General features: G+C 47.8%; 52 protein-coding genes and 3 pseudogenes (1 of these 55 running past the window's edge). 18 read left to right on the top strand and 37 right to left on the bottom strand.

The features are described 5' to 3' along the window. From AC1S5B_RS19470 to AC1S5B_RS19450, 5 genes are all read left to right on the top strand, one after another. Window positions 1-922 carry the 3' portion of a M23 family metallopeptidase gene (locus AC1S5B_RS19470; RefSeq protein ID WP_482037354.1) on the top strand. It extends 230 nt beyond the left edge of the window, so 922 of the gene's 1,152 nt are visible here — the last part of the coding sequence; the start codon falls outside the window, past its left edge; it ends in the stop codon at window positions 920-922. 62 nt (window positions 923-984) lie between these two features. Further along, window positions 985-1,158 (top strand): hypothetical protein, encoded by a 174-nt coding sequence (locus AC1S5B_RS19465; RefSeq protein ID WP_482037353.1) that lies wholly within the window; start codon window positions 985-987, stop codon window positions 1,156-1,158. Window positions 1,159-1,882: 724 nt separating this feature from the next. Next, window positions 1,883-2,179: a hypothetical protein gene (locus tag AC1S5B_RS19460; RefSeq protein WP_482037352.1), complete on the top strand. Its 297-nt coding sequence runs from the start codon at window positions 1,883-1,885 to the stop codon at window positions 2,177-2,179. Window positions 2,180-2,220: 41 nt separating this feature from the next. Next, entirely contained in the window at window positions 2,221-2,892 is a 672-nt protein-coding gene (locus AC1S5B_RS19455) for a Fe2+-dependent dioxygenase (RefSeq protein WP_482037351.1), read from the top strand. A 57-nt stretch (window positions 2,893-2,949) separates the two neighbouring features. Continuing rightward, window positions 2,950-4,578 (top strand): iron uptake porin, encoded by a 1,629-nt coding sequence (locus AC1S5B_RS19450; protein WP_482037350.1) that lies wholly within the window; start codon window positions 2,950-2,952, stop codon window positions 4,576-4,578. Window positions 4,579-4,621: 43 nt separating this feature from the next. Here AC1S5B_RS19450 and AC1S5B_RS19445 read toward each other — a convergent pair whose 3' ends face one another. Then, complete coding sequence (locus AC1S5B_RS19445) at window positions 4,622-4,783, bottom strand: hypothetical protein (protein WP_482037349.1); 162 nt, start codon at window positions 4,781-4,783, stop codon at window positions 4,622-4,624. Between the two features lies 1 nt (window position 4,784). Here AC1S5B_RS19445 and AC1S5B_RS19440 point away from each other — a divergent pair, with 1 nt between their 5' ends. The 4 genes from AC1S5B_RS19440 (at window position 4,785) to AC1S5B_RS19425 (ending at window position 9,342) form a co-directional block, all read left to right on the top strand. Continuing rightward, complete coding sequence (locus tag AC1S5B_RS19440) at window positions 4,785-6,296, top strand: TIGR03118 family protein (RefSeq protein WP_482037348.1); 1,512 nt, start codon at window positions 4,785-4,787, stop codon at window positions 6,294-6,296. Window positions 6,297-6,433: 137 nt separating this feature from the next. Further along, complete coding sequence (gene rppA / locus AC1S5B_RS19435) at window positions 6,434-7,144, top strand: two-component system response regulator RppA (RefSeq protein ID WP_482037347.1); 711 nt, start codon at window positions 6,434-6,436, stop codon at window positions 7,142-7,144. Next, window positions 7,125-8,510, top strand: a complete 1,386-nt coding sequence (gene rppB, locus AC1S5B_RS19430; RefSeq protein ID WP_482037346.1) for a two-component system sensor histidine kinase RppB — start codon at window positions 7,125-7,127, stop codon at window positions 8,508-8,510. The genes rppA (AC1S5B_RS19435) and rppB overlap by 20 nt, the downstream gene beginning before the upstream one ends. A gap of 43 nt (window positions 8,511-8,553) precedes the next feature. Further along, complete coding sequence (locus AC1S5B_RS19425; RefSeq protein ID WP_482037345.1) at window positions 8,554-9,342, top strand: tetratricopeptide repeat protein; 789 nt, start codon at window positions 8,554-8,556, stop codon at window positions 9,340-9,342. A gap of 100 nt (window positions 9,343-9,442) precedes the next feature. Here the strand turns inward: AC1S5B_RS19425 and AC1S5B_RS19420 are convergent, their stop codons facing one another. The 3 genes from AC1S5B_RS19420 to AC1S5B_RS19410 form a co-directional block, all read right to left on the bottom strand. After that, window positions 9,443-9,793 (bottom strand): hypothetical protein, encoded by a 351-nt coding sequence (locus AC1S5B_RS19420; RefSeq protein WP_482037344.1) that lies wholly within the window; start codon window positions 9,791-9,793, stop codon window positions 9,443-9,445. Between the two features lie 194 nt (window positions 9,794-9,987). Further along, window positions 9,988-10,716: a two-component system response regulator RppA gene (gene rppA, locus AC1S5B_RS19415; protein ID WP_482037343.1), complete on the bottom strand. Its 729-nt coding sequence runs from the start codon at window positions 10,714-10,716 to the stop codon at window positions 9,988-9,990. A 469-nt stretch (window positions 10,717-11,185) separates the two neighbouring features. Beyond that, window positions 11,186-12,949 (bottom strand): iron uptake porin, encoded by a 1,764-nt coding sequence (locus AC1S5B_RS19410; RefSeq protein ID WP_482037342.1) that lies wholly within the window; start codon window positions 12,947-12,949, stop codon window positions 11,186-11,188. A gap of 269 nt (window positions 12,950-13,218) precedes the next feature. On the opposite strand from AC1S5B_RS19410, the gene AC1S5B_RS19405 reads away from it, so the two are divergent. Continuing rightward, window positions 13,219-13,539, top strand: coding sequence for a YnfA family protein (locus AC1S5B_RS19405; RefSeq protein WP_482037341.1), 321 nt, complete (start codon window positions 13,219-13,221; stop codon window positions 13,537-13,539). On the opposite strand, the gene AC1S5B_RS19400 is transcribed toward AC1S5B_RS19405, so the two are convergent. Both AC1S5B_RS19400 and AC1S5B_RS19395 read right to left on the bottom strand, forming a co-directional pair. After that, complete coding sequence (locus AC1S5B_RS19400) at window positions 13,520-13,690, bottom strand: hypothetical protein (protein ID WP_482037340.1); 171 nt, start codon at window positions 13,688-13,690, stop codon at window positions 13,520-13,522. The genes AC1S5B_RS19405 and AC1S5B_RS19400 overlap by 20 nt on opposite strands. Before the next feature lie 213 nt (window positions 13,691-13,903). Then, entirely contained in the window at window positions 13,904-15,052 is a 1,149-nt protein-coding gene (locus tag AC1S5B_RS19395; RefSeq protein WP_482037339.1) for a PepSY-associated TM helix domain-containing protein, read from the bottom strand. 52 nt (window positions 15,053-15,104) lie between these two features. Here AC1S5B_RS19395 and AC1S5B_RS19390 point away from each other — a divergent pair, with 52 nt between their 5' ends. Beyond that, window positions 15,105-15,356, top strand: a complete 252-nt coding sequence (locus AC1S5B_RS19390) for a hypothetical protein (RefSeq protein ID WP_482037338.1) — start codon at window positions 15,105-15,107, stop codon at window positions 15,354-15,356. 110 nt (window positions 15,357-15,466) lie between these two features. Beyond that, on the top strand, window positions 15,467-15,853 hold the full coding sequence (locus AC1S5B_RS19385) for a Uma2 family endonuclease (protein WP_482037337.1): 387 nt from the start codon (window positions 15,467-15,469) through the stop codon (window positions 15,851-15,853). Between the two features lie 104 nt (window positions 15,854-15,957). Here the strand turns inward: AC1S5B_RS19385 and AC1S5B_RS19380 are convergent, their stop codons facing one another. The 4 genes from AC1S5B_RS19380 to AC1S5B_RS19365 all read right to left on the bottom strand — a co-directional run bounded on the left by AC1S5B_RS19380 (window position 15,958) and on the right by AC1S5B_RS19365 (window position 21,464). Further along, window positions 15,958-18,507 carry a TonB-dependent siderophore receptor gene (locus AC1S5B_RS19380; protein WP_482037336.1) on the bottom strand — a complete coding sequence of 850 codons (2,550 nt, stop codon included), beginning with the start codon at window positions 18,505-18,507 and terminating at the stop codon, window positions 15,958-15,960. A gap of 67 nt (window positions 18,508-18,574) precedes the next feature. After that, the gene (locus AC1S5B_RS19375; RefSeq protein ID WP_482037335.1) at window positions 18,575-19,567 is read right to left on the bottom strand and encodes a helix-turn-helix transcriptional regulator; all 993 of its coding nucleotides are present in this window, start codon (window positions 19,565-19,567) and stop codon (window positions 18,575-18,577) included. Window positions 19,568-19,625: 58 nt separating this feature from the next. Beyond that, entirely contained in the window at window positions 19,626-19,811 is a 186-nt protein-coding gene (locus AC1S5B_RS19370) for a hypothetical protein (protein ID WP_482037334.1), read from the bottom strand. Between the two features lie 684 nt (window positions 19,812-20,495). Continuing rightward, window positions 20,496-21,464, bottom strand: a complete 969-nt coding sequence (locus AC1S5B_RS19365) for an arsenic resistance protein (RefSeq protein ID WP_482037333.1) — start codon at window positions 21,462-21,464, stop codon at window positions 20,496-20,498. A 71-nt stretch (window positions 21,465-21,535) separates the two neighbouring features. On the opposite strand from AC1S5B_RS19365, the gene AC1S5B_RS19360 reads away from it, so the two are divergent. Further along, a complete protein-coding gene (locus AC1S5B_RS19360; RefSeq protein WP_482037332.1) occupies window positions 21,536-21,817 on the top strand; it encodes a YnfA family protein in 282 nt (93 codons plus the stop codon). On the opposite strand, the gene AC1S5B_RS19355 is transcribed toward AC1S5B_RS19360, so the two are convergent. Continuing rightward, the gene (locus AC1S5B_RS19355; RefSeq protein WP_482037331.1) at window positions 21,797-22,195 is read right to left on the bottom strand and encodes an ArsR/SmtB family transcription factor; all 399 of its coding nucleotides are present in this window, start codon (window positions 22,193-22,195) and stop codon (window positions 21,797-21,799) included. The two genes, AC1S5B_RS19360 and AC1S5B_RS19355, sit on opposite strands and share 21 nt — an antisense overlap. A gap of 159 nt (window positions 22,196-22,354) precedes the next feature. Between AC1S5B_RS19355 and AC1S5B_RS19350 the strand changes: the two genes are divergently transcribed. Together AC1S5B_RS19350 and AC1S5B_RS19345 are read left to right on the top strand one after the other, a co-directional pair. Further along, complete coding sequence (locus AC1S5B_RS19350; RefSeq protein ID WP_482037330.1) at window positions 22,355-24,538, top strand: heavy metal translocating P-type ATPase; 2,184 nt, start codon at window positions 22,355-22,357, stop codon at window positions 24,536-24,538. 1 nt (window position 24,539) lies between these two features. After that, window positions 24,540-25,217 (top strand): cation diffusion facilitator family transporter, encoded by a 678-nt coding sequence (locus AC1S5B_RS19345; protein ID WP_482037329.1) that lies wholly within the window; start codon window positions 24,540-24,542, stop codon window positions 25,215-25,217. 7 nt (window positions 25,218-25,224) lie between these two features. Here the strand turns inward: AC1S5B_RS19345 and AC1S5B_RS19340 are convergent, their stop codons facing one another. The 3 genes from AC1S5B_RS19340 to AC1S5B_RS19330 form a co-directional block, all read right to left on the bottom strand. Then, window positions 25,225-26,010, bottom strand: a complete 786-nt coding sequence (locus AC1S5B_RS19340) for a tetratricopeptide repeat protein (protein ID WP_482037328.1) — start codon at window positions 26,008-26,010, stop codon at window positions 25,225-25,227. Window positions 26,011-26,182: 172 nt separating this feature from the next. Then, window positions 26,183-27,565 carry an MFS transporter gene (locus AC1S5B_RS19335; RefSeq protein ID WP_482037327.1) on the bottom strand — a complete coding sequence of 461 codons (1,383 nt, stop codon included), beginning with the start codon at window positions 27,563-27,565 and terminating at the stop codon, window positions 26,183-26,185. A 184-nt stretch (window positions 27,566-27,749) separates the two neighbouring features. Next, window positions 27,750-29,669 (bottom strand): heavy metal translocating P-type ATPase, encoded by a 1,920-nt coding sequence (locus tag AC1S5B_RS19330; RefSeq protein WP_482037326.1) that lies wholly within the window; start codon window positions 29,667-29,669, stop codon window positions 27,750-27,752. A gap of 73 nt (window positions 29,670-29,742) precedes the next feature. Here AC1S5B_RS19330 and AC1S5B_RS19325 point away from each other — a divergent pair, with 73 nt between their 5' ends. After that, entirely contained in the window at window positions 29,743-30,309 is a 567-nt protein-coding gene (locus tag AC1S5B_RS19325; protein WP_482037325.1) for a hypothetical protein, read from the top strand. A 17-nt stretch (window positions 30,310-30,326) separates the two neighbouring features. Next, on the top strand, window positions 30,327-31,472 hold the full coding sequence (locus AC1S5B_RS19320; RefSeq protein ID WP_482037324.1) for a precorrin-8X methylmutase: 1,146 nt from the start codon (window positions 30,327-30,329) through the stop codon (window positions 31,470-31,472). Between the two features lie 17 nt (window positions 31,473-31,489). Here the strand turns inward: AC1S5B_RS19320 and AC1S5B_RS19315 are convergent, their stop codons facing one another. The 7 genes and pseudogenes from AC1S5B_RS19315 to AC1S5B_RS19285 all read right to left on the bottom strand — a co-directional run bounded on the left by AC1S5B_RS19315 (window position 31,490) and on the right by AC1S5B_RS19285 (window position 36,581). Continuing rightward, the gene (locus tag AC1S5B_RS19315; protein ID WP_482037323.1) at window positions 31,490-31,903 is read right to left on the bottom strand and encodes a heavy metal-responsive transcriptional regulator; all 414 of its coding nucleotides are present in this window, start codon (window positions 31,901-31,903) and stop codon (window positions 31,490-31,492) included. Between the two features lie 83 nt (window positions 31,904-31,986). Next, window positions 31,987-32,940 (bottom strand): cupredoxin domain-containing protein, encoded by a 954-nt coding sequence (locus AC1S5B_RS19310; protein WP_482037322.1) that lies wholly within the window; start codon window positions 32,938-32,940, stop codon window positions 31,987-31,989. 14 nt (window positions 32,941-32,954) lie between these two features. Beyond that, window positions 32,955-35,225 carry a heavy metal translocating P-type ATPase gene (locus AC1S5B_RS19305; protein ID WP_482037321.1) on the bottom strand — a complete coding sequence of 757 codons (2,271 nt, stop codon included), beginning with the start codon at window positions 35,223-35,225 and terminating at the stop codon, window positions 32,955-32,957. 125 nt (window positions 35,226-35,350) lie between these two features. Next, entirely contained in the window at window positions 35,351-35,845 is a 495-nt protein-coding gene (locus AC1S5B_RS19300) for a hypothetical protein (RefSeq protein WP_482037320.1), read from the bottom strand. Window positions 35,846-35,852: 7 nt separating this feature from the next. After that, on the bottom strand, window positions 35,853-36,047 hold the full coding sequence (locus tag AC1S5B_RS19295; RefSeq protein WP_482037319.1) for a heavy-metal-associated domain-containing protein: 195 nt from the start codon (window positions 36,045-36,047) through the stop codon (window positions 35,853-35,855). Window positions 36,048-36,205: 158 nt separating this feature from the next. After that, window positions 36,206-36,313 (bottom strand): annotated as a pseudogene (locus AC1S5B_RS19290) (four-helix bundle copper-binding protein); the annotation flags it as partial. Further along, a pseudogene (locus AC1S5B_RS19285) lies at window positions 36,303-36,581 on the bottom strand (four-helix bundle copper-binding protein). The pseudogenes AC1S5B_RS19290 and AC1S5B_RS19285, both read right to left, overlap by 11 nt. A gap of 287 nt (window positions 36,582-36,868) precedes the next feature. On the opposite strand from AC1S5B_RS19285, the gene gorA reads away from it, so the two are divergent. Beyond that, the gene (gene gorA / locus AC1S5B_RS19280; protein WP_482037318.1) at window positions 36,869-38,212 is read left to right on the top strand and encodes a glutathione-disulfide reductase; all 1,344 of its coding nucleotides are present in this window, start codon (window positions 36,869-36,871) and stop codon (window positions 38,210-38,212) included. 94 nt (window positions 38,213-38,306) lie between these two features. Here gorA and fldA read toward each other — a convergent pair whose 3' ends face one another. The 16 genes and pseudogenes from fldA to AC1S5B_RS19200 all read right to left on the bottom strand — a co-directional run. Further along, a complete protein-coding gene (gene fldA / locus AC1S5B_RS19275) occupies window positions 38,307-38,828 on the bottom strand; it encodes a flavodoxin FldA (RefSeq protein WP_482037317.1) in 522 nt (173 codons plus the stop codon). A gap of 241 nt (window positions 38,829-39,069) precedes the next feature. Then, on the bottom strand, window positions 39,070-41,451 hold the full coding sequence (locus AC1S5B_RS19270) for a phosphoketolase family protein (protein WP_482037316.1): 2,382 nt from the start codon (window positions 41,449-41,451) through the stop codon (window positions 39,070-39,072). Window positions 41,452-41,537: 86 nt separating this feature from the next. Further along, window positions 41,538-43,964 (bottom strand): phosphoketolase family protein, encoded by a 2,427-nt coding sequence (locus AC1S5B_RS19265; protein ID WP_482037315.1) that lies wholly within the window; start codon window positions 43,962-43,964, stop codon window positions 41,538-41,540. Between the two features lie 64 nt (window positions 43,965-44,028). After that, the gene (locus AC1S5B_RS19260; protein WP_482037314.1) at window positions 44,029-45,249 is read right to left on the bottom strand and encodes an MFS transporter; all 1,221 of its coding nucleotides are present in this window, start codon (window positions 45,247-45,249) and stop codon (window positions 44,029-44,031) included. Then, a complete protein-coding gene (locus AC1S5B_RS19255) occupies window positions 45,246-46,817 on the bottom strand; it encodes an oleate hydratase (protein WP_482037313.1) in 1,572 nt (523 codons plus the stop codon). Before AC1S5B_RS19255 ends, AC1S5B_RS19260 begins: the two co-directional genes overlap by 4 nt. Window positions 46,818-46,944: 127 nt before the next feature. Further along, on the bottom strand, window positions 46,945-48,201 hold the full coding sequence (locus AC1S5B_RS19250; protein ID WP_482037312.1) for an FAD-dependent oxidoreductase: 1,257 nt from the start codon (window positions 48,199-48,201) through the stop codon (window positions 46,945-46,947). A gap of 45 nt (window positions 48,202-48,246) precedes the next feature. After that, window positions 48,247-49,785, bottom strand: a complete 1,539-nt coding sequence (locus AC1S5B_RS19245; protein WP_482037311.1) for a phytoene desaturase family protein — start codon at window positions 49,783-49,785, stop codon at window positions 48,247-48,249. Between the two features lie 116 nt (window positions 49,786-49,901). Further along, window positions 49,902-50,096, bottom strand: a complete 195-nt coding sequence (locus tag AC1S5B_RS19240; RefSeq protein WP_482037310.1) for a heavy-metal-associated domain-containing protein — start codon at window positions 50,094-50,096, stop codon at window positions 49,902-49,904. 332 nt (window positions 50,097-50,428) lie between these two features. Continuing rightward, window positions 50,429-50,956, bottom strand: coding sequence for a universal stress protein (locus tag AC1S5B_RS19235; RefSeq protein WP_482037309.1), 528 nt, complete (start codon window positions 50,954-50,956; stop codon window positions 50,429-50,431). Between the two features lie 48 nt (window positions 50,957-51,004). After that, on the bottom strand, window positions 51,005-51,502 hold the full coding sequence (locus tag AC1S5B_RS19230; RefSeq protein ID WP_482037308.1) for a DUF1269 domain-containing protein: 498 nt from the start codon (window positions 51,500-51,502) through the stop codon (window positions 51,005-51,007). A gap of 103 nt (window positions 51,503-51,605) precedes the next feature. Then, a complete protein-coding gene (locus AC1S5B_RS19225; protein ID WP_482037307.1) occupies window positions 51,606-51,920 on the bottom strand; it encodes a DUF5676 family membrane protein in 315 nt (104 codons plus the stop codon). Further along, a complete protein-coding gene (locus AC1S5B_RS19220; RefSeq protein WP_482037306.1) occupies window positions 51,910-52,599 on the bottom strand; it encodes a methyltransferase family protein in 690 nt (229 codons plus the stop codon). Before AC1S5B_RS19220 ends, AC1S5B_RS19225 begins: the two co-directional genes overlap by 11 nt. 50 nt (window positions 52,600-52,649) lie before the next feature. Continuing rightward, on the bottom strand, window positions 52,650-52,901 hold the full coding sequence (locus tag AC1S5B_RS19215; RefSeq protein ID WP_482037305.1) for a DUF2933 domain-containing protein: 252 nt from the start codon (window positions 52,899-52,901) through the stop codon (window positions 52,650-52,652). 51 nt (window positions 52,902-52,952) lie between these two features. Beyond that, complete coding sequence (locus AC1S5B_RS19210; protein WP_482037304.1) at window positions 52,953-55,157, bottom strand: heavy metal translocating P-type ATPase; 2,205 nt, start codon at window positions 55,155-55,157, stop codon at window positions 52,953-52,955. Between the two features lie 409 nt (window positions 55,158-55,566). Then, window positions 55,567-56,220 (bottom strand): DUF305 domain-containing protein, encoded by a 654-nt coding sequence (locus AC1S5B_RS19205; RefSeq protein ID WP_482037303.1) that lies wholly within the window; start codon window positions 56,218-56,220, stop codon window positions 55,567-55,569. Window positions 56,221-56,411: 191 nt separating this feature from the next. Next, window positions 56,412-57,626: pseudogene (locus tag AC1S5B_RS19200) on the bottom strand (ISNCY family transposase); the annotation flags it as partial. Window positions 57,627-57,671 lie beyond the last annotated feature (45 nt).

The following is a 57,671-nucleotide window of genomic DNA, read 5'->3' as shown; positions in this document are numbered from 1 at the left end:
CTCTGAACCCATCCAGCCAAGCACTCCATCGGCTGATAATTCGATTCAAGTTAATAGCACAAGCAAGGCTAGTGATCCTTATATTGACTCAACGCCTTACAACATCGGCGCAACAAATCGTTTTGACTCATCTGCCCCGACTGTGAAACGCGATCGCGGATTAAGTGTTGCATCTCCTGCTCAACTCTCACAACGAGCGCTCAACACCCCCACTACTTCCTATCCTGCTGTTGCCTATTCCAGTGGAACTACAGCATCTGGACAACAATACCTTCGTAGTTTCCGACTGCCAATTAACCGCAACATCGGCAACATCCGGTTGGTTTTTCCACTCTCAATCCCAGCAACTATTACATCGCTGTTTGGTTGGCGAGTTCATCCCATCAGCGGTGTTTTGCGGTTTCACTCTGGCACTGACATTGGCGCACCCCTGGGAACTCCCATTTTAGCTGCCTATGCCGGAAGAGTTGCGATCGCTGACTTCCTGAGCGGCTATGGTTTATCTGTTGCGTTGCAGCATCAAAAAAATACGCAGGAAACCCTCTATGCCCACCTGTCAGAAGTTCTTGTCCAACCTGGACAATGGGTGAAGCAGGGAGATGTGATTGGTCGAGTTGGGAGTACAGGCACAGCAACTGGACCCAATCTCCATTTTGAACTGCGACAATTAACTGCTGAGGGTTGGGTTGCAACGGATGCCAATGCAGCGCTGGAATACGCTTTAGTTGAATTCACTAAAGCATTGCAGTCTGCCCAGGTTGCGAACAAAAACATTTCACCCCAATCTAAACCTCGTTCCGATCAACAACCCAGAGCTATAGACTGGTCAGCGATGGATGCTGGAACCCGACTGGAATATCTCCTGTCTCAACTGATGAATACCTTACAGGTGGATCAACCTGTATCTCCAACGCAGAGTTAATTCCATACTTCTGATTCTCCAAGTCGAAGGAGCCAGCAATGTCCTTATTCTTCCTGATTCCAATGAGTTTAAGTTTTGCAATTGCCGTCATTTCTCAACAGGTAAGCGATGATTTAGCGGAAATTACAGGACTGGCAGCGATCGTCGCCCTGGTTCTGAGTTTAGTTCTAGCACCCTGGCAGATTCAATTATTTATCTTGCTGTTTATGAGTACAAGAGCAATCTCTAACTCCTGATCGTCCTTTGACAACAAGTCAAAACATAACTCTTCTAAAAATTTTGGATCATCCATCCACTGTGCAAAACTCAAAAAATATTTCGCAACTTTGTTATCCAAAACTTTCACTGTACTTTCATTCTGCCTTGTCAAACTAGAGATGGTCCTATCCCCCTTGTGGGGATTTCAGTTGAGAAGAGATTAGATGAAATACCTTACTGCTGCTGCTTTTGCTCTAATAATTGTTGTCTCAGCCTCTTCAGCTAACGCTGCTGAGACAAAATGCAAAGGTGATGCACTGCGTGAAAAGCCTCCTATTCCAAATCATCCAACCCACATTCGGAATGTGGTCTGGCGGAACACGCGAGCGATGTGTCTTCAGGAACTCTCCCAAGCCGCAAGGACGACTACCAGTACTACTGACACACCAACTCAACCAACAACTCAGCCACCTTCTAAATGAATCAATGTAGAAGCGATACTTAAGCCGCAAAGTAGCTCAATAAAACTTCATACTCCATAGCTCCCGGTGTCTTTTAGTGCCGGGATTTTTTTGTAAAAAAATTTATCTTGACTTGTGACCCTATTGCCATATACTTTCAATAATGTTGATAGTAAATAGCAATAAGGAACGGAGTTGAGAGCGAAAAACGTATTGTAATAATTCTCAGTTTTTCTTAGCTCTAACTATCATGAGTGATGTCCGGGTTATTGTCATTGATGTTACGTAAGGAACGATTAAGATGTCTCATAAAATCAAACTTTGGATTGGTATCGGTGCCTATCTGCTAACCAATGCCGGTGCCGCAGCCGCGATGTCAGAGGTAAGCAATGAAACACCTACCGATGAAGCCACTTCGCTAACGCAAATATTTAGCCATCAAACCGTCAATCTCCTCGCTGCAAACGATGAACCTGGTAAAGACGGTAAAGACGATAAAGAGTGTAAAAAAGACGATAAAGACGATAAGGATCGGAAGGACTGCAAAGACGATAAAGACGATGAGGGGGGTGAAGGCGGTGAAGGCGGTGAAGGATAGCATGACATTAATCCACAAAACATTGAGAGGATTTTGGAGCGGTGATAGTCTGCATTGCTGAAGTTCTCACAACCGATGAACTTCAAGCCGTGACCTCATTGCTTAATAAAGCCAAGTTCATTGATGGGAAGGAAACTGCGGGTTGGCACTCCCGTTTAGTCAAGTCCAATCAGCAGCTTCCCCGCCATGACCCGGAAACGGAGCCGCTCCAGGAAATAATTCATAGTGTACTTGAACGTAATGCGATGTTTCAGACGGTGGCTTTGCCAAAGCAGGTCAGCCCGATTCGCTTCAGTCGCTATGAGCAGGGAATGTCCTATGGCACTCATGTGGACAATGCCTTCATGGGTGAGGATAGACGGTTGCGCTCCGATTTATCTCTGACGCTATTTCTGAGTGACCCAGATACCTATCAAGGTGGCGAACTTGTTATTGAGAGCGCTCAAGGCGAACAGAGTTTCAAGTTACCTGCCGGAGCTATGATTCTTTACCCGTCAACAACTCTCCATCGAGTTGAAACGGTAACGGAAGGAGTTCGACTGGCAGCGGTTGGTTGGGTTCAAAGTTTGGTTCGAGACAGCAATGCGCGAGAAGTTCTGTTTGATTTAGAAACCGCTCGACGAGCCATTTTCGCCAAGCATGGCAAGGTGCCTGAGTTTGACCTCATCTCTAAAAGCTACGCCAACCTTCTACGGCGATGGGGCGAATGTTAAGCGATTGAGGGCAACAGCCCTTGAACAAACCTTTTTCATATTGTGAGGAGTTTAATTGTGTCAAACCTATTTTTGAAATCTCTAGTAATCACGCCAGTTATTTTCTGGGGATTCGCGTCGCTGCCTCCAGAAGTTCTGGCGGATGAGGGCTTGGATCAGGTCACTCCCCTTGCTCAACTAGCAGGCGGGCAGGCATCAGAAACAATGACGCAGGTCACTTCAGTCTCGCAGCTTACCGATGTGAAGCCGACCGATTGGGCGTTTCAGGCATTGCAATCGCTAGTGGAGCGCTATGGTTGTATTGTGGGTTATCCTGACAAAACCTATCGGGGTAATCGCGCTCTAAGTCGGTATGAATTCGCGGCGGGCTTGAATGCTTGTTTGGATAAGATTCAAGAATTGATTGCAGCAGCGACCGCTGACTTTGTTAGGAAAGAAGACCTGGAGGTGGTCAAGCGCCTGCAAGAAGAGTTTGGGGCTGAGTTAGCGGTTCTGCGGGGTCGTGTAGATGCCTTGGAGGCTCGCACTGCCACTTTGGAGAAACAGCAGTTTTCGACCACAACCAAACTCAATGGAGAAGTGATTTTTGCAGCGGCAGGTTTGTTTGGGGATGATAGGGCAGATGGCGATAACGACCACGATGACTTGAATGCCGACAACATCGTTCTCAATAATCGTGTTCGACTAAACTTTGATAGTAGTTTCACTGGAAGAGATCGCCTGAGAGTCCGTTTAGAAGCTGGAAACGCAATTCGTTATAACGCAGCTTTGACCGGGACTGATATGACTCGGTTGGGATTTGATTTTACAGGTGGAAATGCTGTTAGAGCATCAATGATTCAGTATCGCTTCCCCGTCGGGAACAAGGCAACTTTCTATATTGCGCCCTTTGATGAAACTTACCGGGGTCCGTTTGAAGGGATCGTGATTAGTAGCTTATGGCCCTCCTTGGAGGCTGGTGGCTTTGGTTCTATCTCACGGTTTGGGCGGATGAATCCCATCTACCGTCAGGGAGGTGATGGAGCCTATGCCGCCTTCGACTACCGCTTGAGCAGGACGCTCACGTTTTCTGCTGGTTACTTTGTTAACGAAAACTTTGCGAATAATCCTGGAGATGGCGGATTATTTGCAGGAACTTACACCGCCCGTGCTCACCTCTTGTTTAGACCCACTTCAAGACTGGCGTTAGGCCTAGGCTATTCGAGATCCTACTTCAAAACTGGTTCGGGGGTGAGCGGCGGAACGGGTAGTAATTTTGCGAACAATCCATTTAATGGAGCAGGCACGTTAGTCAATTCCTATACGGCAGAAGCCCGATATCGATTCAGTCCGCGTTTTATTTTGGCAGGCTGGGTGACATTGTTTGATGCAGAAGCACAGACTGGCGTGAACACTGGTAGACAATCTGACATCCTTGGTTACTCTGGAGCAATGATATTTCCAGATTTAGGCAAAAAAGGAAATCTAGGCGCAATCATCATCGGTCAGCCACCGAAAGTTTTGAATAATGACCTTGCTAATCGCGAAGATCCTGATACGTCTCTGCACTTGGAAGCGTTTTATCGCATTCGGCTAACTGACAACATCTCTATTACTCCAGGCGCGTTTATGGTCACCAAGCCCAATCACAATGACAATAACGATCCAATTTTTGTCGGAACGATTCGGACAACGTTCCAATTCTAGTTTCTGAACAGTTACAGATTTTTCTCACATCTAGCGAAACTCATTACCCCATAGGCTTTTGAGTTTCGCTTTTTTTCCAATCAGGATCAAAGTTTTCAGGCGTTGCATCGGCGATCGCGTTTCGCATCAGTTTAACGGCATTCTTCAAATATCTGATGTGACTTTTCAGTTTAACGACTAAATGATTTTCGAGATGAGATAGCAAAATGAAAAATTACTCTGCTTCAACAATTCGGGATTGGTCGGATGTCCTATCAGATTTCCTATCTGATATTGTGTTTGACGCAACTTCAAGTCCCAATGGAACAAATCCATCATTCACTGAAATTGTGAATGCCGTGTCTGAAACCTTTCCCAGCAGGCTGATAGAAGCCCTGTCTCATGCTGAATCAAAGGGTCTGATAGATGGCTTGACGGGAGACATCGACACCACTGCATTGACGGGTAATGCCTATATCCAAACCAATTTAGTGGCAAACAAGGCGGAATACTCACCGCTTATCCTGGACGAGACCTTTGTGAATGCCTGGGGAATTGCCATCCGACCTGCTGGCTTTGGGGGGCACTTTTGGGTCACGGGCAATGGCTCTGGCATCTCCTATGAATATGTTGGAGATGTGAATGGCATTCCACTTTATCAAGATGACTTGGCGATCGTCACCGTACCGGGACCAAACGGTGAACAGGGTACGCCTACGGGAGTTGTGTTTAATGCCTCCAGTAATTTCGTGATTACGCAAGATTATCCTAACGGAGCGATTACGAATTCCAGCAAGTTTCTGTTTGCCACCGATAATGGGGTGATCTCCGCTTGGACAGAACGTAAGAATGCAGACGGAACCTTCGATCGCCCTGGTGAAGCACTCGCCGTCATCGATCGCTCAGCCGCAGGGAGTCAGTACTTTGGCTTGGGGGTTGATTATGCTGGCGAACACCTCTATGCTGCCGATTTTGGCACCAATCCCAAAATTCAAGTTTTTGATGGCAGTTTCAACGATGTCACCAATTCTCACGGGTTTACCAATCCCTTCGCAAGTTCTTGTGAAGTTCAACCCGGCGATTATGTACCCTTTAATGTTCAAGTTTTGGGCAATCCTGGTACTGAGAGTGTATTTGTCACCTATGCCAAAAGCCAGGAAGATCCCAATGCTCCCGGTCAATTCCTGGCAGGAGAAGAAGAGGCAGGTCCCGGTCTTGGACGCTTGGCAGAATTTGATTTGGAGGGCAAGCTGATTCGAGTTTGGGATGATGAAGGGCTGCTGAATGCGCCGTGGGGGGTAGTTTATACGCCAGAAAATTTTGGCGCATTCTCCAACACATTGTTGGTGTCTAATTTTGGGGACGGCACGATCACAGCCTTTGACAAAACCACCAATCACGCGATCGACTACTTGCGTGATACATCAAGTGCCAAGATCGAAATTCCGGGCATCTGGGGATTGCTATTTGGCAATGGTGCCAGTCTTGGTGATTCCGACTCTCTTTACTTTGCAGCAGGACCAGAAGATGAAGGCGATGGCGTTTTTGGACGGTTGCGGGTTGCCGAGCTTGAAACGTCTCCTAATGCGAGCGGCTTCAAGTTTGGACTGAACTTGGAAGAAATGAACGCAGTCGGACTGGGAAAAAATATCAGTCTCCCGACTAACAGTGACTTACTAAAACAAACCTGGGAAACCAGTGGAGCCAGCAGGTTAATGTCAAGCGGGTTACAACACTAATTAATGTGTGCAATCCTCTATCTACGTGTTTTTTCATTGCCCTTCCGCTCAAATTTTCACCTTGTTTTCATCGCAGCCTGTCAAGCTAAGAGTAGGAGTTCTCCAATCCTGGGTAGGGCAATGTTGTATAGGCTGCGATGAAAGTCCTGTTAGTTGAAGATGAAATTGATTTAGGAACAGCACTCCAGCGCACTTTGCAGCAGGAGAAGTACATTGTGGATTGGGTTCAAGATGGAGCGGATGCCTGGGATTATTTAGACAATCATCAGGCTCAATATACGTTGGCAATCTTTGACTGGATGTTGCCGGGATTGACAGGTCCAGAACTGTGCAAACGATTACGAGAACGGCAAAATTCCCTACCCGTATTGATGTTGACAGCACGAGACCGTTGGGAAGATAAGGTGGTGGGGTTGGATGCGGGAGCCGATGACTACCTGATCAAGCCGTTTCGGATGGAAGAGTTGCTAGCACGACTGCGGGCACTCTGGCGGCGATCGCCCCAATTTCAACCCACCCAAATTCAGGTGGGCAGTTTCACCCTCGACTGCCATAACCGCACTATTTGCTGGCAATCTCCTCAAAAAAATGGTCGAACCGTTCGGCTCAGCAAGAAAGAGTTCCAACTGATGGAATACTTCATGAAACATCCTCGCCACGCTGCCACCCGTGATCAGATCCTGAGCTACCTTTATGAGTTAGACACGGAGCGGATCAGTAATGTTGTGGCAGCGCAGGTGCGGTTGTTACGGCGTAGACTCACGGAATTAGGCTGTGAGGATGCGATTCAAACGGTGCCGGGGGGAGGATATCGGCTTAATCCCGCCTATGCAGATGCGATTGTTTAGACGAACTCGCTCGCAACTGGCGGGATGGTATGCGGTTGTCATGGGGTTGATCCTGGGTCTGGGTGGGTTGACGATTTATCAGGTCATTATTCGGGCTTATTCAGATTCAATCGACCGGGAGCTAGAGGCAGTGACGGAAACCTTGCACAACGGGATCGAACTGAATTTGAAGCAACCCGGTCAATTAGAACCCATTATTCAAAAGCTGGTTCCCGATGTTTGCGTGGTCGACAAACCTTGCCTCAACAAAACATTTTCCACCCATAACCACAACTCGTCTAATCAACATCACTCGATCAATACAATCCGTCATAGTGACTACTACATTCAGTTTCTAGACAATTCGGGAACCCTGGTTGCTACGGCTGGGCTGCGTCCAGATGTACCCTTAACGAAAGGTTCCGAAACCTGGCAAACCGTTATTGATTCGGAGGGGAATCGTTTCCATCAGATGTCGTTGCCATTGCACACACTGGACAATCGGCTGTGGGGATATCTTCAGGTCGGGCGATCGCTGAAAGATTTGGATAGTCGTCTCGCTTCGTTGAAGTTAGCCTTCTTCATCGGGTTGCCGGTGATCACGACCTTAGTCGCCGTTTCCAGTTGGTTTCTGGCAGGCATTGCCATGCGCCCCATCTACCGCTCCTACCAGCAGATGCAACGGTTTACAACGGATGCCGCGCATGAGCTACGCACACCATTAGCAGCGATTCTGGCAACAGTTGATTCAGTCTCAAGGCTACCCAGCTTAACAGAACTAGAAACACGGGATACACTGAAAACGATTGAACGCCAACTTAACCGTTTTTTTGAACTCATCAAAGATTTGTTCTTATTAGCCCGGTTGGAGCAACACACGCTGGCAATTCAGAGGGAATCCGTTTACCTAAATGACTTAATCCATGATTTAGTTGAAGAGTTTGCAGCCCTTGCCGACGCGAATGGATTAACCCTAACAGCCGAGATTCAAGTTGCTAAGGAATTGCATATTCTGGCAGATGAGGATCAGGTTTATCGATTGATTTCAAACCTGGTTGTGAATTCAATTCAGTATACGTCTACAGGTGGCGCTGTGACGCTGGTTCTCAATCGGGACGAAGGTCATGCTGTGATCCAAGTTCGAGATACCGGCATGGGAATTGCCCCGGTCGAGCAGGCACACATTTTTGATCGGTTTTATCGGGTGAACCGCGATCGCTCCCGTCAAACGGGTGGATCTGGATTGGGTTTGGCAATTGCCAAGGCGATCGCTGAAGCTCACGAGGGGAGTTTACAGGTACAGAGCGAGGTTGGTCGAGGAAGTACATTTACGGTGCGTTTACCCTTGAAATCACGCCCGATCAACAATCATGCAACCGATATCTAAATCTATTTTTCATCCAATTTAGTTTCTGAATAAGTATCAAATCATGAAATTTATTCATCGCATTAGCACTCAATTTCAACTCATACTAGGACTCAGTGGAGCAATTTTTGTTGCCTTATCGAATCCCTCATTTGCTCTCACTGTTCAACCGAAGGCAGATGATTTCGCAAAACAGGCTTTGGAGAAATTCAAGCGTGGAGATGTGCAGGGCGCGATCGCTAGCTACACCCAAGCAATTCAAACCGATCCTGACTTCACGAACGCCTACATTGAACGCGGGATAGCCTATCACGACGTAGGAGATCTGAGTCGAGCCATTGCAGACCTTGACCGAGCCATTCAGCTCGAACCGAACAACGCATTAGCCATCTATAATCGGGGAGAAATCTACTCCGACTTGAACAAATTGCCCCAGGCACTCGCCGATTTGAACCAAGCCCTGGAGTTGAAACCGGGCTATCCAGAAGCCTTCAACAATCGAGGTGTGGTCTATGCCAAGATGGGCAAGTTCCAAACTGCCTTGAAAGACATTGGGCGTGCCATTGCGCTGAAGCCAAAGTATGTTTTTGCTTACAATAATCGGGCATTGGTGCGAACAGCACTGAAGGATGTTGAGGGCGCGATCGCCGATTACACAGAAGCCATTCGCCTAAGTCCAACATTGGCAGAAGCTTACTTGAATCGAGGCAGATTACATCTAGCAACAGGAAATCGACAGGCAGCATTAACCGATTGGCAACAGGCAGCAAAATTATTTCAAGAACGGGGCGATCGCGATCGTTATCAACAAGTACAAAATGCGTTGAAGCAACTGCAACAACCTGCCGAATAACACATGAGGTTGGGCGATCAAACGTTGCGATCGCCCAATCATTTTATAGGAAACCTATCAACATCTTACCGACACTAGCTGTTAGTAGTAGCAACAGAATCTAGAGTCCGTACTTGCAGTTATACAACTCTTCCCGATACTGAAAGCTACCTTCAACTACATTAGGGGGGAAGGCACAATAAGCTGGAACTCCAGTATTTTCCTTACGCTCAGAAGTGAGACTATCCTGCACTTTTGGAGTAGAAGTATTTCGGGGCTGTTGAGCGGCTTCAGATTCTGAAGTGGGTTGAGTTTGTTTTTCAGAGGGTTGAGCTGAGGATGGACGTGAAGCCTGTGGATGAACTCTCGATATCAGCGATTCAGCGATGGGTTTAGCAGAGACTTGAGGCACAGCTAGCCCAGAGACCAAAACCAAAGAAAACGCTGTTGTAGAAAGTAGACGTTGCATCATTTTAACCTCTTCTAAAGAATCGAATCTGATTGAAACAATCAGTTCGCTATTACTAATCTCTCAAATACAAATGAAATTAAAGTGAAAAATGAAATAAAACCAAAAAATAAATTACTAGCAATCACAATTGAAAGCGATTGTATTCTATTAAGAGATTAATTTAGTAGTAATAAATTGATTTGGTAGAAACAGAACTAACCTGTAGATTCAGAATTCTCAATGGAATAGTTTACACAAACTGTATTCAATCGATAATTTCCACCTTGAACAGTTTGAATCATATCTTCACACCCTAATTCTGCCAGTTTGCATCGCAGTCGTCGGATCTGGGCTGCTACAACATTGCTAACTCGTTCAGACTCCATCTCATACAAATAATTCAGAAGTTGCTCTTGGCTAGCTTCCTGCTTGGGCTGTCGCATCAAATATTCCAACACCTGAAACTCTTTCTTACTCAAGCGAACGTGCTCATACTCAGTTGGGCTAAAGCACCAGGAAACAATTCGATTATTGCAATCTAAGGACAAACGACCAAATTGAAGTTGTAGGGGCTGATATTGGGGCGATCGCCGTCGTAATGCGCGTAATCGTGCCAGCAATTCCTGCATCCGAAATGGCTTCATCAAGTAGTCATCGGCTCCGGCATCTAGCGCCAAAACGCCATCCTGCCAGCGTCGCTCTGGAGTTAACACCAACACAGGTAAAGGATGCTGTGTTCTCAAGCGTTGACAAAGTTCTATCATTGGTAATCCTGGCATCATCCAATCAAAAATCGCCACCGTATACTGAATGGGTTGAAGTTCTAAGTAGTTCCAAGTCACACGACCATCCTGAAACCAATCCACAATATAGTGTTCTTGACTCAGGCTTTGTTGAATTTGTTCACCTAACTCTAGATCGGGTTCAACTAATAAAATTTTCATCGCAAAAGCTTTCCCTAAAAAGTTTTTGACCTTTATAGGTTCCTGCAATTTCAAATAAATTGCTTCTGTTAATAGCTTTGCAGATTAGGATGAAAATGAAGTGAAATATTGAGTCATCCAAAATCTTATTTAAGTGATCATGCGATGAAAATTCTTCAGCTTCTCATGTCGAGAAAAGTCAACAGACCCTTTCAGCGGATGTGAGTGAGACAATGATATGTCTAAAAATTCATTGTTCTCTTGAGTTTACTGAAAGAAGTCTGTTGAATACATATTGGTATCATAAAACTTGCTAATGAAATTACAATGACGGTTTGAGATCATCACCGTTAAAAAATAAAAGGAGATGAATCTTCTCGACTCATCTCCATTCCAGTATTTACTGGTGTGAGGAAACTTGATGTTGACTAACTGCTAAGAAGAAACGTGCTCAATTAAAAGTTAAGATAATTCTTCTCAAGCAGCAAAGCTAGAAACTAAATGTCGTCCGAATTACACCCACTAGCTGAGTATCATTCCGTCTGTTGCCTTCAGGGTTAAACAACACAAAGACCCCTGGCGTGATGGCAATGTTGTCATTAATCCGATAACGGTAGAACGCTTCTAAATGATAGGGCGGTGAACCATCCAAACGACGACGGGTATTCGCGTTGGCACGGAAGTCGTTGTCGGTGACGCGGGGTTGCATCCCAAACACCAAACCGCCCAAGTTGCCTTTACGCCCCAAGTCGGGAAAGCCCAGGAAAGCAGCCCAATTCTGAATTTGCGCTTCCTGGTTGTTGCGTTTGTTGTAAGCCCACGTGTAGCCGTACCAACCACCCACAGTCAGTTTAGGAGCTACCCGCCACTGCACTTGCACTGACCCGGTGTCAGTAGATGTAGCTGCACCTGCAAATGGGTTTGCGGCATAGCCGGTTCCAGTACTACCAAAGAGGTTGGGCGCACCCTGGTTGAACACAGTGGAGGTGCCGGGGAAATAAGAACGAACGTAGGTAAGACCAATATCAAAGTTGCGAGAAGGACGAAGTACTAGTTGTCCAGCAGCAGCATAGTTCCCATCAAACAATCCATTCTTTGATCCAGGATCGTTGGCATTTCTATCAGAAAAATAGCCCCCCTGTAAGCTTAATTTGGGGCTAAATTTGTAGTCAAAAGAAATTCCTGGAGAACTGGTAAACGTTTGATCGTTGGAGCGATAGATCGGGTTAAACCGCCCAAACCGGGAAATCGCACCGCCACCACTACTTTCAAATGGGCTGAGCGTTTCAAACAGTGAACTGTACATTCGGCTTTGAACCGCATCAACTTGAATACGGAGGTTTTGCCCCACAGGGAATCGATAGAAGAGGTGGTCAATATTGACTGCATTGGATTCGTTGCCGTCAAAGCCTAACCGAGTTCCGTTCGTTCCTGTAAAAGCGCCGCTGAAGGGAGTAATGTTACGCCCTTGCAATCGAACTAGCAGACGGTCTTTACCTGTAAAGCTAGATTCGAGTGCAATCCGCGCCCGATTACCAAAGATGGTTTCAGTGCGATCGTCTCGGAAGGAGTTTTCATTAGCCGCATTCACCCCAGAGAGGAAGGTGTTATTCCCCGTGCGAGTAGCACGATCGCCAAAGGTATCGGCGATCGCAAAGATAACCTCACCCCTTAATCTAGTAGTCGTAGAAAATTGTTGCTTCTCCAGTGTGGCAGTCCGCACTTCCAGAGATTCTACCCGACCACGCAAGGCTGCCAACTCAGTTGCAAACTCTTCTTGCAGCCGTTTAACAACTTCTAAATCTTCCTTTCTCACGAAGTCAGCCGTTGCTGCTGCAATCAGTTCTTGAATCTTGTCCAAGCAAGCATTCAAGCCAGCCGCAAACTCGAAGCGAGTCGTCGCCCGATTACCACGAAAGGTTTTGTCGGGATAACCGACAATACAACCATACCGCTCTACCAATGATTGCAATGCTTGAAATGCCCAATCAGTCGGTTTCACATCCGAGAACTGAGAAACGGAAGTGACTTGATCCAGTTGAGAGCTTTTGCCTTCAGAACTATATCTACTGACCTGCTCTAGAGTCACGCTGTTATCGAACTGGCTAACTCTCGTCGAAGTAGCACTATTCGCTAACTGATTTAACTTTTCATTCGTTGATACTTCATTTGCCAGCGCATCACCTGGCATCATCAGCGACGCGACAAGAAGCGTCGGGACGCTCCACACAAACTCTCTCAGTATTGACTGCATTTTTCATCCTCACACTACTCTTTTTGAAAAATCAAAATGACTTTTCATGGTGGATAGCCTCTATACAGCGGCTACCGATAATAGAATGCCAGGACAGGATGAAAATCTAATGACGGTTTTAGCGGATTCACAAAAAAACAGGGTTAAGCTCTTATTAAGGGAATCGCTTTAGAACTATTAGCTTTGGCACCATTTTTATCAAACTATTTAAGCCACCCCATTTTGCCCATGTCTACGCCTTGGACTATCTACTTTGACTTCTAACTAAAATGCGATCGCTCCTTTTCTTTGGTATTGCGGCTTTAGGTGAGATTTCTGGCTGCTATGCATTCTGGGCATGGCTTCGACTGGGAAAAAGTATGCTCTGGGTGCTTCCAGGATTAATTGCTCTAGCCATCTTTGCGGCGGCTCTCACCCAAATTGAAACCTCAAATGCTGGCAGAGCCTACGCTGCCTATGGCGGGATTTATGTTCTTTCGGCACTTTTCTGGTTATGGAGTGTGGAAGGAGTCAAACCTGATCGCTGGGATTTATTGGGTGTAACGGTTAGCCTGATTGGAACAGTGATTATTATGCTGGCTCCTCGCTGAACCCTAAATGTGCTGCCACTTCTCGGTACAGATTCATCACATGGCTATCGGCAAGGCTGTAATACACGTTGCGCCCCTCTTTGCGATAGTTGACCAATCGCATCGATCGCAAAATGCGTGGATCAATAGGAGGCTTTTGAGCTTGCTGCAATATGGACGAAGAGTAAATTTTCTCTGCCCAATCATCAGTTGTAAAAAGTAAAGGTCAAATTCTCGTTAATAGGATTGCATTAGAACCATGATCTGGCAGTTACTGTACCCAAAGTATTGACAGAGCAGTATCAGAATCTTGTGTTGTCAATGTCATAAGATAACTGGGTTCAGATTTAAATTTCTCGAAGAATTTTCTATGTCTTTCCACAAATTATCTAGAGGAGATTTGCGCCTTTCGGCGATGCCACCACATCACAAACCCTGTGATGAACAGAATCAAAGGAGCCAGACCCACAAAGACGTAGAGAATGCGGGTGGACAAGCCGCCAAAGGTGCCGAAGTGAACGGGATTGAACTGGTTCAAAATGGCTTCCGCACGAGAGGGTTTAATTCCATTCTGAAGCTGAATCACTTCACCCGTAAATTGATCGAGATAGATTCTAGTATTGCCGTATTTGCCTACTTCCTGAGCCTGCTTTTTGGCTACCACAAAGGGCGTTTCCGGCTTGGTTGCGAACGAAATGTAGGTGATTTTGGCATTGGGAACGACTGCGTTACCTCGCTGCATCAGGTCAGCGATCGCCAAGGGCTGCTGCCCTAAAGCGGGCTTGGAAACTGGATCGGCAGGTTTTGCCGTTAAAGTTGCTGCATAGATGATATTGGTGACGTTTGCTTGAGGCACATTCCAAGCGAACCCGGTAAAACCAATCAAAGCGAGAAAGATCGCCGTGACAATCCCTGCCACTTTATGCAGATCGAAGTTGAGACGCTTAATATGACCATCCCATTTAATTTTGAATCCAGCCGCAAGTTTGCGCCAACCGGGCCACAGCACAATTCCAGAGAGGCTGAGAAGTAGGGTAATCAGGGCAACGATGCCCATGAGCAACGCGCCCGTATCCCCCGCTAAAAGTTTGTAGTGAAGCCCGTAAATGATGCCGACCCAACTGGTTTCATACTGGCGATCGCCCATAATCCGCCCTGTGTAGGGATCGACGAGCACTTCTAAATAGTGATCTGCCGCATCCAGAAATGATGCCATGTAGGGTTGATCGGATTGATCGGGAAAGGTGAGACTGCTGAGGGTTAAGCCTCTGCCAGCATAGGCAGTTGTGACAGTTTCGACCATTGTAGTGATAGACAATAATTCCCCAACCGGGCTGATCTGACCAAATCGCCATACCAACACCGCCTGATCAATTTCATGCCAGAAGACGAGAATGCTACCCGTCACACCTGCAATGCATAACAAGATGCCAACGGTTAACCCAAGCCAGCGATGGGTATGGAACGCGATCGTTCTGAGTCTGACAGGGGTGAACCCAGTTGAACGAATTGGATGCAAGGATTCTTTCTGCATAGTAGCGGCGTGTATCTCCTAAGATAGAAGGACGAATTGGGCGGTAAATCCTATGACTTCTCAAGTTTTGTCTCCGACGATCGCAGACGTGCCAGAACAGCGCGTGGTGCTGGAAGGCGTGAGTTGGCAGCAATATGAATTATTGTTAGCCACACTAGGCGATGATTTTCCAGCATTGCGGTTGAGCTATTTGGAAGGGACGTTAGAAATCATGACAACCTCTCCTTTGCATGAAGAGTTAAAAAGTACGATTCGGATGCTTTTGGAGGTCTATTTTCAAGAGTTTCGGATTCGTTATCACTAGAGTTGTTGGGTAATAAGCTCAAAAATCTTTGAAACCCTTGTCTAGTAGGTATTTCAGCGATTTTGATGTAAAATCCTTGAAACCTAGACTGTATAAGCATTTCAGCGATTTTGATCGTTATATCCCAACAGGTCTACTGTATTGGCTCGGCAACGTTTCGCAAGGTTGCCAAGCAGCGCGGGTTGGAGCCAGATGAGTGCTATTGCTTGGGACAAAAGCAGGAGTTTCCAGATCTGGCGATTGAGGTGGTGCTGAGTAGTAGCATGGTGGATAAGCTAGAAATTTACCGTGGTTTGGGGGTGGCGGAGGTATGGGTATGGGAGGCAGGGCGCTTTACGATTCATCATTTGCGGGCAGATTTCTATGAGCGTGTTGAAAGGAGTGAAATGCTGCCATCCTGTGACATTGAGTTGTTGGCGACTTATGTCAAACCAGAGGAACAGTTTGATGCGGTAATGGCATTTCGAGCAGAATTGAGAACACAATTACAGGGATAAATCTGGGCGATCGCTCTCAGCTTTGAGTCGGTGAACGAAGTCGTGAGTTTGGTAGTGGTCATAGGGCGATCGTCTGTGAGTAAATGAGCAATTCGAGATCAGCCTCAAAATTGCCAGGAAATGGTTCCTTGCACTGTAAAAGGTTGTCCGGAGTAAACACGATTACCAAGCGAACTTTCAAAATACTCTACGTCGAACAAGTTTCTGAAGTTGAGTGCTGCTCTGAATCGATCGCGTTTATAGAAAATAGAGGCATCAGTCCGAACATAGCTAGGTACAGTATAGGTATTGTTAAAATCAACGCGATCGCCCACGTAAAATAAGCCAATTCCAGCACCCAAGCCTTGTAGATCACCTTTTTGTATTTCGTAGCTTGTCCATAGATTAAAAGAATGATTTGCGCTGTTTGACAATCGGCTTCCAGGTGTCAAAGTATTATCTTTAGTAACACGAGCATCGATATAAGCATAGCCTCCAAAAATGTTCCATCCTGGCAAAATTTCGCCCACCAGATCCAGTTCAATTCCTCGGCTATTCTGCTCACCAACTTGAATGGAAAAGTTGGGTCTGTTCGGGTCTGCGGTCGTGACATTAGTACGGGTCAAATCAAACAAGGCGAGCGTTGCTGAAAGTCGATTATTCAAATCTGCTTTTACCCCAACCTCATACTGATTACCACGTTCTGGTTTGAAGGAAGAGTCAACACCAAAAAAGTATGATCCACCTGGTGGAGTAAATGAGCTTGTGTAACTTGTATAGAGTGAAATCGAAGGGATGGGTTGATAGACGATGCCAACGCGAGGACTGAATGCACTATCAGCCCCACTGCTTTCTGTGATACTGACTAAGTCTTCATATTCTCGATAAATAAAGTCAAACCGCCCACCCAGTAAAACCTTCAAGCTGCTTGTTAGTGCCACTTGGTCTTGTAGATAGATTCCTAATGCGTTCGTTTGCTGTCGAATCCCGAAAGAAGAAGGAAGTGCTGCTCCTCGTGGTTGACCGTATACAGGATTGAAAATATCAATTGATGCCGCCTCGAACTCACGAATTGGTGGATCAAAGTTGTCAAAACGATTTAAATCAAATCCAAACAATAGCTGATGCTGAATTGAACCTGTAGAAAACTTACCGATTAGATTTGTTGCCATTGCATAATTTCTATTTTCGGAAGAGCTTTCTGAAGCAGATCGATTCCAAGTTCGATTATCTGAATCTAAACCTCTAGAATCCGTACGGCGTTGATAGAGATCACGAAATGCAAACAGAAACGAATTGTTGAACGACCAGTTCTCGTTCAACTGATGGTCTAGTCGATAACCAAGCCTTACAATTGTCTGCTCAAAACTGTCAGAAGGTTCGGTCAGGTTGAGGTTCCGGGACACTTTCCCATTTGGATTTGGTAAGACACTCCCAATTGCAGGTATGCCAGATGCGATCGTATCTCTAGTCTTGATGTATTCTGTCTCTAATCTCAGGTTTGTTTTTTCGTCAATTGCCACACTAATCACAGGAGATATATTTAAGCTTTCACCATTAAAGAAATCGACAAAACTACCTGAATTTCGGTAGGCTACATTGAGGCGGTATAGAACTGTCTTTGAGTCATTTAGCGGTCCCGAAAAATCAACTGCACCTCGATAAAAACTATAGCTGCCAATCGTTGCCTCAACAGCATAGAAAGGGTCACGCAAAGGACGTTTAGATACGAGGTTGATGCTGCCTCCGGGATTACCTAAACCGAATAACACCGATGCGGGACCCTTGAGAACTTCGACTCGCTCGATACTAGAAAATTCACTCACCTGTCCAGACAATGTGTCAATCAGTCCATCCCTAAGAAGATTCGTTTCCGTGACATCAAATCCGCGAATGCTATAGAAAGACAAGGGTCCAAAGTTAAAAGTCTGATTGACACCCGCAACATTTCTAAGAGCATCCTCTAAACGAGTCACTTGTTGATCGCGCAACACTTCTTGAGGTACGACCTGAATTGACTGAGGAATATCGCGTAGCGGCGTGTCAGTTCTCGTTCCTACTGACGTATTTGGCACTCGATAGCCCCTCTGTCCTTCCCCCGTCACTACAATTTCATCATCCGGTTCGTCCGCTTCCGGGTTGAGGCTGTATGCCAGTTCTCCCGTTTTCAGGGTGATTTCTGTCGTGGGTGGGGCGTTGTTTCCAGTGACGCTGACGCGGATATTCGCAGCATCCAGTTGGCTAACGCGGACATTGGCAATATCCCCAGTTGGGTTATCGGCATTGAATGCCGGGGCATCGGGGAGCGCCAGGACTGCGTTAGGAATGTCGGCAATCAGGCTGTTGCCCTCGGCTCTAAATTTGCTGGCATCCACTTGCAGCGGTTTGCCATCCTGGGTTTGCAGCACAATTTCTAGATTGGTGCCGACGCGGTTGAGTTTGATGCTGGTCACTTGGGCGATCGCTGCATCGATCTGAGCTACCCATTCTTTCACTGTCGTTGCCCCCTTGGGTAGATCGCTCACACGCGGCAACTCCGCCCACACTACCTGCACTCCCAGACCTGAAAAGAAACTCGTCAAAATGAGCGACTTTCCTAGGAATGGCAAAGCCAATCGCGTCCACATTGTCACCATGACCACCCACACCTTCACGTTGATAAAACTAATTCTCAAGTAGTGTAAGGGGATGGTGAACGGTAAAAGCGATCGCAACTTTGCTCAAACGGAATTTCTTGTTTGCTCAAACGGAATGTTTTCGGCGGCAATCTCGTGGATTGATGTCAAATCGTTTGCTAAACGCTCTGCTAAACGCTGGCAGATTGGTATAACCTACCATCTGGGCAACTTCTCCCACCGTCCAATCGCCCATTTGCAATGCTTCTCGTGCTTGCTTCATGCGGTAGTCGTGCAAATACCCAAAGACAGTTATCCCAAACACTCGGCGAAATTCTTGCTTCAGGGTGCATTCATTTAAACCGACCAACCGCGCCAGTTCCCCCAAATTAGGTGGATTGTCCAACCGCTGGCGCAAAATATCTCTAGCATGGTGAATGCGATCAAGTAAATTGGGTTGCACTCTGCGGCGATCATCCTCATGTCGAGCGATCGCTGTTGCTGCTGCCAGTCCTACCAGTTCGATCGCCTTACCCTCCAAAACCATTCGTTTCGATAGTCCCTGCAAGCTACAGCGCAACATCTGTCGTGCTGCCAATTGCATCGCCGGAGTTGCCGTTCCAAAGCATTTATAGCGCGGCTGTTCCAGGGAGCGCACCCAAGGCTTTAAAGCAGTGGGCAGTTCTCCATCTGAGTTGCCAATAAACGATCGCAACACGTCTGCCCGCATGAAAATCTGTACTTCCAGAAAGGGCTGCTGCTCCGATAAATCAAAGGGTGCTTTGGGCATTAAGCCACTGCCATAGAGGCAATACTGCCCCGCCTCCAGCAGGTCGCCGTCATTCTCATGAGTTCCCGATACGTGCAGGTGAAACTCCAGGTACTCTCCCGGTGCTTCAGGCTGAGCAGACTGGACGCGATCGTGCAGTTGCAGATGACCCAGGGTCAGGTGTAACCCATCTCGCAAGTGAATCGTGCGCCAATAGCCCTGCCCCATCAGCGACGGAAACTTGCCCATAAAGTCCTGAGCATCCTCCGGATCAGGATGATAGGTCGGCTCAACAGCACTCATTTCGTCACATAGCTGGTCGTAAGTGGACTGAGAAATGGAGATAGTCATAGCAGCAGGTCAATGCAATCAAGAACTTAATAAGAATATATCTCATTAAAGTGAGTTTCTAGTGAAGCAGTTGATCGTGCAATTGGCACTTACTTAAACTCTCTGCCGAATTATCAAATTGCAAGGCAAAGCCATCCAGCGTTTGACGAACTTCGTGGACGGATTGTCGAAGCGCATTGAGTTCACTTTGACGCTGGTCAAGATCCACTTTATTCAGGGTGCAGGCGATTGCAAGCTCTATCATGTTTGTCTGCTTGATTGATAAGCTTTGGATGCAGATGTGAACTATCTACTTTGATTTCTACTAAAATGCGATCGCTCTTTTTCTTTGGTATTGCGGCGTTAAGTGAGATTTCTGGCTGCTATGAGGTCTTGATCAGCACAAGAAAACTCATCAAGAAATCAAAATTAGGTTACATGATCAGCTCTAAGCTTCCTGACACATCGAAACCGTAACTTTCTGCATGAATGCGCCCGCTAGTCCTTGATCAGCAAAATCAGCTTGGCAACGCAGTCGCGGTTCACTGCACCAGCGGCAATCGCCGGACGGGAAAGTGCTGGCAGCTTACTTGATTAACACGGGGTCATCGTATGACAACGCGATGCAGGTAATTCAAACCGCAAACCCCAATGCTGAGTTGCGAGAAGCTTAAATCAGTTTTCTACAATCTGAGGTGGAAGAACTCCTCTCCACTCACCGCATCGACGCATGAGAGTCCGTTGATTTTATGGTGAGTGCGTTCATCGCTTTTGACTTCAGGGCGGATATTGCGTTCTGCCTAGCTGTAGAATAAAAGCGTCATTTTCGTCGTTTCCCTACTGCCTATTTAGCATCGTCTTGAGTTACTGTTATTGCTCAGGCGAAAGGCGACTCGGTTTTTGATGCTCAATAACTGGTTCAAGTAGGGAAATTGTAACGCCAACTCAGCTATTTCTCCATCTGAGAATACCGCCCTTTATGACGCAGAAAGAGCAATAGCTGGGAGATTAGCACCATGACAGGAAGTTCGACCAGTGGTTCAATAGCCAAAACAAGGGTAATCAACGGACGATCAGGAAAAACAGTTGTAGCGATCGCCAATGCAAGGGGTGAATTGCGTGCAAGTGTTGTGCAACTGAAGCAAGCAAAGTCCTCATAACTAAAATTGCCAAGTCGTGCAATCACTTGAGTCAGCCAAAAGGTAACTCCATAGAAAATCAGGATAGGCGGCAACATCTTCAGCAGCACATCTGGATTTTGAATTAAGGTCTGCCCTTGCGAGGCAAATACCGCTGTAATTGCCAAACACAGAAATAGCGTTTGCCCTGCTGCTATTTTCAGTGGAATTTCACGCCAAAACCCATTTACCTTTGGTATTAGCCACTTAGCGATAAACGCCAAAAGCATAGGAACAGCTAAAACCAGTACAATGCTTTCGAGAAAAATTGCTGTGTCAAACTGCACCAATTTTCCAGCAAAAACTAACAGATAGACGGGCAGAAGAACTACTTGCAAGATCATATTCCAAGGAAGGAAGGCTGCGGCTAAAGTAACATTTCCTTTGGCAATCCCTGTAAAAATGAGATACCAGTCAGTACAAGGTGTAACCATCAGCATAATTAACCCAATCCAGAGATCGGGAGCGTCTCGTAGGAAAATGGCTCCCAATCCCCAAACAAAAACAGGTGTCCAAAGGAAGTTCACCCCAAAAATCAATCCTGCCATCTTGTAGTTTTGAAATGCCTGACCTAAACGATTAAGTGGAATATTTAGAAATACCCCATAGAGCATAGTCATCAAGGATGGAACAATTAGGAGTACAGCATTTTCCTCAACCCATTTAATTTGTCCCAACATCAGCCCAGTTAAGATGGAAATGATGATAAAGACAGATTGAAGTTTTTCAGTCAAACTCATATTGATAGATCTCCATGAAATAAGGATGGTGAATCTTAAACCATTCCTAACAAGTTAAGAAGCAAACGCCTTTGTCAAGCAGAGCATTTTGGGCATGGCTCCGACTCGGAAAAAGTATGCTCTGGGTGCTTCCAGGATTAATTGCTCTAGCCATCTTTGCGGCGGCTCTCACCCAAATTGAAACCTCAAATGCTGGCAGAGCCTTTGCTGCCTATGGCGGAATTTATATTCTTTCGGCAATTATCTGGTTGTGGACTGTGGAAGGAGTCAAACCCGATCGCTGGGATTTGTTGGGTGTAGCAGTTTGCCTGATCGGTACAGTGATTATTATGTTAGCTCCCCACAGGCTCTAGATGGGCTGCCACTTCTCGGTACAGATTCATCACATGGCTATCGGCAAGGCTGTAATACACGTTGCGCCCCTCTTTGCGATAGTTGACCAATCGCATCGATCGCAAAATGCGGAGATGGTGCGATACTGCCGATTCACCGATTTTTAAGCTTGCTGCCAAGTCACATACACACAACTCCTGACGCGCCAACGCCGAGAGTATCCGTAGTCGGTTTGGGTCTGCCAAGACACCAAAGAATTCCGCCATCTGTTGCGCTTCTGACATTGGCAGAATCTCTGGCTGCACCTGCCGTACCGCTTCCAGGTGAACGAGATGAGCTTCACATTCCGGTGCATCCGACTCTTGAAGCAGTGGGACTAGATTTTTGCGGCTAGGCATAGGACAAATTAGGGTGACGACTGTGAACAAGATAATTTTGCTCAATTCCAGTATAAAGCTAAGAATGGTTATCATTCTATATATGAATATACTTTCAGATGTCAAGAGTTTTGGTTTACAATTATCAAAATAATCTTCAATCTGATTTGGCAACCTGCTATGACTCAAACTCCAGCGCTAAAGACTCAACAGATGCAAGTGGGTGGTATGGATTGCGCCAGTTGTGCGATGAAGATTGAAGGCAGCGTCGAGAAATTGCCAGGGATTGCTGAAGTGTCGGTCAACGTGGCAACAGGGCGAATGGTTGTGTCCTACGATCCGCAGGAAGTCAGCGAGGCGGAAATTCAAAAGCGAGTGACGAGATTGGGCTATACCGTTGCGATTGAGCAGTCCCGCACACTTACCTCATCTCATGCTCACACGAATGGTCATGCTGCCGACGATCACGATGAGGATGACGGACACGATCACAGTCATGGCTCTGGCGAATTTAACTTAAAAAAAGAACTCCCTCCAGTGTTACTCGCAATCGCGTTATTTGCGATCGGCATCATTTTTGAAAAACCCTTACACAACACGCCTTACAACATCGGTGAACTTGCTGTATTCATCCCAGCTTACCTGCTCAGTGGCTGGTCAGTATTGAAAACGGCGGGACGCAATATTTTGAGGGGACAGATTTTTGATGAAAACTTTTTGATGACGATCGCCACATTGGGAGCCTTTGCCATTCACCAATTCCCAGAAGCAGTTGCCGTGATGCTGTTTTTCAAAGTCGGTGAGTTGTTTCAGGAGTATTCCGTGGGGCGATCGCGGCGGTCGATTAAAGCATTATTGGAAGTTCGCCCCGATAGTGCCAACTTGAAAGTAAATGGCACCGTGAAACAAGTTAAGCCTGAAACGATCAATGTGGGCGATCAAATTCTGGTGAAGCCAGGAGAGAAAGTGCCGCTTGATGGCGAAATTCTGGAGGGCACCTCTCAAGTGGATACCTCTGCCTTAACAGGTGAATCAGTCCCTCGCATCGTCAACGTTGGCGATCCAATTCTGGCAGGTATGATTAACAAGTCGGGCGCTCTCACTGTTCAGGTGACGAAGCTGTTTGGTGAATCGTCGATCGCTAAAATTCTTGACCTAGTTGAAAATGCCACCAGTAAGAAGGCAGACACCGAGAAATTCATCACTAAGTTTGCCCGCTATTACACGCCAGTGGTCGTGTTTCTGTCACTGGCAGTTGCCATATTGCCACCGCTCTTGATTCCAGACGCAAATCGCTCCGAGTGGATTTACCGTGCCCTGATTCTGCTGGTCATTTCCTGCCCCTGCGGATTAGTGATCAGCATTCCCCTTGGCTACTTTGGTGGGATTGGGGGAGCTGCCAAGCGCGGTATTTTAGTCAAAGGCTCCACCTTTCTGGATGCACTCACAGCGGTCAAAACCGTTGTGTTTGATAAGACTGGAACGTTGACTAAAGGCACATTTAAAGTGACCCAAATTGTCACGAAAAATGGGTTTTCGGAAGCAGAACTGTTGATGTTGGCAGCGAAAGCCGAAGCCAATTCTAACCATCCGGTTGCCCAATCGATTCGAGACGCATATGGGCAACCCATCAATGAGTCTGAAGCCACGGATTACGAGGAGATTGCGGGTCACGGTATCCGGGCTAAAGTGCAGAATAAAGTGGTTTTAGCAGGCAACGATCGTCTGCTGCACCGAGAAAATATTGATCACGATATCTGTGATGTGGCTGGAACGGTGGTTCACTTAGCGGTGGATGGACGCTATGCCGGGTATATCTTGATTGCCGACGAAATTAAGGAAGATGCCGCTCAGGCAATTCGCGATTTGAAAAAAGCTGGCGTGGAACGAACCGTGATGCTGACAGGTGACAATGAGGTCGTCGCCAAACGTGTCGCCGAAGAATTGGGCTTGGATTCTTACTTTGCCGGATTGCTGCCTGAAGACAAGGTGGGAGCGATCGAGAAGCTGTTAGATCGCTCAGGTAAAAATAAAGTTGTTTTCGTGGGCGATGGAATTAACGATGCCCCGGTAATTGCCAGAGCGGATATTGGCATGGCAATGGGCGGCTTAGGGTCTGATGCGGCGATCGAAACCGCTGATGTGGTGCTGATGACGGATGCCCCTTCCAAAGTCGCCGAGGCAATTCAGGTTGCCAGAAAAACGCGACGGATTGTGGTGCAAAACATTGTGTTGGCAATGGCAATCAAGGGAATCTTCATTGTGTTGGGAACGATCGGGCTTGCAACACTGTGGGAAGCCGTCTTTGCCGATGTCGGTGTGGCGCTGTTAGCCATCCTAAATGCAAGCAGGGTTCTAAAATAAGATGGTCAGTTTTTTTCCCAATGTGAACCATCCTAAAATCCTTTTGCAGCCTCAGCGTGTGTACCAACGGCTCTGGATCGTTCTGGGGCTGCGGTTGATTCTGTTTTTGGCAGAACTGGGAGTGGGGTTATGGAGCCGTAGTCTAGCATTGCTGGCGGGTTCAGGGCATTTGTTCTCAGACTTGCTAACTCTGGGGCTGACTTTGCTGGCAGCTTATATTGCCAAACGCGAAGCAACCCAAGGCAAAGTTAAGCGGGAGAATCGGTTAGAAGGTTGGTTAGCGTTGGTAAATGGAGTCAGCCTGGTGGCGATCGCCCTTTTCCTGATTCAGGAAACCATTGATCATCTACAACATCACACATCAGAACTGAATTTAGGATTTCCGGTTCTACTCGTCGCGGCATTGGGAGTAGTGATTAACGGCATCACTACTTACTTACTCCATCGAGACCAACACCACAGCCTGAATGTACGCGGCATTTTTCTGCATCAAGTTGCTGATGTGGCGGGGGCAGTCAGCATTCTGCTCTCAGCATTAGCCATTTATCTTTTTCAATGGACTTGGGCAGATGCTGTCACCAGTTTATTTGTTGCCTTCCTGATTATTGTGAATGCGCTGTTACTTTGTCGAGACAGCTTTCGAGTGTTAGCTAGACGACAACCCAAAGCTCTCAGATGAAGGAACTTTACTTCTCAAGTTGTAGTTGTTGGATGAACGACAAAGTTTGCTGGTAACTATCGCGATCGCCCTGCTTTTGAAACAACTGGGCTGCTTGCTGCAAGTCCATCAGCGCTGCTTGCTTGTTTCCCAGTTGCGAATAGAGAATACCGCGATTCCCATAAGCTTCAGAGAGAGAGGGATTCAGTTTGATGGCTTGAGTGAAGTCGGCGATCGCACCCTTGGCATCCCTTAAGGCTGTTCGAGTTTTGCCCCGATTGTAGTAGGCATCGGCATAGTTGGGCTTAAACTTAATTGCCTGATCCAAATCAGCGGCAGCTTGGTTGAGGTTGCCCTGCATCGCATAGATGACCCCCCGATTGCTGTAAGCCTCGGCGTAGTTAGGCTTCAACTCAATAGCATGGTTTAGGTCTGCGATCGCGCCAGCTACGTCGCCAACATCGGAACGCACTTCCCCTCGGTTGAAAATTGCTTGATAGTTCTTAGGTTCAATCTGGACAGCTTGCTCAAAGTCCTTGATTGCTCCACGGTAATCGCCTAAATCATGTTGTGCCAGTCCCCGCTTAATGTAAGCTTCAGTAAACTTAGGATTCGCTTCAATTGCCAGCGTGTAGTCTTCAAGCGCTCCCCTGAGATTTCCTTGTCTGGCTTTCTCCTTCCCTTGATTCAGCAACTCTACAGAACTCACCTGAACAGTTGAAGCCTGCTTAGACTGAGCTTGCAAAGGAGGAAGCACGACTACAGCCAACCCTATTATTCCAAGCGTTAAAGTAATCTTATAGACAGGATTCATAGTTAAAACTCCTTAGCACAGCTTTATCCTAGCGAAAGCTTTTGCATTCGTACTCTGATGGTCGCTGAAAATCCCACTCAGCCAATTGCTGAAGTAAATATTTCCGAAAAGATATTGGAGATCACTCAGCCCTATCTATCCTGCAAAAGACCCAGGAATATCAAGACTAGAACTAGCCATGTCCATGAAAATGGTGTGAATCAGAGTAGGGATGAACGTGACGGATAGCAGGGTGCTGATGCGGATGGAGATGAGGTTCACTTTCGGGAATTCCAGGATGATGGTTGTGTCGGTGGTACTCGTCATGCTCGTGTTCATGCTCGTGCCAGTGGCTCTCGTGTCCATGCTTCTGCCCTTTAGGTGAAAGGGTAGTTTGAACGATTACAAGAAGAACTAAACCAATTAGCCCGCCATAGAGAAAAGGCACTTCTTTTTGATCACTGCCCAACCATCCTGCCAGGGGGTAAGAAAAGACCCACCACAGATGACTCCAAGCAAACTGGGCACCATAAACCCGTCCTTGAAACTCGGTTGGAGTGCGATCGGCGATTAATATTTGAGCCGACACATTGACCAGCGTTTGCCCTGCTCCTGCGATCGACCACAGCATTAGTAGTAGGGTCAGTCCTACATAACTGGCTGGCAACAGCGCGATCGTGATCAAGGTTGCTCCTAACAAGATAATCCTTGTCCGCGCCCAGCGTTGCCCTAACGAACCAACCGCAGTAGCAGCCAAGGTTGCGCCAATCCCAAATGCGCCCATGACCCAACCATATTGCACACTACCTAGTTTGAGCGATCCTTGCACATAGCCCACCGTATTGACTAGAATCTGCGCTCCCGTCACAGAAGCCACAAGTTGCATTGCCAGCACATAGCGGAGGTACTCGTCGGCAAACAGGCGAGTTGTGCCTTCCCGGACTTGCTGCCAGGTTCGACCGGATGAATGGGGTTGGTCTGCTGCCTGGGCAACCCGAAGTTGACCGGGCAAGGTGACGATGAGAATCGCCGCAATCAGAAACGTAAGGGCATCCAGGAAAAACACTTGCCTTGCTCCAACAAAAGCCGCGATCGCGCCTGCAATTCCGGGACCGAGAACGCCTAAGAGTTGAAAGGTCGTGCTAGAAAGGGCGATCGCCTGCGAATAGTCTTCCTGTCCTGTGACCAGTGGAATCGTCGCCTGATAAGTTGGTGTGAAGAAGGCGTAAAAGACATTTAGGGCAAAGACGATCACATAGATCTGCCAGACAGCATTCACAAACGGCAGTAGGCTGACAATGCCCATCCGTGCCAGGTGAGTTGTCACCAGAATAGTTTTGCGATCGAGGCGATCGGCAAGCACACCAGCTAACGGTGACAGCAGCACAAACGCTGTCACTCGTAAGGTCAAAGCTACTGATAGGACAACGGCTGAGTCTTTTCCGGCTAACTCAAAAGCCAGCAGCGCCAGACCGACCCAAGAGAGAGCGTCACCTAGCAGATTCATTGTTTGTGCCGTATACAGACGAGCAAAAACTGGGTTGCGGAGACTGCGAAACAGTTGGAGAGTTGGCATGGCTCTAGTTACACAATTCAGAAAAATACCCCCAGGGGGGATCTGGCATCTCCAATCTAACGAAGGTCTCATTGCTACCGAAGGCAGCATTACAATTTGTGATGCGCTCTCTTCGGCGTGATGATTAGTTCTCACTCAGGTTGCAGTGTTGTTCTCCTGATCAACTGCAATTACATTCAAACAGTCAGTTTCTCAATAGCCTCAGACCACTTAGGGTGACCACTACCGTAGATCCTTCGTGTCCCAAAACGCCTAATGGGAGCGTCATTTTGCCCACAAAGTTGAGGATCAACAGCACCACGACAAACACAAGGGCAAACACAATATTTTGCTTGACAATGACCTGAGAGCGACGACCCAGACGAATGGCGTGCTCTAGTTGTTCTAGACGATCCGCCATCAATACGATATCGGCGGTTTCCAGCGCCACATCACTGCCTGCGGTGCCCATCGCAATGCCCACCGATGCTTGGGCTAAAGCAGGCGCATCGTTGATGCCATCGCCGACCATTGCGACCGTCTGGTATTGCTTTTGTAGCTGCCGAATCACATCGACTTTATCTTCTGGCAGCAGTTCTGCATATACCTGGTCTACCCCGATTTGCTCAGCAATGCTGTGAGCCGTGCGCGAGTTATCACCCGTCAGCATCACAATTCGCTCCACGCCCAGGCGTTTCAATCGAGAGAGAGCTTGAGCCGCCGCTGGTCGCACCGTATCGGCAACGGCAATGATACCAAGAATCTCTCCACCATAGGCAACCCACACCACCGTTTTACCTTCCGCTTCCCACTGCTGGCTTTGCTCAACCAGGTCATTGGAAACTCGCCTGGTTTGCGCTTGGACAAAGGTTGCTTTGCCAACCACTGCCGTTTGCCGATCGATTTCTCCAGTAATTCCCTGTCCGGCTTGCGCTTGACCATTGATGGCTTCTGCCCAAATCAAATTTTGTTGACGGGCAGCCTGCACGATCGCGTCACCAATCGGATGTTCAGACAAACTCTCTAATGCCGCAGCGATCCGAAATAACTGATCGGTAGATGGTTGCGTCGCCATCACATGAACCACTTGCAGTTTGCCAGTCGTCAACGTGCCAGTTTTGTCAAAGGCGATCGCCTTGACTCGCCCCATCATTTCTAACTGCGCCCCGTTCTTGAACAAAATGCCATGCCGCGCACCATTGGCAATCCCAGAGAGCAGAGTGGGCATAATCGATGCCATCAAAGCACAAGGCGAAGCAACGACGAGAAAAATCAAGGCTCGATAAATGGTATCTTCCCAGTTCCAGCCAAACAGGAAGGGTGGCAAAGTAGCCAGCAAGAGACCCGCGATTACAATAACCTTTGCATACCCTCGCTCAAAGCGTTCAATAAACTGCTGAGAGGGCGGTGCTTCATTTTGAGCTTGCTGGACGAGCCGGATCACCCGCTGAATCAAGCTACTTTCGGGCGGTTGATGAATCTTGAGTCTGAGCGCTCCATTGCCATTCAGCGTACCTGCAAAAACTTCATCACCGACTGTTTTCTCGACGGGAATAGACTCTCCTGTAATTGAAGCCTGGTTTAGCGTACTGAACCCTTCCGTCACTAAACCATCAGTCGGCACTAACTCTCCTGGCTTAACCAAGACCTGATCGCCCACCTTTAGCGCTGCGATCGCCACAGTTTGCTCTTGTCCGTTTAGCAATACTCGTGCTGTATCGGTGGTCAGACTCATTAACCCCTGGATACTGCGCTCCGTTCGCCGCATGGCATACCCTTCCAGCGCCCCACTGATGGCAAAGATCAAGATGAGAACGGCACCGTCTACGATTAAATAATACTCCCGCCGCCATAGCCCTAGACTCGCTGCTCCCAACGCTGCCACAATCATCAACAGGTCTACATCCAGTTCTTTTTCTGCAACCAGGGTAGTCAAGCCTTCACGGGCGCTGTCAAAGCCGCCAATCACATAGGCAGCGGTCAGGATGAACAAAGCAACTCCGATCCAACCAAGATTGAGAGTTTGCCAACCGAGGAACACAAGAATTGCACAGAGGAAAGCGGCGATTGCGTCAGGGTGTTCTTTGAAAAAAGAAGGAAAGCGAAGTAACTTGGCAGAAAGCATCTGATCACGAGTCGAGATAGGAGGACTTCTCTACCCTAAACCTTGACATTAATGTTAATGTCAAGCTGTAATCATGAAAGAGCTTAATATTTGGGAGCTTTGTAGTGAATCACAAAAAATAGCGAAGAATTTGTGTATGTATCCACTCACTCTAGGTTTTGAGCAGGCTAAACAGCGAATAGAGTCCCTTGTTGACAATAGGTTTTACTCTGAAGCATTAGTAACATCTGCTTTTACTGCTGAGAAGATGCTGAGGAGAACATTGCGCCAGTTAATTGTCTCTGCTGGATTTACAAGTAAACATGCTGATGATCTTCTCAACAATTCAGGTTTGCAGTCCATTAAAAAACAGTGGTCAGTGTATGAACCGAATCATAAAACTTTAATTCAGATACTTGGAAATGATACGTGGCAGAAGATTGAGACAGCCTCTCAAATGAGAAATAAGTTGGTTCATGGAGTGAAGATTTATAAAGACGAAGATTGCAAAAAATATGTAGAAATTACTCTAGATGCAATTTTTGAAATTAAGCAAAGATTAGATAAAAGATACGGCTATAGTGGTTGGTCAAGACTTTCAATAAGAAAAAAAAGTAAGCTTCATCTTGATCCAAAAGTAAAAATTGAAGATTTAGATTAGAAATTTTTGTAAACAGTATGAATAGTACTATGTACAGTTCCTATTTAACCATCAAAGAACTAACAGCGGCGGTTGGAGGAGGGGTCACTCCTCGTATGGTACGGCACTATCACACCTTGGGTTTGCTGCCGCCCCCCCAGCGCTCAACGGGCAATTACAGACTCTACGCTCAAGGTGATGTGCAGCAGTTGCGGCGGCTTGTGTCACTTAAACAGCAGGGATTTCAGCTATCCCATATTCAGCAGATCTTACAAAGTGAATCTGGAGAGGATGTGGATCAATCGTTGATTCACCAACTGCAATTGCAATATCGCAAGGTCATTCAACAATTGGCACGTCTGCGGCAAACCGCTGCTGCATTGGAAAGCGTGTTGGGGCGAGATCACGATTGTCAAACTATTCAAGCAGAAGCGATCGCCCAACTGAGGTTGATAGAAGCCGAAACTCAAGATGGGCTGGGAGAACTGGAGGAACTTTGGCATAGTCTGGATGCCGAGACAACGGCTCACCCAGAGGTATTTCAGGAATCTCTACAGCGCTTATTACCAGACCTTTCTAACCGTTCTGAGATTGAAGTAGACTTGCTCTCTAAGCTTGTGTTGGCGTGTGGCGATGTAAGTTTGGTGCAATTTGTCCGCATCAGTCGGAACTCTGAAGGACATACAACCAATGCGATCGCGGCGGCTCGTGATGCGCTGAAATTAGGTTGCTCGATTGTCGGAGATGTCCCAACGGTTATTGCTGCCTTCGATCACACCCGATTGGCACATTTGAAGTGTCCGGTTGAAGCGTTGATTGCTGACCCACATATTACGAGTGTAGCCGAAGCTGAGCAAGCCTTTTGGCACAATCAGCAGTGGAAAGAACGCTTACGCCAGCTTCCTGCTGGATGCATCCTGGTGATTGGTTATGCGCCTTCGGTGTTAATGGCTGCCTGTGAATTGATTGAGCAGGGTCAGCTTCAGCCAGCACTCGTGATTGGGATGCCGATTGGCTTCAGCCATGCTCCGGCTGCGAAACGACGGCTAATGCGCTCAGGCGTTCCTTATATTGCGATTGAAGGAACATTGGGAGGTGGATTGTTAGCTGCCGTTGCTTTGAATACTTTAGTCGAGTCTCTACTGGAAAAGCCAGACTGCCATTGTTATCTCACAGCTCTGTGAAATCAGAAAATCCAGTTCTATACTCGCTGAATAACTGGGCAGATGGTCGATTCAGAATGTTCAGGAATGTTTTCCCAACCCGAAAGCAGCCCGTTCAGTTCTAGCTTCAGCACTTGAAGTTGCTGGATTTGGCGATCGATGTCAGCAACTTTGTCCTGCAATTTCACCCGGACGTGATCACACGGTAAATCACCCTGGTCATGCACCTCCAAAAATTCTTTAATCTCTGCCAGACTTAACCCAAGACTTTGAGCACGTTTGATAAAGCTCAGGCGGGTAAAAATATCTCCATCAAACAAGCGGTATCCGCCTTCGGTTCTGCCCGCAGCCTTGAGCAGACCTAATTCCTCGTAATACCGAATGGTTTTAATCGGTACACCACTTTTTTTCGCCACTGGACCAATCTGTTTGGGCTGCTGTTGGGCTAACATGGCTAATCCTCCGATATACAGTGCAACTTCTTATCTTTACCTTAAGATCTCCAGTCGGTTGGAGAGTCAAGTGAACAACATCGTTAAGAGTGAATGCGAGTCTGAGCCTGAGTATGATTCGCACTATGAGTCGGTTGACTTGATCGCACTTCAATCACCCCACGATTCATTTTCATGCCACACATGAATTCATATTCACCGGGCTGCTCAGGCGTGAATTCTACCGTTGTGATTTGATTGGGAGTGAGATTAGTCTCCACACCAAATGCTGGAATCAAGAGTTGGTCGTAGCACTCACTGAGATTCTGACGGTCGAAATGCAGTCGAACAGGCTTTCCAGCTTCGACAACTACCCGCTTGGGTTGATAGCCTTTTTCAACGACGATCGTCGCTTCTTGAATGCCTTCTGATGTCACCGTTGCTTTAACACTAGAGCGTGGAGGCGCAGCCTGTTCCATATTATGCACAGGCGGAGGAGTTGGCACAGTCGATGTAGTTGTAGGGGTATCCGCTGCTTGAGCTTCAACGACTCCGCGAAACATATTCATGCCGCAGGAAAACTCGTATCGACCTGGCTTCTCAGGCGTAAATTCAATCGGCGTGATTTGATTGAGTGTAAGTAATTGAGCAATCCGAAAATCAGGAAAGCGCACTTCTTCAAGGCAACTGCTGGGGTCTTTGCGATCGAAATTTAACCGCACTGGTTGTCCCGCCTGCACCATAATTAAACTTGGTTCGTACCCGCCATCCACGGTAACGGTAACTTCCTGAATGCCTCCCTGAGTAGTCGCTTGGCGAGACTTAGGCTTACTGAACAAGAACCACCAGAGTTCTAAGCCAATCAGTCCTAATCCCCCCAATGTGACCGCAACTTTGGTACTCAAGGGTTGTTCGATCCGCTGAAATTGACCTGAGCCGGACGATCGCGGCATCGATTCCATTGAGTGTCCGGGCACCTCAGCGGCAATCGCGCCTGAAATTGCGCCCAGTAGGAAGCCGAACCCTGCCAATGTTCCCCAAAAAATGGTTTTCTTCATTGTGAAAAATCTCCTTAAGCGTGTACTCTGGGCTTGAAGTTTCTCAGTCGGAGGGCATTAGTGACAACAGAAACCGAACTAAATGCCATTGCGGCTCCGGCAATAACTGGGCTGAGTAACCAACCGAAAATGGGATAAAGAATGCCTGCTGCAATTGGAATTCCTGCCACGTTGTAAATGAAGGCAAAGAAGAGATTCTGCCGAATGTTCCGCATGGTGGCGCGAGACAGTTGAATGGCGGTAACAATGCCATTTAAGTCACCTGAAATCAGCGTAATGTCGCTGGCAGCGATCGCCACATCCGTTCCAGTCCCGATCGCAATGCCCACATCGGCTTGAGCTAGAGCCGGAGCATCATTGATCCCATCTCCCACCATCGCCACAATCTTGCCTTCAGCCTGAAGCGATGCGATCGTTTCGGCTTTCTGATCGGGACGGACTTCTGCCAAAACCCGCTGGATGCCCACTTCCCGCGCAATCACTTCAGCAGTACGGCGATTGTCTCCCGTCAGCATCACCACTTCTAAACCCATGCGCTGTAAGGCACGAATCGCATCGACAGAAGCAGGCTTAACCGCATCAGCAATTCCCATAATCCCTGCTGCTGTGCCATCTACTGTAATCCAGACTGCCGTTCTACCGAGGTCTTCCAAGCGAGTCCATTGTTGTTGCAAGAAGCTGGTATCAATTCCCAGTTCTGCCATCCAGCGATGGGTGCCAATTTGTACCCAATGCATTTGCTGATGATCAGACACTTTTCCCTGCACACCACTTCCAGCGATCGCTTCAAATTGCTGGGCATCTGCAATGTCTACCCCTTGTGATCGAGCATATTGCACGATTGCTTCTGCCAACGGATGCTCTGAGTTGCGTTCAACAGATGCCGCGAGCCGCAATAGCTTTTGTTCGTTCTGATCGGCGGTGCCGTTGACGGTGATGTAATCCGTTACAGTCGGTTTCCCTTGGGTAATTGTGCCTGTTTTATCAAGCACAATGGTTTGCAGCTTGTGTGCCATTTCCAGGCTTTCGGCTCCTTTGATCAAGATGCCATTTTCCGCCCCTTTGCCCGTGCCAACCATAATCGAGGTCGGTGTTGCCAAACCCAACGCACAAGGACAAGCAATAATCAACACGCCCACTGTGGTAATCAAGGCAATCGTCACGTTGCCCATGATGTTGAACCAGATGATGAAGGTGCCGATGGCGATCGCAATTACCGCCGGGACAAACCATCCCGTCACCTGGTCTGCCAATCGCTGAATCGGAGCTTTCGAGCCTTGAGCTTGCTGCACCATTTTGACAATCTGCGCCAAAAAGGTATCCTTTCCTACTCGCGTCACCCGAAACTTAAAACTGCCCGTTTTGTTGATCGTGGCTCCGATCACTTCATCCCCAGGCTGTTTTTTCACCGGCACACTTTCCCCAGTCACCATCGCTTCATCAATGGTTGAAATGCCGTCCACAATCTCGCCATCAACAGGAATTTTCTCTCCCGGACGAACCAGAACCATATCGCCTAAAACAACTTCAGCAATGGGAATATCAACATCGCGACCCTCGCGGATCACCCGCGCTGTTTTTGCCTGCAACCCCATCAGTTTACGCATCGCTTCGGAGGTTTGTCCCTTTGCCCGGTTCTCAAACAATCGCCCTAGCAAAATTAACGTAATGACTATAGCCGCAACTTCAAAGTACACATCCGGGCTGAGACCTTGAGCAATAAACCATTGGGGAAAGAAAGTCGGAAATAGCGAGTAAAGATAAGCCGTGCCCGTTCCCACTGCCACTAACGTATCCATCGTGGCGGTATGACGTTTGAAGGCTTTCCAGGCATTGATGAAAAATGAGCTACCTGCCCAAAATAGTACCGGAGCCGTTAGCAACATTTGCAACCAAGGATTATGCAACCACATGGGGATAAACGGAATTTGCAACCCCGTCATTGCAGGTAAGGAGCCAATTACCAAAATGGCGCTAATAATGCCGCTGAACCAAACCTTACGGGTTAAGTTTCGCTCCTCGGTTTGTCGCGATCGCCGCTCGACATCATCTTCAGGAGCAAGCACATCTTCTTGCATGGGTTGAGCCGCATAGCCTGCTGCATCCACTGCTTTCTGAATCGCAGCGACATCTGTTTGAGTAGAGTCGTAGGTTACACTCGCTTGCTCAGCCCCAAAGTTGACGCTTGCTTGAGTGACTCCTGGAACTGTACGAATGGCAGTCTCGATATTGTTTGCACAGGAAGCACAACTCATGCCTCGCAGTTTTAAGATCGTCGTGTCCATAAGATTTGTAGTGTCTATAGTGAAAAGTTAATTAAGGATGTAGTCCGATGTAGCGATCACTGCTTAAAAAAAACAAGAGTTTGAAGAGGAGTTTTTTAATCAAACCTGCCGTTTCTTGAACTTAGTCACAGTTGCTCTGAGCTTTTATGCTGGACATTAGATAACTGACGTTGGACAAACCAAATCGTTAAGGGCGGCATCAGCAACCACATTGCTAATGGGACTAGTCCAGTACCAAAGAACGGGATTGTGGGCATGATCTCAGCGTATGCCCATCGATCAAGTGGTCCAGTCGCCAAAGCTTCAAAAACAACTGTGATCACCACTCCTACAAACGTATAAATGATGATTTGTCTGCGGCTTGGTCGTCGCACCCACTGACGCGACTTTGCCAAAACTACAACCACCCAAAAAGCAATCAGCGAAATCCCAACATCTCCAACGGTCGCAAGAGTACAGTTTCTAGTGCGATCGAAGCAAGAGAATTCATTTGAAACTTGGTAAAACGGCATTTGTTGAACTTCCCAAAAGAAAGACAACAAAAATGAAAATATAGCCACATTCCATTCGGGTGAATTCAGCCAGCGCCAGGAGCCAATAATGTTCTGATGATTTGCCATAGGATTACTATTCCACGGTGTAACCTGCGGCAGCGATCGCCCGCTTAACCGTCGCTTCAGGCTGTTGAGTATTGATCGTGACCAGCTTTGTTTTAGGATCTGCCTCAACTTTTGCAGTCGGGTCGATCGCGGTTACTGCGTTCGTAATCGTGGTGACGCAAGCAGAACACGCCATATTGGGAACTTTGAATTCGAGAGTCATACTGTCATCCAATTAACTACCTCTAGTTTGGAGCCTCCAGTCCACTAGAGAGTCAAGACATCTTTGAAAAAGTATCCAATTGCTATAACGGTGATACTGTCTGGCTTACTAAATGAGCAGCAAACCAAACAGCATAAGATTTAAGAATTTGTGGCTCGCTATGCCATTGCGGTTGCCATTTGGCGGCAAGATTCAGCACAGCGACGGCAGGCTCTAGCACACTTTTTGCAATGCTCGTGGTCGTGCTTTTCACACTCAGTAGCACAGCGATAGCTTGCGCTGACTTGTCAGTTCGCAGGCTTCTGCACACACTGCACAGAGTTGAGCGTGAAGGTCAGAATTACGAGCCATGAAACGAGCGCAAATGTCGCAGGTATCGGCACAATCGCGGCACAACTTAATGCACTAAGCCATCATCTGTACCATGTCACTGTCTAAACAAGCGGTCGCACAATGTTCGCATTCGTGCAGGCAGTCAAGACAGTTCTGAATGCACGTTTCGAGTAGAGATTGATGAGATTGTGTAGCTGTCATGGTCTAGTTCCTAGCAAGTGAATAAGGAGAACCCATCGGCTCTCAGGCTTCATACTAGAGGAGCATTCAAATAATTGCCTCTCTCGTCCGAAAGGAAGATAGTTCATGCTATGGAGCGACAGCAATTTCATTCTGATTTCATAACTGTGTGTTTTGTTCAGAAATTGTTGTCTAAATCACATCCCAAAAAGATTTTCCTGTGTAACTAAAGAGATTTCATCTTGGTTTCATGCTTATAAGCAACTCTAGTATCTAGAAGCAAAAGTAGGATCACTAAGATAACAGAAATGAGTTTTGATTATGACCTTTTTGTGATTGGTGCAGGTCCAGGCGGTTTAGCGGCTGCTGAACGAGCTGCGAACTATGGGGCACGAGTCGCGATTGCTGAACGAGATCAAGTCGGCGGCACCTGTGTAGTTCACGGCTGCATTCCCGAAAAAATGTTGACCTATGCTGCCAGCTTTTCTCGCTTCTTCAAAAATGCGGATGAATATGGTTGGGGCAAAGTCTCTGAAAGCTTTGATTGGAGCCAATTTATGGCGGCTAAAGACCGTGACATTCAGCATTTGAGTCAGGTGCATCAGCAGCATCTCCAAGAAGCAGGGGTGGAAATGCTATCGGGACACGCCCAGTTTTTAGATGTTCACACTATAGAAGTTGAGGGACGGCACTATACGGCTGAGAAAATCTTGATTGCGGTGGGTGGAAAAGCGGTAAAACCAACAGAGATTCCAGGGATTGAACACGCCATTACCACCCGCGAGATGCTAAATCTTGAGCAGCAACCTGATCACCTGGCAATTGTCGGCGGTAACCATATTGCTGTGAAATTAGCAGGAATCATGAACGGGTTGATTTCCAAAGTAACCCTGGTTGTCCCCGAAGACCAGATTTTACCAGGCTGCGACCAAGACTTACAGACCATGGTTCAAGAAGGAATGACGCGACTGGGCATTCGAGTTTGCTGCAACAGCCGAGTTGAAAAAATTGAGCAGACACAGGAATGTCTGAAGTTGGCTTTGTCAGGCAGTGACGAACCAATCACGGTAGAAACCGTTGTCTTTGCTACCAGTCGCGTTCCTAACCTGGAAGGGTTGGGACTGGAGGCTGTTGGAATTGAGGTAGAAGAAGGGACGATCGCAGTTGATGACTACAGCCGTACCACGCAAGCGAACATTTTTGCGGTAGGTGACTGCACCTCTCGTCCTCACTGGACTCCCGTGGCGATCGCGGCAGGTCGGGCGTTTGCGGATACTGAATTTGGCAAGAACCCTCGCACAGTGAGCTATGAACAGATTCCATACGTCGTCTCGTCTAAGCCGGAAGCTGCCACCATTGGCTTAACCGAGGCGCAGGCCCACGAGAAATTGGGTGAGTCTGTTCGCTGTTACCAAAAGAAATTCCAACCACTGTTTAATTTGATGGGAGAGTCAGAGCAGGAAGCACTGCTAAAGCTCGTGGTTGATGGTCATTCAGATAGGATTTTAGGTGCTCACATGGTGGGTGAATACGCTGACGAGGTGATTCAAATGATTGCTCCGGCAATGAAAGCAGGAGTAACAAAACAACATTTTGACAGTGCGATCGGGATTCATCCTTCAATGAGTGAGGAATTTTTTACCCTGCAATAACTTGTAAAGTCCATTTTCAAAGTAATTTACACAGTGAATCATAAACTGAGTTTTACCACGCAATCCCAGCATTGAAAGTAGAGTCTAATCCTGTTTATCCCTGTATGCCAAACTCCTGCCTCAGTTGAGCCACCCATGTTTTGATGCGTTCTTCCGTTAATTCGGATTGGTTATCTTCATCTAGGGCAAGACCAACAAACTTACCATCGCGAACCGCTTTAGACTCACTGAAGTCATAGCCTTCGGTTGACCAATAACCAACGGTTTCTCCTCCAAGCCCAGTAATCTTTTCTTCCAACATTCCCATTGCATCCTGGAAGCTGTCTGCATATCCAGTTTGGTCGCCTTCGCCAAAATAAGCTACTTTCTTGCCGCTGAAGTCAATATTATCTAACTCGTTATCGTAGAAAGATTCCCAATCGTCTTGAATCTGTCCAACATTCCAGGTTGGGCACCCGATGATGATATGGTCATAGCTTGCAAAGTCCCCAGCTTCCGTCTGAGAGATGTCATATAGCTCCACAATGTCGCTACCACCAAGTTCTTTTTGAATCAGTTCAGCCGCAGTTTGCGTATTGCTTGTTTGAGTGCCATAGAATAAACCGACTTTAGCCATAATTTTTCCTGCCAATTTTTAACATCAGATTAGGCGAATTGCCTCAGTCACACGTCTAACCTGAGAGAGACGTGTGATCCCCTGCTGCGGACATACAGCGGTTTTATCCTAATTTCATACCTGTGTGCTGTACGAGGAGGGTTTGCCACTCAGTGCCGAGGCTGCCCTCCTCGAAAGACTTACTCAATCAGGCTTGTAAACCTGTTGACTCTCTAATTAGCTAGAATGTCCAAGATAACAATTAGTATGTCCACTTCCAATCACGAATCTCAGGCATATCCTCGCCGTGCTTTGTGATGTATTGTCTATGTTCAATCAGTTTGTCGCGGAGAAGCTGTTTTGCATGAGCGCCAGTAGATTGGAGTTTCGGAACGCGATCGATGACATCTTGAGCCAGATGGAAGCGATCGAGGTCATTGAGAACCACCATATCGAAGGGCGTGGTTGTCGTTCCTTCTTCCTTATACCCGCGCACATGCAGATTATGGTGATTGGTGCGACGATAGGTGAGGCGATGAATTAACCAGGGATAGCCATGATAGGCAAACACGATCGGCTGATCGCGCGTGAAGAGGCTATCAAAATCTTGATCACTCAAACCGTGCGGATTTTCACTGGCAGGCTGAAGCGTCATTAAATCAACGACATTGACGACGCGGATTTTTAGATCGGGAAAGTGTTGACGCAAGAAATCAACTGCCGCTAGAGTTTCTAGAGTCGGCACATCTCCGGCACAAGCCATTACTACATCGGGTTCAACGCCTTGATCGTTGCTTGCCCATTCCCAGATACCCAGCCCAGCCGTGCAATGCTTACTCGCCGCTTCGATGTCTAGCCACTGCAATTCGGGTTGCTTGCCTGCAATGATCAGATTGACGTAGTGACGACTTCGCAAGCAGTGATCAGTTACCGAGAGTAAAGTATTGGCATCGGGCGGCAGATATACTCGAATCACATTGGCTTTCTTGTTGACAACGTGATCGATAAAGCCAGGATCTTGGTGCGAAAAGCCATTGTTATCTTGCCGCCAAACATGAGACGTGAGTAAGTAGTTGAGAGACGCGATCGGTTTACGCCAAGGAAGGTCATGAGTCACTTTCAACCATTTAGCATGTTGATTGAACATGGAGTCGATAATGTGGATGAAGGCTTCGTAGCACGAGAAGAAGCCGTGCCGACCTGACAGGAGATATCCTTCTAGCCAGCCCTGGCACATGTGTTCGCTGAGAACCTCCATGACTCGACCATCGATTGCAATATGGTCATCTGTCGGCAAGATCTCGGCAGTCGAGATGCGATCGGTGACTTCCAAAATCGCATTCCAACGATTTGAGTTATTCTCATCGGGACTCATGACTCGAAAATTGCGACTGTCCAAGTTTAGCTTCATGACATCTCGCAAAAACTGTCCCATGATGCGAGTTGGTTCTGCTGTAATCGTGCCGGGTTTGGGAACTTCAACCGCATAGTCCTGGAAGTTCGGCAGCTTCAGATCTCTGAGCAATATCCCACCATTGGCATGAGGATTTGCCCCCATGCGGCGATCGCCCTTCGGAGCTAGTTCTGCCAACTCTTCGATCAATTTCCCGCTTTCATCAAACAGTTCTTCTGGCTTGTAGCTTTTCATCCAGCTTTCCAGGATTTTGATGTGTTCAGGCTTGCTTGCAAGTTCAGATAAAGGCACCTGATGAGCGCGAAATGTCCCTTCGATCGGGAGTCCATCCACAATTTTGGGTCCTGTCCACCCTTTGGGAGTTTTCAGCACAAGCATCGGGTATTTGGGACGCTTTAAGAAGCCGTTTGTGCGGGCATCGTGTTGGATCGCTTTGATCTCACGAATAATCATGTCTAGCGTTTCTGCCATCTGTTGATGCAAGGTTTCGGGGTCGTCTCCCTCGACAAAATAAGGCTTGTAGCCATAGCCAACGAGTAGGCTTTCTAGTTCCTCTGGGTCGATCCGCGCCAACACTGTCGGATTGGCAATCTTATAGCCATTCAAATGCAGAATGGGCAGAACAGCACCATCACGGGCAGGGTTCAGAAACTTGTTTGAATGCCAACTAGTTGCCAATGCTGCCGTTTCAGCTTCTCCATCACCAACTACGCAGCAAACCAAAAGGTCAGGATTGTCAAAGGCAGCACCATAGGCATGAAGTAGTGAGTATCCTAACTCTCCGCCCTCATGAATGGAACCCGGCGTTTCAGGCGAAACATGGCTAGGGATTCCGCCTGGAAAGGAGAACTGTTTGAAAAGCCGCTGCATTCCCTCGGCATCCTGCGAGATGTTGGGATAAACCTCGCTGTAAGTCCCTTCCAGATAAACGTTAGCAACGATTCCTGGACCGCCATGACCTGGACCTGCTACGTAAATAACGTTGAGATCCTGCGCTTTAATCACACGATTGAAATGAGCGTAAATAAAGTTAAGACCTGGAGTAGTGCCCCAATGCCCGAGCAGCCGAGGTTTGATGTGTTCTAGTTTGAGTGGTTCGTGCAGGAGTGGATTGTCGAGAAGGTAAATCTGACCAACCGAAAGATAGTTGGCAGCACGCCAGTAAGCATGAATCTTCCGCAGTTCCTCTGTTGTTAGGGTTTTGGGCACGATCGGAGTAGCAACTGTCATATTAGGTAAGAGGTAAGGGTTTACAACTGAAATTTCAAGAGCGATTGGAACAGTAGCGAGTTAAATCTTTTTCAAACACATCATGACTAGAGAGAGGATGCCCGATCTTCTCCCGATTGCTGACTCAGACGATATTGTGCTAAAACATCCTCGTAGTAATGCACTCGTTCACTTGCTCGTGCTGCGACACTAGAGTTATGCGGGGCTGCCAATCGAATCGCTTGGATGATCAAATGAAAGCGTGAAGTCCCATGACGCAGATTCTGAGCAAACGAGGAGATGGCTTCACCGCGATCGCCATTAAGTTGAAAGCGGTCAGAATTTGGACGACCAAAAAGTAGCTGCTTCAAAACTGCGGGATTGCCCTGAAAGTTGATAATGACGGGGCGATCGCAAGTGAACAACGCTTCAAACTGTTCCGGATCTAAATGTTGAGAAGGCTCCGCTTCCAACACTCGCAGATCGGTCACATTCACCACTCGCACCCGCAGTTCTGGCAGTTCATCCCGCAAGATCTGGGCGGCTGCCATGACTTCAAGCGTGGAGCGATCGCCGATTCCAACCAGCACTACATCGGGATTAATGCCTTGATCGGTGCTTGCCCAGTGCCAGATTGAAGCCCCTGCTCGACAGTGCGCGATTGCGTCTGCCATCGTTAACCATTGCGGCAGCGGATCAGGACTAGCAATGATGAGATTAATTTGATCGATCGTGTTTAAGCAGTGCGCGATCGTCGCGATCAAACAGTTCGCATCTGGCGGTAGATAAACTCGCACAATCTCCGCTTTTTGAGCCATCATCGCATTGATAAAGCTAAAGCTTTGTCGCGAAACGTCACTGCATTCCTGCCGACATGGGGTGGAAATTGCCAAGTAATTGAGAGAGGCGACGGGCGATTGGGCACAGTCCACGCTTCGCGAACGCCACGGGGATGTTTTGGACAGTTGCAGGAAGCTGGCGTGCTGGTTCATCATGCTGATAATGCTGTCTAAAGCCGCTTCATGCGATAGAAAAAGTCCGTGCCGACCTGTGAACAGATAGCCCTGAAGCCATCCCTGACAAGTGTGCTGGCTAAAAAACTTCAGCATTCGCTCTTTTCTCAAACTGACCTGCAAATCATCAGACTGAATGGAACGCTGATCATTGCGATCGCTAACTTCTAGTACAACTGATAAATTGCTCAACTCTGGCTCATCAGGGCAGAAAATACGGAACGTTTGGGGATTTTGCTCAATAACTGTTTTGATGTACTTTCCGATTTGTTCAGTGTTGCTATGCTCTGCTTCGGGTGAACATGACTTCGTTTGAGTTGGTATTTCAAAGTCAGAGATATTCGGTATATTGAGGGGCTGGTAGACCCGTTGAAACGTGTGAGCATGACAGCCCATACGTTGCTTACCTTGCGGACAAAGGTCTAAAATCTCTCGAATCGGGCAACCTTGCGGGTCAAACAATTCTTCAATCTGATAGGAGCGCAACCAGTCTTCTAGAAGCTGTAACTGTTGCGGATTGGTCTTTACATCTTTGGTAGGAATTTTATGAGCGCCATGAGACTCCTTGATCGACGCTATATCAGTCTTCTGGTTGCCCGTCCAGTCTTGCAGCGATCGCACAATCAACAAAGGAAACTTGGGTTGAGCGATCGCTTGCCCTGAACGTGCAGCTTGTTGAATGCTGCAAATCTCTCGATATGCCCAATCGAGTGAGCCATAGAGATCAGCATTTAGGTCGATCGCATTTTGAGTCGCTGAATCTTGGTCAGACTGATTGTTCTGGCTGCCAACCATTTGGACTTGATAGCCGTAGCCTGCGAATCGTTGCTGAAGCTCAAGATCACTCATCGCATCGTAGACAGCGGGAGTTGAAGCCTTATTGCCATTGAGGTACAAGATCGGCAACACTGCGCCAGATTTTGCTGGATCGATCAACTTGTAGCTATCCCAGGCAGTAGGTGTCGCTCCTGTTTCTGCTTCTCCATCGCTAATCATGCACACCACAATCAAGTCAGGATTATCCATGATCGCCCCAAAAGCGACAGCGAGAGCATGACCAAGTTCTTCACCTGCATAATCGTGATACACAAAACCATAGGGATAGGAAAAACCGCAAATCAAGGTTGCTAATCCATTCCCGTCTAGGGTCAGTTCAGGATAAACCGCCTGGAGAGAGCCTTCTAGGTAGAGGTTTGCCAACATTGCAGGGATTCCGTGTCCTGCCTCTGCAATCAGGAACAGGCTAATGTCGTGGTGCTGAATTAGGCAATTGAGGTGAGCATAGATCAAGTTAATGCCAGGGCAAGTGCCCCAGTGTCCTAATAGACAATCTTTGATATGCTCCGACTGTAGGGGTTCCTTGAGTAGAAAATTGTCTTTCAGGTAGATTTGAGCCGCCGCAAGGTAATTCGTCAGGCGACAATAACGCCCGATCGCCTCTAGCTCTGCCTGATGAGCCGCCTGGACTTGTGCGATCGAAAGTTCAGAATTGATAGGAGTCGCCAGTATTGAGAAACGCATAGTTACTCACTTCGATAAAAATTTAGTTCCTTCACAAACTGCTGCCAAAGTGGAATGCAAGGGCTTAATTGAACGATCGCTGTTTGCGTTTCTTGGACAAACTAATCAATGAACCTACGCCTATGAGAAAGGTTCCGGCAAACAGGTAAGGAACACTTGCTTGCCATGCGAATAGAAATCCTCCAAGCACCGGTCCACCGACCTGCCCCAAACTGTTGGCAGCATTTTGCAGTCCTAGAACGGCTCCTTTATGCTGCCCCCCCTGCTCTGAAACAAGGGCAGTAAGATTGGGGGAAATTAACGCCATGCCCAATGACAGCAAGCTAACCACTCCCAATAAAAACGGTAAGGATGGCGCAACCAGCAGCAAGATGATGCCAGTTCCCATGAGACCAAAGCCTAGGGCAACCTGAGACATTGCGCGGATGCGTCCTGCTAAGTAGCCGATCGCAATCACTTGAAAGACTGCCATCACCAGTCCGCAGACCATAAAAACTATGCCAATCTGAACAGGTCCGTACCCAAATCGCTCTTGAGCATAGATGGCAAAGATGCCCTCAAATACCGATAATCCAAACTGACTGGCAAGGGTCAACCCCAGCAGCAACAACAACTTGCTTTCCAGATTTTTCCAATTAAGGCTTAACTTGTCATTGGAAGCACTGCGCGATCGGTCGGGCAGAGATTCTGGTAGCCATCGGATTGCCAGCAGCAGCGTCAGAAACATCAAAATGCCAGCCAGAAAGAATGGGGGTGCGAAGTTTTCAATTTTGACATCCAGAGATCCTAGGGTAAAGTGCATATCTTCACGGGTCGTTAACCCACTAAGTGCGGGTCCAACAATGACCCCTAAGCTCACAGAGGCTCCTAGCCAAGCCAGGTTGCGGCTACGATCGCGCTCTACTGTAATGTCAGAGATGTAAGCCGTTGCAGCTGGCAACATCGCCGCAGATAAGAATCCACCAATCGCCCGCACAATGTAGAGCATCGTTAGGGAAGAAGCCAGCCCAAACAACACCTGCGCGATCGCAGAACCCGCAATTCCCAATAAAATCAGCGGTCGCCTGCCTACCCGGTCTGACCATTGCCCCCACAATGGAGCGAAGATAAATTGTGCTAAAGCATAGATACTCGTCAACAGGCTGATGTGAATTGCCATTGTTTCACGCGATACCCCCACGGTATGGAGATGTCTAGCATAGAAAGGTAAGACGGGTAATGTCACCCCAAAACCAATCATGACGACAAACAGGCAGAACAGCAGCAAAAACAGTTGTTTATTCATTTAAACGCTTTGATTAAAGCTTCAAACTGCACTCGCAGCGATTTGTCATGAGGCGAGACAGGCGGGATCGGGCGATCGATACCGAGGAATTCATAGACCGCCATCTGAGCCGCTCGCACTGAATACTCGACCGTGAAGACGACATCATCCGGGATTTCGACAAACTGACTGATGAAAGCCAGATTCTTTGAGCTATGAGGGATCGGCAACGGTCGGTCTGTGCGTACACGAGGCATGAACATGCTGGTGATGTAAGGCATTCTGCAAGGAATGCAGTTTGCTGATTCCACTGTGTCTAGATCGAATCGTAGATGACCACAGAGTTCTCGCAGAATTTCTGCACCGTTGCACTCGGTCATCGGCTTGGGAACAAAATCACCCACGCGATCAGGGAACAGAGCATATCCCCAAAAGACTTGGACATCGGCAGGTTGGTTTGCAAAGTGAGGTTGATAGGCAAGCACGATCGACATCAGCCAGTTTGAATCTTTAAACGTGACCAGTCCGCCAGTTCCCGGTTGATTGCCGCTAAATCCGATCATCTTGTCGAAGAATGCGGGGTTTTTAAGCGTGACGGTGAAAGACTCCCAGAGAGACTCGGCAATGCTGCTATTGAAAGCAGCAGGATTCCCGAAATCTGGGTTGTCCGCTGCCAGCTTTTCCCATAGACTCCAACTGGCGCTGTCCTGCTTAGTCAGCTTCTGGGGCGGACTGATCATCGAACCCAGACTTGAGGCATCGGTCATTGAGCCGTTTTGCAGAAACACAAGGTCGCCGTCTTTCACCGCGATCGCTTTGGTTTCACCACTCTGCTGATAGTGAATGACTGTCACCACCAGCTTGCCCGCCTCGGTATGGCGCTCCAGATCCGTCACCTTGCAATCTAGGACGAAATTGACACCTTGGGCTTCGAGCCAACTCTGGAGTGGACGAACCAATGAATCGTACTGATTGTAGATAGTTCGCTTTACCCCAGCGAGAGTTTCAATTCGGGAGAATTCGAGCATGAAGCGATGCAGGTAGCGCTTGAATTCAACAGCACTGTGCCAGGGCTGAAAGGCGAACGTCGTCGCCCACATATACCAAAATTCAGTCTCAAAGAATTCTGGGGAAAGCCAATCGGTGATACAACTAGCACCCAACTCAGCTTCATCAGCCAGACTGAGTTTCAGCAATTCCTGACGATCTTGCATGGAAAAGCCCATCGAACTCACGGGGACTTTTGCACGGCGACTGTCCACAAGACGCGCCATAGAATTTGATTGGTGCTGCTCATTAAACTCCATCGTTTCGTCAAACACCGTTTTGCCGGGAGAACTCAGCGAGGGGATCGACTTGTAAAGATCCCAAGTACATTCGTAGTTGTCAGTCGTCAACATCCGTCCTCCCCGCATTGAATAGCCATCTACAGGGTTCCCGGCTCCATCCAAACTTCCGCCCAGGAAAGGTTTTGCTTCTAGGATAAAAATATTGCCGCCAGGGAGTCCGCCGTCGCGAATCATGAAGGCGGCGGCGGCTAAGGAGCCGATGCCACCACCCAATAAATAGGCATTAGATTCTTTACCCATGTCAACGAACTCCCTAATAAGCTTGGTTTAATTGCGTGTTACTTACCTTTGGTGTCCACAGCAACTCCGGCATCTACGCTAGTGGAGATCGCTGCCAGCGGTCGCTTTTTCGACTGCTTCCACATTGCTAGGAAGCCTGCTGTAGCAGCACGGGTTTCAGCTTTGTCTGCCCAATGAGTTGAGCGACTCGAAAGGCAGAGGCGATCGCTCCTTCGTGTAAACCATCCCCAAGGTAGGCTCCGGCATGGTAAGTGTTGTTCTCACCATTGGTGGCAACCACTTCATCCCGGTAGCGGAACGATTCAGTGGTGTAGAGGGGGGTGTGATGTTCCTGTCTGTGGATGATGAGATCGGGTGCAATCAACTCCTCCAGTTGGAACGATAAAAAATTATGCTGTGGCGACGAGATACCGCAAAGCTGATTCAAGCAGCCGTTATAGCCCCAGCGGCTGTCTGCTTTTTGAAAGAAATCAAACTCTGAGGGTTGGGTAACGCCATGTCGGGCGTACATGGAAGTATCTCGATGCACTAAAGTCGTCGCATAGTTGGCTTTCCAACCGGAAAACTGTTTAGTCTCAGCAGCGGTCGGGTCTGCTAACAGCGCCATCACCTGGTCAGGGGGCGTAGCAAACACGACTTTATCAAACTCCTGCATTTCACCCGTCGATCGCACAATGCTCACAGTCTCCAGGCTTCTGGAAATATGATCGATCTCCACATCCAGCAAAATCTCGCCCTTAAAGCGTGCCACGATTTTTTCAATGTAGGTATACACACCGCCCTTCACCCTGACCCAGTTGACTGCGAGATAGTCGCGTAACATCGGAATCGCTAACTCTGCTGGAAAATCATCAATCAGTTCAAACGGGATTGAGTAGCTATACATGATCAACAACTTTAGCCAGGTATTGCGGCTATCGGAACCGGGCAAATATGCCGACACCGGACGGTTGGACAAATTTTGCAAGTTAGCAAATTTCGTTCTCAGCCATAAGCCAGCGGAACGGGCATAGATGGTATCGAGGCGTAACTGTTCGATCAGCCCGTGGACCCCTGCAAAGTTCTTCTCGATCGTGACTGCCGAGAGAATGTGGTTGCCATCTTTGAGAAACATGGCTGAACCAATATCGACGGGTTCTAGTTCTACCCCTAGCTCTTGCATCAGGGCAACGAAGTTGTAAAACACAGTGGGAAATTCGAGCACTCCACCTTCCAAAATTTCATCGCAAGCGGCTTGGTTCGGTTTCACGTTTTTGTTGAGTGTCCGAATGTGTCCTCCTAACATAGGCTGTCGCTCAAACACAGTGACATGATGCCCTTCTTTATCAAGCAGGTAGGCTGTAGCCATGCCGCTAGCTCCGCCACCAACAACAGCGATTCTCATAGTTGACCTCTAAGTTTATGAAATGGGTAGTGAATGCTCGTCTGTTTAGCCGTTGCCTAAAAGCACGTCGCCCGACAATCGTTGGTAGAGCAGTGCCCCCGTCCAAAATGTGGGAGCAAAGCCGGGATAGCCTGATGAGGCATTGCAGAAATAGAACTGGTTGAGTGAGGTTTCGTGATTCAGTCGCCCCAAGCCCATGTTGCGTGGGGTCAAAACGGAGCCGTAGGAATTCCCACTGGGGCACCAGCAAAAACGCTCATTGGTGGTTGGGCTACCCGTGATATGGAAGACCATGTGTTTTCTAAAGTTCGGCACATAGTGTGCTTCCACAACATCCAGAATGGAGTCTAAGATCTCTTGCTTTTTCTGGTTGTAAGCTTTGCGATCGCTCTCCCGCAATTGCTTGAAGTAGTCGTAATTAGCAACGGTGAGAAATTCAACAATCTGACAGTCTTCTGGGCAATCCCGACCTGCTTCTGTCAACAAAGTGGGCGTGGTGATGGCAAAACTAGGATTAGAAAAGTCATGGCGATCGTACATCTGCGCGAAGGCTTCATTCAGATCGTGATGCCCGGTGTGCGAGACATTCCACTTGCCAAAGCCATAGTCTCGGAGGTCGAGATCTTTGACGACGCAATACGCCATGTAGTTAGAGGCCGAATATTCATAGTTGAGTTTGCGACGAACCGCTTTAGAGAACTTTGACTCACCAATCATTTTGGCGGCTCTTTGAGGGTCAAGATTGCAAATCACAGTATCACCCGTAAACTCATCGGTTTGATGGGTCGTGAGGTCCATCGCCTGAACGCCCGTAACTGTTTTGTCTGTGACTCTAAAATTCGTGACTTCATGGTTGAGCAGCACCTGTCCTCCATGTGACTCGATCACTTTGACCAGCGAATTAATCACATGCTCAAAATGCTGGGTTGGGTAAAATGCGCCCGCTTGATAGCCTTTGAACAAGGCAACCCAGGCATAAAACGAGAGTTGATTGGGGGGCAGCAAAAAATCAAGCCATTGCAGAGCTAGTAGGGTTTGGGCTGCTTGCGGTAGCTGAAACTTGTCGAAGACATCTTGAAGCGTGCTGTTGAGATTTTGAACAGTACAGAGTACTTCACTCGGATGCTTGAGTAGTTCAATTGGCTTGACTGGAGGAGCGAGTCTTTTCAAGCCTGCACTAGTCTTTTCCACTTCGTTGACGAATTGGCGAATGCGATCGCCATGAGCCGGAAATAGGATAGTCAAACGCTGAATCAGCTCTTCTGGCTCTGAGGGAATATCCAACGCATGACCTGGCATTCGCATATGGTCAAAACCGTTGGGGTCATACCGCTCAAAAGTTACTTCTTGATCCAACCCTAGTTTTTTGAGTACCCGATTGACGGTTTGCCCTTCGCCACAGTCCCAAACGTAGTGAAATTGAGCGTTAAATGTATATTTTTTAGCCATCGTAAACGTATGACCAAAACCGCCTGGATGCTCATGCGCCTCTAGAATTTGCACGATCTTACCGGAGTTTGCCATTAGCGCACCAAAGACCAAGGCTGATAAACCACTGCCGACAATTAGGTAATCCGGTTTCATAACAAAGTTCCTCGAACAATGAACATTTTGATAGGATCGCGATCGCGCCTATAGTCTGAGAAGTTGAACATCCAGTGAGCAGCTTTGACTTCAATTTCAAAGCCGCTCACATCAAGCTACCTAGCGGGATAGCCAGCCTTAGAGAGCGCTGCCTTGATTGCTGTTTCAGGCGCTTGAGTTTCCACTGATACCATCTTGGTTTGTGGATCACCCTGAACAATCGCGTGAGCATCAACTGTTTTAATCGCTTGAGTGATGCTGCTTACACAACCACCACAGGTCATAGCGGGAACTTTTAGTTGGAGTTTCATGGTGTAAATCCTTGTTCTTGTGTAGTTTAGTTAGAAAAACGTTTTGAGCGATCAGCAATCCTCTTCTCTATTTTTTAGCCTGTTCCACCTCACTGTTTGGACAGTAATCTGTACAATCAACGGCTTGTTCAGTCAGCACCGTGTTTGGATGGAGAGCGCATTTAAGATAGGGATTATCACCAAAATAGCGACAGCGATAACACAGAAATTTGTAACGCGGTTTGAAGATAATTGAATGCAGTTTTAAGCAAGGCAACTAGTTTTCCAATGATTCCCGGTCGCTTTGCTATAACTTTTTCTCCTTACTCTTCTGCTTGCCGTGATCCTCTGATTTATATATGAGCGGGAGCAGGTGCAGGTTTTATCGTGATGGGATGTTGCACACTCAAAACAGAGCAGGGTGCGTGGTGAAACACATAGTTACTGACGCTTCCCTGAATTAACTCTTTGACACCCGATAGTCCCCGATGTCCGATGATAATCAGATCGGCTTCCCACTCCCGGGCAATGGAACAGATGGTTTCACCGGAGTTGCCCACAAGGTCGCCAGTTTGTTGCGTGAATTCTGCGCCTACACCCGCTGCAATCGCCCGCTTGCTGTGGGCTTGCAGAGCGTGCAAACCCATCTGTTCGTAGTTTTTCCAATACTGGTTGTAGGACTGTGCCTCGGCATCAAAAGCCTCAGGATTGTAACTGCCGCTGATATATCCTTCGAGCTGGGGGAACTCTTGCTCATGCACGTTGATCACGTGGAGCAGCAGCAAATTGCCCTCAGTTGTTTTTGCCTGGGCGATCGCGATTTCAACGACATGCTCAGCCAGATCTGATAGATCAATCGCAACTAGAATTTTGTGAAACATAGAATCTCCTTTTAGAGTGATATACGCTGACTTCAAGTTTTCTTGGCGCTATGACTGACCTGCCTCGCTTTTCGTCAAAACTGCCTGAAGTTTTGCCTCATCTTCGTGGGATAACGAAGTGCGTAGGACTTTTCCTTCAAATTTGCTCAAATCTTCTAAAACCTTGTCAGGTGTAGACTTTCTCACCAAAACAAAAATGGCGGAGGTTCCAGGTTCAATCGTGTCTCCCAGCTCTCGAATGAAGTTGTCATCAATGCCGATATCTGTTAAGGCACCGGAAAGGGCACCTACTGCCAGACCAAAAAGTCCCAGCAGGGGTTCAAGGAAGATCATGCCGATTAACAGCCCCCAAAAGCCGCCACTTAACGCGCCAGAAGCGACAAGTTCCTGAGTTTGCTTAACCTTGACCTTACCGTCTTTATTTCTGACCACGATCGCGGCATCTTCTAAATCGATCAGATGTTCTCGCTCCAGTTTTCTGAGGTCAAGCAAGACTTCATCTGCCTTAAATTGATCTGAAAAACCAACCACAATTAGATCACTCATGTTTTCCTACCTATTAAAATAAATGTTCAGCTTTGCTTGTAAAAACTTGCATGAAAACAATGGTGTTCTTAGCCCTAGAACAAGGCAGTAGCACCGCTGCCTCCTATCTCAGCGAAAGCTTATTGTAAAGACGAGCCACTAAAGCGGCGTACAAACCTGTGCCCGCAGACCAAGCGAAAAGACCGACAATAAAGCTTCCCCAGGTGACGCTTCGGCTCATGCCAGATAGATTGGCGTGAAGAGCGTAGCTAAAAAATGTCATTGTTGCTTGAGGTGCCACTGTTAGAAACAGAATGCAAACCAAATAAGCAATGCCTGTAATCATTGCTGTAGCAAGAAACAGCGATCGCACACTTAGCTTCAGCGCTGAATGACTACGTATACGGGTTTCTTCGTTCTGGTGAATACTATGGGTCATGGTGAGACTCCTGTGAAGGCGCTAGTTTTTTCTGAGTGTTGCGATGCCCCCACGGGAGAAATGCAGGAGTCACTGCGGCGTAACGGGCGTACTCCTCACCAAATTCTGCTAGAGCATCGCGTTCTTCTTGATGTGCTAAGCGAATATACATCGTGACCAAAATGGGAAACATCAACAAGGTCAAAAGAGTGGGCCATTGCAGCAAAAAGCCCAACATGATGACAATGAAGCCAACATACTGCGGGTGGCGAATGGTGGCATAAGGTCCTGAAACCGCCAACGTGTGACTGCGTTGAGCTTTGTAGAGCACTTCCCAGGCTCTGCCTAAATAAATCAGCCCACCAAAAATGAGTACACTGCTCAAAAGGTGAATCGGATTCCAATGAGGATCACCTTTCCATCCCAGCAATGTCCACCAAAGATGTCCACCATCATGAGAAAAAATGTTCAGTCCTGGATAGCGGGTTTGTAGCCAACCTGAGAGTAAGTAAAGCGTTAAGGGAAACCCGTACATTTCGGCGAACAAGGCCACAATGAACGATGAGAATGCCCCGAACGATCGCCAATCTCTAGGTGTGCGCGGCTTGGTAAAACTAAAGGCAAAGATAATGAAGATCAGAGCATTAATAAGCGCTAAGCCCCACAGTCCGTAAGCAGGAACGTTACTCATGTCATTCATGGTTCCATCTCCTCGAAATAAATTGATTTGCAAAGTCTGAATAACCGACTTCAGCGAGATTGGCTATTGCCGCCCTGATCGCCTCCATGTACTCCATGTCCACCGTGCATAAAGAGGTGCATGAAGATACAGATGAACAGTAAAGAGTACGGTAAGAAGCCCGCCAAATGCGCCAAATGTTCTGTAACTAGGAAGTATGCAATAATCCCGATTGACACATACAGCACAAACTTAATCGGCAAACTAAGACGAGTTGGCGGATGATCAGGCTGGGGCTGATTCGATGACCCATGTTGATGCATAAAGACCTCCTTCTGAATAGAAATTGGGAGTAGAACGACTCGCGATCGCCGTTATGCTCTAGAGAGCCTGCGATCAAGTAGTGCAGTGTTGGATAATTTCAAGCCTTTCAGCAGAGACGAGTTCACAATCACGGATAGCGAACTTAATGCCATTGCTGCCGCAGCGATCATAGGATTGAGAAAGCCAAAGGCAGCGATCGGAAGTCCAATAGTGTTGTAGATAAACGCCCAAAACAGATTTTGTTTGATCTTCCGCATCGTGGCACGAGACAGGCGAACAGCAGCAACCACATCCCGCACGTCATTTTTAACCAGAATGATGCCTCCTGTTTCCTTCGCAATATCAGCACCCGAACCAATGGCAATGCCAATATCTGCGGTGGCTAAAGCTGGGGCATCATTCACGCCATCACCCACCATGGCAACGACTTCACCACGCTGCTGCATTTCTTTCACGACCTGGGCTTTGTCTCCGGGTAAGACATCAGCAATCACTCGATCAATGCCGACTTGACGCGCGACCGCTTCAGCAGTGCGCTGGTTGTCTCCGGTGAGTAAGACCACCTTGATTTTTTCTTGACGTAGCGCTGCAACTGCCTCTCTAGCTTCCGGTTTTAATGTATCCGCAACTGCCACAATTCCAATCAGCAGACCATTGCAGCCCAGCAGCATCGCCGTCTTGCCATCAGATTCCAGCCGTTGCAAGACCGCTTCTGTTTCTGACTTGATTTGATAGCTTTGTTCTCGAAACAGGCGACGATTTCCCAATAAAACCTGATCGCCGTTCACGTCTCCCCGAATCCCCTGTCCGGGAATTGAGTCAAAGTTCTTCACGTTAGGAATTTCTAGAGTTTGGTGTTTCGCTGCTCGGACGATTGCTTCACCCAGCGGATGTTCAGAACCGATCTCCACCGCCGACGCTAGTCGCAAAATTTCGTCGTCGGGATGTCCCTCCAAAGGAATCACATCTGTAACGCTCGGCTCTCCCCGTGTCAAGGTTCCCGTTTTATCGAAGATGACTATAGTGAGCTTTTCAGCCCGCTCCAACACTTCACCTCCCCGAATCAAAATGCCGTTTTCAGCCCCCTTACCCACGCCGACCATTAAAGCGGCAGGTGTGGCAACTCCCAAGGCACAGGGGCAAGAAATAATTAGAACGGCAATAAATGCTAATAACGCTTGAGGAAAATTACCCACCAGTGACCAGCCGATCGCAGCAATCACCGCAATCATGATCACCGATGGCACGAAGTACCCGGTTACTTTATCGGCTAGTCGCTGCACTTGTGCGGTACTGCCTTGAGCTTCTTCCACAAATTTGATGATTTGCGACAGGGCGGTTTCTGCGCCGACGCGAGTTGCCCGGAAGCGAAAGAGACCTGTGCGGTTGAGGGTGCCCCCGATTACCTCCGCTCCGACTGACTTTTCTACCGGGATGGACTCCCCAGTTAGCATGGATTGGTCGATCGAGGACGTTCCTTCTAGAACCACGCCATCCGTTGGCACTTTCTCCCCTGGACGAACGACGATGGTTTCATCCACCATGACAGTTTCTGCCGGCACTTCCATCTCCATCCCGTCTCGGATGACTCTCGCCGTTGCAGGTTTGAGATCCAAAAGCTTACGCACGGCAGCCGAAGAGTTTTTCTTGATAATTTCTTCCATGTATTTGCCCAGCAGCACAAAGGCAATGATGATGGCAGAAACTTCAAAGTAAACTTCCCGCTCGTCCACTCGGATGGGCAAGCTATTGGGAAAGAACACCACAACGACGCTGTAGAGATAGGCAACGGTTGTTCCCAGCGCGATCAGGAAGTCCATATTGATGCTGCGGCTGCGAATCGCATTCCACGCTCCCACATAGAACGACCATCCGCCAATAAATTGAATGGGTGTGGTTAAGATAAACAACCACACTCCCCAGGTAAACCATGGCAAGAAGGGAATCGGCACCCACGTCACCAGCGTCACTCCGGCTGCCAGTCCAATGAGAGCGCCGACACGCATAATGGCTAAGAGCAAAACACCTGTCAGTGCGATCGTGACTCGTTTTCGTGTGGACTTGAGTTCTTGATCCGGATCGAGAAAGGTGTTGAGGCAACTTTGGCTACAAAAATAGTAGGTGCGTCCACTCCGTTCTGTGTTTAAAGCTGTGGCTTTAGGAATGACCATGCCACAGATGGGATCTTTTGCAGTTTCTTTAGGACTGGTCGCTACTGTAGGTTTGTGGTTGTGTCCGTGATGCGTGTGGTTCATTGCCGTTCTCTAGCTTCTTAAATAATTGGCTTTGAGGCGTTCTAGATTTTGATGTTGCTTTTATTAGGCTGATTGGATGCAAAGGTTTGCTGACAGTGCGGACTGCAAAATAGTAAGTTTGTCCAGCTTGCTCTGACTTGAGTGCTGTCGCTTTATCAATGGTCATGCCGCAGATTGGAGCTTTTGCGGTTTTGCTTTGTGAAGCGTCTTAGGTGTGGTTCCGTCCAAAAAGTCCAGACATCGTTAACCTCCAACTTGTCGGAAAGACCTCGACAGACAAGTGTTTTTCTGTTCTTCCAAGTAATGCAAATAGAAATCAGAAAGGTTAGAGGATCGCCAAGGTTGGGGCTGAATAAGGTTTATGAGCCTTGTCCTAGCAATGATCGCTTACCCTCCTAGACAAGCTGGATTATCGATTCCAAGCTTGTTGCCATCCTTGCATCTGTGCAATTTCAGCCTTTTGGGATTTGATAATTGACTGAGCCAACGTGCGGATCTCTGGACGAGCAGCACGCCCCAATGCCATCTGAGCCATTTTTACCGCCATTTGATGATGGGGAATCATTTGTTGCACAAATGCCTTGTCAAAGTCTGGGGCTTGCTTGAGCGCATTAAGGTCGGTTTTCATGTTCATCATGCCCTGACCCATCATGCCTTGACCCTGACCCATCATGCCTGCGCCCCGCGCTTGGTCGTGGTGGTTTCCCATCATGCCCATGTCAGTCATTGAATGTGCAGGGACTGCTTTGCCGTACCACTGTTTGTACCAGGTACGCATCGCTTGAATTTCACGAGTTTGGTCTTTTTTAATCGCTTCAGCTAATTTCTTAACTTCTGGGCGTTTGGCACGACTCAAAGCCAGATCAGACATTGCGATCGCGTCTTGGTGGTGCGGGATCATCATCTCGATAAAATGCTGATCAGCTTGGACCGATCTAGGTTGTTGAGGCTTTCCTGATGCAGGTAATGACTGACCTTGTTCGCTGTTGACAAGGGCAAATCCTGCAACAGCACCACTACTGAGTAGACCAATTAAGCTGTAAACCAAAAACTTTTTGTTCATAAATTCACCTTGATTAACGACTGATCACGTTTCTCTATCTTTTAAACTACGCTTGAATTCTGAGAAACTTATGAGCGATGCAAAGCAGCAATTCCAAATTCAAAAATTTAAGAGGAATCAGTGATAGGAGAGGGGTCTGCATCGGAGAGCATAAAGTCAATTAGATGCTGCCAACTATTGAATAGCAAATACTTAGTCAGGCTGAGGATGTCTTGAAAGAAACCCTTGCGAGTGCCCCGTTGGTGGCGAATTTTCTGATAAGACGTGTCCACTAGATGAAGCACTGTATGGAACAGGAAAGCCAGGAGATTGAGCGTGAGCAAAAAGTTGGCTAAATGCTGTTGCCCATGCCCAAAGTTGTGTTCGAGATGGTACCCCTTGGTTTTGAGGACATTGTGATTTTCGTTTTCGGTCTTCCACCGACTTCTACCAGCAGCGACCACTGAGGCAACGGTGGTATGACCCAAGCGATGGTGGGTGATGAAGGCATTGTGGTAGAGCACCTGAGCGTCGTGTTCCCGGGTAACGACCAGTTCGCACCAATTGACCAGCAAGGCGGGTTGAGTGTCCCGAATCGGCACGAGATTGGCATAGCGGTAGTGATAAATCGCTGGAGTGCGCTGGTGGCATTGCCGGATTTCTAGGGTCTCGAGCGCCCCCAAAACCTCAAGCACGTGCAAGCGCTCGTACAGGGCAGGGTGAGAGTCGGGTAGAGCGGTAAAAATGAAGTTTATGCCAAGCTCTATACACTGCTGAACCATCGGTTGACGACTATAGAGGTCATCCCCAAGCAGCGTTATTGGGTGTTGGGCAAATTGCCCCGCATGGGTCTGCATCCAGCGTTTAGCCGCCACCACTTCGCAGTCTTGTTTCACAGACCCATCTTGCGGACTGATAAATTCGGGGGCTAAGGCAATCACCTGCGACTGACCAGGAGCGACAATCACGGGTAGAATCGCGCTATGAAAATAGGTCACACGCCCATTTTTATGCGTTCGAGTTGAACACTGCTGACACTGAATTTTCTGCGAACTGAAATATTGCGTCCCGTCTAAGGTGACTAACAAATGCCCTCCCAAGCAGTGGTATGCCTGCAAGTATCCCCCTTGCCTCAAACCTCGATACACCTGCTCAAACACACCCGTTAGGACAGGTGCAGCCAGGTGATCCAAAATATTGCGGATTTGCGGTGTACTCGGAATTTGAGCTAACCCAAACAATGTTTGAGCGTTATCCTTGCCCTGCCGACTCTGCATTTGCCGTTGGTGCTCCAGGAAAGACTCGCACTGCATGAAAAACACGCTAAACGCTGCCAAGATTGCGTCACTCACGCTGTAGCGGGTGCCGTTACTCGCTTGCCTTGGGTCTTCAATCCGACTGATGGCTTGATGCAGATAGCCTAACAACACCCCAAAACTTAAAGGCAATGATTCCATCACCGTGCTCCCACG

This window comes from Leptolyngbya sp. CALU 1928 (assembly GCF_056784215.1).
This window is presented reverse-complemented; position numbering and strand designations above follow the sequence as displayed.

Coding starts and splice junctions, on each gene's coding strand:
- AC1S5B_RS19465 (WP_482037353.1), top strand. CDS start 985: ATGAGTTTAAGTTTTGCAATTGCCGTCATTTCTCAACAGGTAAGCGAT.
- AC1S5B_RS19460 (WP_482037352.1), top strand. CDS start 1,883: ATGTCTCATAAAATCAAACTTTGGATTGGTATCGGTGCCTATCTGCTA.
- AC1S5B_RS19440 (WP_482037348.1), top strand. CDS start 4,785: ATGAAAAATTACTCTGCTTCAACAATTCGGGATTGGTCGGATGTCCTA.
- rppA (WP_482037347.1), top strand. CDS start 6,434: ATGAAAGTCCTGTTAGTTGAAGATGAAATTGATTTAGGAACAGCACTC.
- rppB (WP_482037346.1), top strand. CDS start 7,125: ATGCAGATGCGATTGTTTAGACGAACTCGCTCGCAACTGGCGGGATGG.
- AC1S5B_RS19425 (WP_482037345.1), top strand. CDS start 8,554: ATGAAATTTATTCATCGCATTAGCACTCAATTTCAACTCATACTAGGA.
- AC1S5B_RS19420 (WP_482037344.1), bottom strand. CDS start 9,793: ATGATGCAACGTCTACTTTCTACAACAGCGTTTTCTTTGGTTTTGGTC.
- rppA (WP_482037343.1), bottom strand. CDS start 10,716: ATGAAAATTTTATTAGTTGAACCCGATCTAGAGTTAGGTGAACAAATT.
- AC1S5B_RS19410 (WP_482037342.1), bottom strand. CDS start 12,949: ATGCAGTCAATACTGAGAGAGTTTGTGTGGAGCGTCCCGACGCTTCTT.
- AC1S5B_RS19405 (WP_482037341.1), top strand. CDS start 13,219: ATGCGATCGCTCCTTTTCTTTGGTATTGCGGCTTTAGGTGAGATTTCT.
- AC1S5B_RS19395 (WP_482037339.1), bottom strand. CDS start 15,052: ATGCAGAAAGAATCCTTGCATCCAATTCGTTCAACTGGGTTCACCCCT.
- AC1S5B_RS19390 (WP_482037338.1), top strand. CDS start 15,105: ATGACTTCTCAAGTTTTGTCTCCGACGATCGCAGACGTGCCAGAACAG.
- AC1S5B_RS19375 (WP_482037335.1), bottom strand. CDS start 19,567: ATGACTATCTCCATTTCTCAGTCCACTTACGACCAGCTATGTGACGAA.
- AC1S5B_RS19370 (WP_482037334.1), bottom strand. CDS start 19,811: ATGATAGAGCTTGCAATCGCCTGCACCCTGAATAAAGTGGATCTTGAC.
- AC1S5B_RS19365 (WP_482037333.1), bottom strand. CDS start 21,464: ATGAGTTTGACTGAAAAACTTCAATCTGTCTTTATCATCATTTCCATC.
- AC1S5B_RS19355 (WP_482037331.1), bottom strand. CDS start 22,195: ATGCCTAGCCGCAAAAATCTAGTCCCACTGCTTCAAGAGTCGGATGCA.
- AC1S5B_RS19350 (WP_482037330.1), top strand. CDS start 22,355: ATGACTCAAACTCCAGCGCTAAAGACTCAACAGATGCAAGTGGGTGGT.
- AC1S5B_RS19345 (WP_482037329.1), top strand. CDS start 24,540: ATGGTCAGTTTTTTTCCCAATGTGAACCATCCTAAAATCCTTTTGCAG.
- AC1S5B_RS19340 (WP_482037328.1), bottom strand. CDS start 26,010: ATGAATCCTGTCTATAAGATTACTTTAACGCTTGGAATAATAGGGTTG.
- AC1S5B_RS19335 (WP_482037327.1), bottom strand. CDS start 27,565: ATGCCAACTCTCCAACTGTTTCGCAGTCTCCGCAACCCAGTTTTTGCT.
- AC1S5B_RS19330 (WP_482037326.1), bottom strand. CDS start 29,669: ATGCTTTCTGCCAAGTTACTTCGCTTTCCTTCTTTTTTCAAAGAACAC.
- AC1S5B_RS19325 (WP_482037325.1), top strand. CDS start 29,743: ATGAAAGAGCTTAATATTTGGGAGCTTTGTAGTGAATCACAAAAAATA.
- AC1S5B_RS19320 (WP_482037324.1), top strand. CDS start 30,327: ATGAATAGTACTATGTACAGTTCCTATTTAACCATCAAAGAACTAACA.
- AC1S5B_RS19315 (WP_482037323.1), bottom strand. CDS start 31,903: ATGTTAGCCCAACAGCAGCCCAAACAGATTGGTCCAGTGGCGAAAAAA.
- AC1S5B_RS19310 (WP_482037322.1), bottom strand. CDS start 32,940: ATGAAGAAAACCATTTTTTGGGGAACATTGGCAGGGTTCGGCTTCCTA.
- AC1S5B_RS19305 (WP_482037321.1), bottom strand. CDS start 35,225: ATGGACACGACGATCTTAAAACTGCGAGGCATGAGTTGTGCTTCCTGT.
- AC1S5B_RS19300 (WP_482037320.1), bottom strand. CDS start 35,845: ATGGCAAATCATCAGAACATTATTGGCTCCTGGCGCTGGCTGAATTCA.
- AC1S5B_RS19295 (WP_482037319.1), bottom strand. CDS start 36,047: ATGACTCTCGAATTCAAAGTTCCCAATATGGCGTGTTCTGCTTGCGTC.
- gorA (WP_482037318.1), top strand. CDS start 36,869: ATGAGTTTTGATTATGACCTTTTTGTGATTGGTGCAGGTCCAGGCGGT.
- fldA (WP_482037317.1), bottom strand. CDS start 38,828: ATGGCTAAAGTCGGTTTATTCTATGGCACTCAAACAAGCAATACGCAA.
- AC1S5B_RS19270 (WP_482037316.1), bottom strand. CDS start 41,451: ATGACAGTTGCTACTCCGATCGTGCCCAAAACCCTAACAACAGAGGAA.
- AC1S5B_RS19265 (WP_482037315.1), bottom strand. CDS start 43,964: ATGCGTTTCTCAATACTGGCGACTCCTATCAATTCTGAACTTTCGATC.
- AC1S5B_RS19260 (WP_482037314.1), bottom strand. CDS start 45,249: ATGAATAAACAACTGTTTTTGCTGCTGTTCTGCCTGTTTGTCGTCATG.
- AC1S5B_RS19255 (WP_482037313.1), bottom strand. CDS start 46,817: ATGGGTAAAGAATCTAATGCCTATTTATTGGGTGGTGGCATCGGCTCC.
- AC1S5B_RS19250 (WP_482037312.1), bottom strand. CDS start 48,201: ATGAGAATCGCTGTTGTTGGTGGCGGAGCTAGCGGCATGGCTACAGCC.
- AC1S5B_RS19245 (WP_482037311.1), bottom strand. CDS start 49,785: ATGAAACCGGATTACCTAATTGTCGGCAGTGGTTTATCAGCCTTGGTC.
- AC1S5B_RS19240 (WP_482037310.1), bottom strand. CDS start 50,096: ATGAAACTCCAACTAAAAGTTCCCGCTATGACCTGTGGTGGTTGTGTA.
- AC1S5B_RS19235 (WP_482037309.1), bottom strand. CDS start 50,956: ATGTTTCACAAAATTCTAGTTGCGATTGATCTATCAGATCTGGCTGAG.
- AC1S5B_RS19230 (WP_482037308.1), bottom strand. CDS start 51,502: ATGAGTGATCTAATTGTGGTTGGTTTTTCAGATCAATTTAAGGCAGAT.
- AC1S5B_RS19225 (WP_482037307.1), bottom strand. CDS start 51,920: ATGACCCATAGTATTCACCAGAACGAAGAAACCCGTATACGTAGTCAT.
- AC1S5B_RS19220 (WP_482037306.1), bottom strand. CDS start 52,599: ATGAATGACATGAGTAACGTTCCTGCTTACGGACTGTGGGGCTTAGCG.
- AC1S5B_RS19215 (WP_482037305.1), bottom strand. CDS start 52,901: ATGCATCAACATGGGTCATCGAATCAGCCCCAGCCTGATCATCCGCCA.
- AC1S5B_RS19210 (WP_482037304.1), bottom strand. CDS start 55,157: ATGAACCACACGCATCACGGACACAACCACAAACCTACAGTAGCGACC.
- AC1S5B_RS19205 (WP_482037303.1), bottom strand. CDS start 56,220: ATGAACAAAAAGTTTTTGGTTTACAGCTTAATTGGTCTACTCAGTAGT.